The sequence below is a fragment of the Pseudomonas sp. WS 5532 genome (genome assembly GCF_012985445.1).
GTDB classification, from domain to species: Bacteria; Pseudomonadota; Gammaproteobacteria; order Pseudomonadales; family Pseudomonadaceae; genus Aquipseudomonas; species Aquipseudomonas edaphica.
Genome location: NZ_JAAQWK010000015.1, coordinates 1 through 56,783, shown reverse-complemented (window position 1 = coordinate 56,783; position 56,783 = coordinate 1). Strand labels below are relative to the sequence as shown.

General features: G+C 60.2%; 52 protein-coding genes, 1 tRNA gene and 2 pseudogenes (1 of these 55 running past the window's edge). 25 read left to right on the top strand and 30 right to left on the bottom strand.

Annotated features, from left to right (window positions below; all coding sequences use genetic code 11):
- The 11 genes from ruvB to HBO23_RS23090 all read left to right on the top strand — a co-directional run.
- On the top strand, window positions 1-699 hold the 3' portion of the coding sequence (ruvB, locus tag HBO23_RS23140; protein ID WP_017139814.1) for a Holliday junction branch migration DNA helicase RuvB. 360 nt of this gene lie to the left of the window's left edge; only the last 699 of its 1,059 coding nucleotides appear in the window; the start codon falls outside the window, past its left edge; the stop codon is at window positions 697-699.
- Window positions 700-838: 139 nt separating this feature from the next.
- Window positions 839-1,294: a tol-pal system-associated acyl-CoA thioesterase gene (ybgC, locus tag HBO23_RS23135; protein ID WP_015885610.1), complete on the top strand. Its 456-nt coding sequence runs from the start codon at window positions 839-841 to the stop codon at window positions 1,292-1,294.
- 1 nt (window position 1,295) lies between these two features.
- The gene (gene tolQ, locus HBO23_RS23130; RefSeq protein ID WP_003209819.1) at window positions 1,296-1,991 is read left to right on the top strand and encodes a protein TolQ; all 696 of its coding nucleotides are present in this window, start codon (window positions 1,296-1,298) and stop codon (window positions 1,989-1,991) included.
- Window positions 1,992-2,014: 23 nt separating this feature from the next.
- Window positions 2,015-2,467, top strand: a complete 453-nt coding sequence (gene tolR / locus HBO23_RS23125; protein WP_161630238.1) for a protein TolR — start codon at window positions 2,015-2,017, stop codon at window positions 2,465-2,467.
- Window positions 2,467-3,540, top strand: coding sequence for a cell envelope integrity protein TolA (tolA, locus tag HBO23_RS23120; protein WP_017139816.1), 1,074 nt, complete (start codon window positions 2,467-2,469; stop codon window positions 3,538-3,540). Before tolR ends, tolA begins: the two co-directional genes overlap by 1 nt.
- Before the next feature lie 17 nt (window positions 3,541-3,557).
- Window positions 3,558-4,838: a Tol-Pal system beta propeller repeat protein TolB gene (gene tolB, locus HBO23_RS23115; protein ID WP_032865998.1), complete on the top strand. Its 1,281-nt coding sequence runs from the start codon at window positions 3,558-3,560 to the stop codon at window positions 4,836-4,838.
- Window positions 4,839-4,893: 55 nt separating this feature from the next.
- A complete protein-coding gene (gene pal / locus HBO23_RS23110; RefSeq protein ID WP_003193861.1) occupies window positions 4,894-5,394 on the top strand; it encodes a peptidoglycan-associated lipoprotein Pal in 501 nt (166 codons plus the stop codon).
- 6 nt (window positions 5,395-5,400) lie between these two features.
- Window positions 5,401-6,234 carry a tol-pal system protein YbgF gene (gene ybgF / locus HBO23_RS23105; protein WP_017139818.1) on the top strand — a complete coding sequence of 278 codons (834 nt, stop codon included), beginning with the start codon at window positions 5,401-5,403 and terminating at the stop codon, window positions 6,232-6,234.
- Between the two features lie 164 nt (window positions 6,235-6,398).
- Window positions 6,399-7,046: a 7-carboxy-7-deazaguanine synthase QueE gene (queE, locus tag HBO23_RS23100; RefSeq protein ID WP_017139819.1), complete on the top strand. Its 648-nt coding sequence runs from the start codon at window positions 6,399-6,401 to the stop codon at window positions 7,044-7,046.
- A gap of 1 nt (window position 7,047) precedes the next feature.
- On the top strand, window positions 7,048-7,725 hold the full coding sequence (gene queC, locus HBO23_RS23095; protein ID WP_099549396.1) for a 7-cyano-7-deazaguanine synthase QueC: 678 nt from the start codon (window positions 7,048-7,050) through the stop codon (window positions 7,723-7,725).
- Window positions 7,726-7,788: 63 nt separating this feature from the next.
- Window positions 7,789-7,864 (top strand) — tRNA-Lys (locus HBO23_RS23090).
- Between the two features lie 118 nt (window positions 7,865-7,982).
- Here the strand turns inward: HBO23_RS23090 and pstB are convergent.
- The 6 genes from pstB to HBO23_RS23060 all read right to left on the bottom strand — a co-directional run bounded on the left by pstB (window position 7,983) and on the right by HBO23_RS23060 (window position 18,626).
- A complete protein-coding gene (gene pstB, locus HBO23_RS23085; protein ID WP_017139133.1) occupies window positions 7,983-8,762 on the bottom strand; it encodes a phosphate ABC transporter ATP-binding protein PstB in 780 nt (259 codons plus the stop codon).
- Complete coding sequence (gene pstA, locus HBO23_RS23080) at window positions 8,762-9,634, bottom strand: phosphate ABC transporter permease PstA (RefSeq protein WP_170039895.1); 873 nt, start codon at window positions 9,632-9,634, stop codon at window positions 8,762-8,764. Before pstA ends, pstB begins: the two co-directional genes overlap by 1 nt.
- The gene (gene pstC, locus HBO23_RS23075) at window positions 9,631-10,626 is read right to left on the bottom strand and encodes a phosphate ABC transporter permease subunit PstC (protein ID WP_017139135.1); all 996 of its coding nucleotides are present in this window, start codon (window positions 10,624-10,626) and stop codon (window positions 9,631-9,633) included. Before pstC ends, pstA begins: the two co-directional genes overlap by 4 nt.
- 55 nt (window positions 10,627-10,681) lie before the next feature.
- On the bottom strand, window positions 10,682-11,698 hold the full coding sequence (gene pstS / locus HBO23_RS23070) for a phosphate ABC transporter substrate-binding protein PstS (RefSeq protein WP_017139136.1): 1,017 nt from the start codon (window positions 11,696-11,698) through the stop codon (window positions 10,682-10,684).
- 172 nt (window positions 11,699-11,870) lie between these two features.
- Complete coding sequence (locus tag HBO23_RS23065) at window positions 11,871-16,790, bottom strand: hemagglutinin repeat-containing protein (protein WP_170039893.1); 4,920 nt, start codon at window positions 16,788-16,790, stop codon at window positions 11,871-11,873.
- A 147-nt stretch (window positions 16,791-16,937) separates the two neighbouring features.
- Complete coding sequence (locus HBO23_RS23060) at window positions 16,938-18,626, bottom strand: ShlB/FhaC/HecB family hemolysin secretion/activation protein (protein ID WP_186354765.1); 1,689 nt, start codon at window positions 18,624-18,626, stop codon at window positions 16,938-16,940.
- Between the two features lie 568 nt (window positions 18,627-19,194).
- Between HBO23_RS23060 and HBO23_RS23055 the strand changes: the two genes are divergently transcribed.
- From HBO23_RS23055 to nadA, 3 genes and pseudogenes are all read left to right on the top strand, one after another.
- On the top strand, window positions 19,195-20,481 hold the full coding sequence (locus HBO23_RS23055; protein ID WP_017139139.1) for an outer membrane protein transport protein: 1,287 nt from the start codon (window positions 19,195-19,197) through the stop codon (window positions 20,479-20,481).
- A 12-nt stretch (window positions 20,482-20,493) separates the two neighbouring features.
- Window positions 20,494-20,859, top strand: a pseudogene (locus HBO23_RS23050) (lactate dehydrogenase); the annotation flags it as partial.
- 237 nt (window positions 20,860-21,096) lie between these two features.
- Complete coding sequence (nadA, locus tag HBO23_RS23045) at window positions 21,097-22,155, top strand: quinolinate synthase NadA (RefSeq protein ID WP_017139141.1); 1,059 nt, start codon at window positions 21,097-21,099, stop codon at window positions 22,153-22,155.
- A 136-nt stretch (window positions 22,156-22,291) separates the two neighbouring features.
- Here nadA and HBO23_RS23040 read toward each other — a convergent pair whose 3' ends face one another.
- The 12 genes from HBO23_RS23040 to arcD (HBO23_RS22980) form a co-directional block, all read right to left on the bottom strand.
- Entirely contained in the window at window positions 22,292-22,780 is a 489-nt protein-coding gene (locus HBO23_RS23040; protein WP_099549400.1) for an RDD family protein, read from the bottom strand.
- 94 nt (window positions 22,781-22,874) lie between these two features.
- Complete coding sequence (locus HBO23_RS23035; RefSeq protein WP_017139143.1) at window positions 22,875-23,087, bottom strand: cold-shock protein; 213 nt, start codon at window positions 23,085-23,087, stop codon at window positions 22,875-22,877.
- Window positions 23,088-23,478: 391 nt separating this feature from the next.
- Window positions 23,479-24,603: a glycine cleavage system aminomethyltransferase GcvT gene (gene gcvT, locus HBO23_RS23030; protein WP_170039889.1), complete on the bottom strand. Its 1,125-nt coding sequence runs from the start codon at window positions 24,601-24,603 to the stop codon at window positions 23,479-23,481.
- 39 nt (window positions 24,604-24,642) lie between these two features.
- Window positions 24,643-26,019 carry an L-serine ammonia-lyase gene (locus HBO23_RS23025; protein ID WP_170039887.1) on the bottom strand — a complete coding sequence of 459 codons (1,377 nt, stop codon included), beginning with the start codon at window positions 26,017-26,019 and terminating at the stop codon, window positions 24,643-24,645.
- 185 nt (window positions 26,020-26,204) lie between these two features.
- Complete coding sequence (gene gcvP, locus HBO23_RS23020; RefSeq protein WP_170039885.1) at window positions 26,205-29,042, bottom strand: aminomethyl-transferring glycine dehydrogenase; 2,838 nt, start codon at window positions 29,040-29,042, stop codon at window positions 26,205-26,207.
- A gap of 10 nt (window positions 29,043-29,052) precedes the next feature.
- Window positions 29,053-29,436 (bottom strand): glycine cleavage system protein GcvH, encoded by a 384-nt coding sequence (gene gcvH, locus HBO23_RS23015; RefSeq protein ID WP_099549403.1) that lies wholly within the window; start codon window positions 29,434-29,436, stop codon window positions 29,053-29,055.
- A gap of 361 nt (window positions 29,437-29,797) precedes the next feature.
- Window positions 29,798-31,306, bottom strand: coding sequence for a sigma-54-dependent transcriptional regulator (locus HBO23_RS23010; protein ID WP_017139148.1), 1,509 nt, complete (start codon window positions 31,304-31,306; stop codon window positions 29,798-29,800).
- 183 nt (window positions 31,307-31,489) lie between these two features.
- Entirely contained in the window at window positions 31,490-31,852 is a 363-nt protein-coding gene (locus HBO23_RS23005; protein WP_169985134.1) for a DUF5064 family protein, read from the bottom strand.
- Window positions 31,853-31,870: 18 nt separating this feature from the next.
- On the bottom strand, window positions 31,871-32,800 hold the full coding sequence (arcC, locus tag HBO23_RS23000; protein ID WP_170039883.1) for a carbamate kinase: 930 nt from the start codon (window positions 32,798-32,800) through the stop codon (window positions 31,871-31,873).
- A gap of 135 nt (window positions 32,801-32,935) precedes the next feature.
- On the bottom strand, window positions 32,936-33,946 hold the full coding sequence (locus tag HBO23_RS22990; RefSeq protein ID WP_170039881.1) for an ornithine carbamoyltransferase: 1,011 nt from the start codon (window positions 33,944-33,946) through the stop codon (window positions 32,936-32,938).
- A gap of 69 nt (window positions 33,947-34,015) precedes the next feature.
- A complete protein-coding gene (gene arcA, locus HBO23_RS22985; RefSeq protein ID WP_017139151.1) occupies window positions 34,016-35,272 on the bottom strand; it encodes an arginine deiminase in 1,257 nt (418 codons plus the stop codon).
- Between the two features lie 24 nt (window positions 35,273-35,296).
- Window positions 35,297-36,724 carry an arginine-ornithine antiporter gene (gene arcD, locus HBO23_RS22980; protein WP_017139152.1) on the bottom strand — a complete coding sequence of 476 codons (1,428 nt, stop codon included), beginning with the start codon at window positions 36,722-36,724 and terminating at the stop codon, window positions 35,297-35,299.
- A gap of 446 nt (window positions 36,725-37,170) precedes the next feature.
- On the opposite strand from arcD (HBO23_RS22980), the gene arcD (HBO23_RS22975) reads away from it, so the two are divergent.
- Both arcD (HBO23_RS22975) and HBO23_RS22970 read left to right on the top strand, forming a co-directional pair.
- Window positions 37,171-38,598 carry an arginine-ornithine antiporter gene (gene arcD / locus HBO23_RS22975; RefSeq protein WP_170039879.1) on the top strand — a complete coding sequence of 476 codons (1,428 nt, stop codon included), beginning with the start codon at window positions 37,171-37,173 and terminating at the stop codon, window positions 38,596-38,598.
- A complete protein-coding gene (locus HBO23_RS22970) occupies window positions 38,595-39,458 on the top strand; it encodes a DNA-3-methyladenine glycosylase (RefSeq protein WP_170039877.1) in 864 nt (287 codons plus the stop codon). Before arcD (HBO23_RS22975) ends, HBO23_RS22970 begins: the two co-directional genes overlap by 4 nt.
- Window positions 39,459-39,650: 192 nt before the next feature.
- On the opposite strand, the gene HBO23_RS22965 is transcribed toward HBO23_RS22970, so the two are convergent.
- The 7 genes from HBO23_RS22965 to HBO23_RS22935 all read right to left on the bottom strand — a co-directional run bounded on the left by HBO23_RS22965 (window position 39,651) and on the right by HBO23_RS22935 (window position 45,382).
- The gene (locus HBO23_RS22965; RefSeq protein ID WP_170039875.1) at window positions 39,651-41,000 is read right to left on the bottom strand and encodes a CoA transferase; all 1,350 of its coding nucleotides are present in this window, start codon (window positions 40,998-41,000) and stop codon (window positions 39,651-39,653) included.
- A gap of 40 nt (window positions 41,001-41,040) precedes the next feature.
- The gene (locus tag HBO23_RS22960) at window positions 41,041-42,384 is read right to left on the bottom strand and encodes a HAMP domain-containing sensor histidine kinase (RefSeq protein ID WP_017139155.1); all 1,344 of its coding nucleotides are present in this window, start codon (window positions 42,382-42,384) and stop codon (window positions 41,041-41,043) included.
- A 67-nt stretch (window positions 42,385-42,451) separates the two neighbouring features.
- A complete protein-coding gene (locus tag HBO23_RS22955; protein WP_017139156.1) occupies window positions 42,452-42,916 on the bottom strand; it encodes an LTXXQ domain-containing protein in 465 nt (154 codons plus the stop codon).
- A 368-nt stretch (window positions 42,917-43,284) separates the two neighbouring features.
- A complete protein-coding gene (locus HBO23_RS22950) occupies window positions 43,285-43,962 on the bottom strand; it encodes a response regulator transcription factor (protein ID WP_017139157.1) in 678 nt (225 codons plus the stop codon).
- Between the two features lie 7 nt (window positions 43,963-43,969).
- Complete coding sequence (locus HBO23_RS22945) at window positions 43,970-44,377, bottom strand: translation initiation factor 2 (RefSeq protein ID WP_099549409.1); 408 nt, start codon at window positions 44,375-44,377, stop codon at window positions 43,970-43,972.
- A 107-nt stretch (window positions 44,378-44,484) separates the two neighbouring features.
- Window positions 44,485-44,784 carry a YciI family protein gene (locus HBO23_RS22940; protein ID WP_099486469.1) on the bottom strand — a complete coding sequence of 100 codons (300 nt, stop codon included), beginning with the start codon at window positions 44,782-44,784 and terminating at the stop codon, window positions 44,485-44,487.
- 1 nt (window position 44,785) lies between these two features.
- Window positions 44,786-45,382 carry a septation protein A gene (locus HBO23_RS22935; protein WP_099549410.1) on the bottom strand — a complete coding sequence of 199 codons (597 nt, stop codon included), beginning with the start codon at window positions 45,380-45,382 and terminating at the stop codon, window positions 44,786-44,788.
- Window positions 45,383-45,469: 87 nt separating this feature from the next.
- On the opposite strand from HBO23_RS22935, the gene HBO23_RS22930 reads away from it, so the two are divergent.
- The 6 genes from HBO23_RS22930 (at window position 45,470) to rluB (ending at window position 50,448) form a co-directional block, all read left to right on the top strand.
- Complete coding sequence (locus HBO23_RS22930) at window positions 45,470-46,333, top strand: PHP domain-containing protein (RefSeq protein WP_099549411.1); 864 nt, start codon at window positions 45,470-45,472, stop codon at window positions 46,331-46,333.
- 13 nt (window positions 46,334-46,346) lie between these two features.
- The gene (locus HBO23_RS22925; RefSeq protein WP_017139161.1) at window positions 46,347-46,976 is read left to right on the top strand and encodes an L-threonylcarbamoyladenylate synthase; all 630 of its coding nucleotides are present in this window, start codon (window positions 46,347-46,349) and stop codon (window positions 46,974-46,976) included.
- Window positions 46,977-47,096: 120 nt separating this feature from the next.
- Window positions 47,097-47,795 (top strand): ScpA family protein, encoded by a 699-nt coding sequence (locus tag HBO23_RS22920; protein WP_169875663.1) that lies wholly within the window; start codon window positions 47,097-47,099, stop codon window positions 47,793-47,795.
- Window positions 47,796-47,807: 12 nt separating this feature from the next.
- Complete coding sequence (gene scpB, locus HBO23_RS22915) at window positions 47,808-48,746, top strand: SMC-Scp complex subunit ScpB (RefSeq protein WP_170039873.1); 939 nt, start codon at window positions 47,808-47,810, stop codon at window positions 48,744-48,746.
- Window positions 48,747-48,888: 142 nt separating this feature from the next.
- Window positions 48,889-49,080, top strand: coding sequence for a DUF1289 domain-containing protein (locus HBO23_RS22910; RefSeq protein WP_138454185.1), 192 nt, complete (start codon window positions 48,889-48,891; stop codon window positions 49,078-49,080).
- Window positions 49,081-49,224: 144 nt separating this feature from the next.
- On the top strand, window positions 49,225-50,448 hold the full coding sequence (gene rluB, locus HBO23_RS22905) for a 23S rRNA pseudouridine(2605) synthase RluB (protein WP_017139164.1): 1,224 nt from the start codon (window positions 49,225-49,227) through the stop codon (window positions 50,446-50,448).
- A gap of 193 nt (window positions 50,449-50,641) precedes the next feature.
- Here the strand turns inward: rluB and HBO23_RS22900 are convergent, their stop codons facing one another.
- Both HBO23_RS22900 and HBO23_RS22895 read right to left on the bottom strand, forming a co-directional pair.
- Window positions 50,642-51,601 carry a leucyl aminopeptidase gene (locus tag HBO23_RS22900; RefSeq protein WP_170039871.1) on the bottom strand — a complete coding sequence of 320 codons (960 nt, stop codon included), beginning with the start codon at window positions 51,599-51,601 and terminating at the stop codon, window positions 50,642-50,644.
- Window positions 51,602-51,674: 73 nt separating this feature from the next.
- Window positions 51,675-51,812: a hypothetical protein gene (locus HBO23_RS22895; RefSeq protein ID WP_003175756.1), complete on the bottom strand. Its 138-nt coding sequence runs from the start codon at window positions 51,810-51,812 to the stop codon at window positions 51,675-51,677.
- Window positions 51,813-52,459: 647 nt separating this feature from the next.
- Here HBO23_RS22895 and HBO23_RS22890 point away from each other — a divergent pair.
- Window positions 52,460-53,881, top strand: a complete 1,422-nt coding sequence (locus HBO23_RS22890) for an amino acid permease (RefSeq protein ID WP_017139166.1) — start codon at window positions 52,460-52,462, stop codon at window positions 53,879-53,881.
- A 59-nt stretch (window positions 53,882-53,940) separates the two neighbouring features.
- Here the strand turns inward: HBO23_RS22890 and HBO23_RS22885 are convergent, their stop codons facing one another.
- Window positions 53,941-54,318: a cytochrome c gene (locus tag HBO23_RS22885; protein WP_099549415.1), complete on the bottom strand. Its 378-nt coding sequence runs from the start codon at window positions 54,316-54,318 to the stop codon at window positions 53,941-53,943.
- A gap of 57 nt (window positions 54,319-54,375) precedes the next feature.
- On the opposite strand from HBO23_RS22885, the gene arfB reads away from it, so the two are divergent.
- Entirely contained in the window at window positions 54,376-54,789 is a 414-nt protein-coding gene (gene arfB, locus HBO23_RS22880) for an alternative ribosome rescue aminoacyl-tRNA hydrolase ArfB (RefSeq protein ID WP_017139168.1), read from the top strand.
- On the opposite strand, the gene HBO23_RS22875 is transcribed toward arfB, so the two are convergent.
- Both HBO23_RS22875 and HBO23_RS22870 read right to left on the bottom strand, forming a co-directional pair.
- A complete protein-coding gene (locus HBO23_RS22875) occupies window positions 54,786-55,982 on the bottom strand; it encodes an MFS transporter (protein WP_099549416.1) in 1,197 nt (398 codons plus the stop codon). The genes arfB and HBO23_RS22875 overlap by 4 nt on opposite strands.
- 103 nt (window positions 55,983-56,085) lie before the next feature.
- On the bottom strand, window positions 56,086-56,268 hold the full coding sequence (locus tag HBO23_RS22870) for a hypothetical protein (RefSeq protein ID WP_170039869.1): 183 nt from the start codon (window positions 56,266-56,268) through the stop codon (window positions 56,086-56,088).
- A 195-nt stretch (window positions 56,269-56,463) separates the two neighbouring features.
- On the opposite strand from HBO23_RS22870, the pseudogene HBO23_RS33685 reads away from it, so the two are divergent.
- Window positions 56,464-56,783 (top strand): annotated as a pseudogene (locus HBO23_RS33685) (hypothetical protein); the annotation flags it as partial.

Here is a 56,783-nt window from a genome sequence, read left to right as displayed (position 1 = left end):
CCGATCGTCGAGGAAGTGCTGTACCCGGCCATGGAAGACTTCCAGCTCGACATCATGATCGGTGAAGGCCCGGCGGCCCGCTCGATCAAGCTCGACCTGCCGCCGTTCACGCTGGTCGGCGCCACCACACGCGCCGGGATGCTGACCAATCCGCTGCGAGACCGTTTCGGCATTGTTCAACGTCTAGAGTTCTATAGCACTGCCGATCTTGCGACGATTGTCAGCCGTTCGGCGGGCATCCTGGGGTTGCCACTGGACCCGGAAGGCGCGTTCGAAATCGCTCGCCGCGCCCGTGGTACGCCGCGTATCGCCAATCGCTTGCTGCGTCGTGTGCGCGATTTTGCCGAAGTGCGGGCCAAGGGGCATATCACCAAGGCCGTGGCGGATTTGGCCTTGAACCTGCTGGATGTGGACGAGCACGGCTTCGACCACCAGGATCGACGTCTACTCTTGACCATGATCGAGAAGTTCGACGGCGGCCCGGTCGGTGTGGACAGCCTGGCAGCGGCGATCAGTGAGGAGCGCCATACCATTGAGGATGTGCTGGAGCCGTACCTGATCCAACAGGGTTACATCATGCGTACGCCAAGGGGCCGCGTGGTCACGCGCCACGCCTATTTGCACTTCGGGTTAAACATTCCGTCACGATTGGGCGAGATGCCTGTAGTAGACGAATTCCTCGATGCAGTGGACGATTAAAAACACCACGCCAGACGATTTATCTGAAGTTTGTGCTGTCCTAGTGGCTGGTGTCGTCATTCAGTCGTTAGAAATGCTGAATAGAATGCAAAAACAGTTGCCCAGCCGGATTGGCAACCTGAGGAGTAAGCACTAGAGTATGCGCGCGCAAAACGGGGATCAGTCGTTCGCACATCGCTGTCGCGTTTATTACGAGGACACCGATGCCGGCGGCATCGTTTATTACGTTAACTACCTCAAGTTCATGGAGCGGGCTCGAACCGAGCGGCTACGGGAGCTGGGCTTTGCCCAATCCCAGCTGGCAGGGGAGGACCTGTTATTCGTCGTGCATTCCAGCGAGGCGCGCTACCACGCACCGGCGCGACTGGACGACGAATTGCTGGTCAGCGCTGAAGTTATCGAATTGAACCGTGTCAGCCTGCGCTTTAAACAGCAGGTCAGGCGGGCAACGGATGCAACGCTGCTCTGTGAGGGGCAGTTCCTGGTGGCTTGTGTGCGCACCAATAGTTTGAAACCCCGGGCCATTCCCGAAGCTCTACGTGCGGCCTTTGCCGACGTAAGCGGCGCGGGTAAACAATCAAAGCAGGAGATTTAGCGTGGAACCTACCGTCGTCGACCATTCCTCCATGTGGAGCCTGGTCAGCAATGCCAGTGTTGTGGTTCAACTGGTGATGCTGGTCCTGGTAGCCGCATCGGTTACCTCTTGGGTCATGATTTTTCAGCGCAGCAACCTGCTGCGTGCCGGTCGACGTGCCCTGGAGAGCTTCGAGGAGCGCTTCTGGTCGGGTATCGACCTGTCCAAGCTGTACCGTCAGGCCGGTAGCAACCCGGACCCGGATTCGGGCGTAGAGCAGATCTTCCGCGCCGGTTTCAAGGAATTCTCGCGCCTGCGCCAGCAACCGGGTGTTGACCCGGAAGCGGTCATGGAAGGCGTGGCCCGTGCCATGCGCGTTGCCATCTCCCGCGAAGAAGAAAAACTTGAACAAAGCTTGCCGTTCCTCGCCACCGTCGGTTCCGTGAGCCCGTACATCGGCCTGTTCGGTACCGTGTGGGGCATCATGAACTCCTTCCGTGGCCTGGCCCAGGCGCAACAAGCGACCCTGGCCACCGTGGCCCCGGGTATCGCCGAGGCGTTGATCGCCACCGCGATCGGCCTGTTCGCCGCTATTCCCGCAGTAATTGCTTACAACCGTTTTGCCGCTCGTGGCGAAACCTTGATCAGCCGTTACTACACCTTCGCCGATGAATTCCAGGCGATCCTGCACCGTAAAGTGCACACCAGCGAAGAATAAGCAGGTAATTTCCAATGGCTTTAATCGCTCGAGCTCGCAAAAAGCGCAAGCCGGTCGCCGAGATGAACGTAGTGCCTTACATCGACGTGATGCTGGTGCTGCTGGTTATCTTCATGGTGACCGCGCCGATGCTCAATCAGGGCGTGAAGGTTGATCTGCCCAAGGTTTCCAGCGAAGCCTTGCCGCAAGACAACAACACCCAGGTCCTGACCATTTCGATCAAGGCTGACAAGACCTATTACTGGAACCTTGGCAGCGAAGTCGACACCCAGAAACAGCAGGACAAGGCCATGACCTTGCCGCAGATGACGGACGCCGTGACCAAGATCATCCGGTCCGGCAACGAAGGCGGCAAGCACACGCAAGTGTTCATTCGCGGCGACAAAGTGGTCGACTATGGTTCCGTCATGGGCGCCATGGGCGGGCTGCAGAAGGCCGGCGTGGGTAACGTTGGCTTGATTACCGAGGCGCCCTGATGCAGCAACAGCGAGAGCCGTCCGCCTCGGAAAGCTACTTCTGGCCTAGCGTCTGGGCAATTGCCCTGCACGTCCTGGTGTTTGGCATGCTGTTCGTCAGCTTTGCCATGACCCCGGACCTGCCGCCAGCCAAGCCGATCGTGCAGGCGACCCTGTATCAGCTGAAATCGAAAAGTCAGGCCACCACCCAGACCAATCAAAAGATTGCGGGTGAGGCCCAGAAGTCGGCTGCGCGCCAGACCGAAGTCGAGCAGATGGAACAGAAGAAGGTCGAGCAGGAAGCGGTGAAGGCTGCTGCGGAACAAAAGAAAGAAGAGGCTGCTCAAAAGGCCGAGGAATCGAAAAAGGCTGATGAAGCCAAGAAAGCTGACGAGGCCAAAAAGGCTGATGAAGCCAAAAAAGCCGATAAAGCTGCCGAAGCTAAAAAGGCTGAAGAGAAACAATTGGCTGATATAGCCAAGAAGAAGTCTGAAGAAGAAGCCAAAAAAGCTGCCGAAGAAGAGGCCAAGAAAAAGGCCGCTGAAGACGCCAAGAAGAAGATAGTCGAAGACGCGAAGAAGAAAGCCGCCGAAGACGCCAAGAAAAAAGCTGAAGCAGACGAGGCGAAGAAGAAAGTCGCCGACGACGCGAAGAAGAAAGCTGCCGCCGACGCCAGCAAGAAAAAGGCCCAGGAAGCAGCGCGTAAATCCGCCGAAGAGAAAAAGGCCCAGGCCTTGGCAGATTTGCTCTCCGACACGCCGCAGCGTCAGCAAGCCTTGGCCGATGAACGTGGCGATGAAGTCGCGGGCAGTTTCGACGACCTGATTCGGGCACGGGCAGCGGAGGGTTGGACACGTCCACCTTCGGCACGTAAAGGCATGACAGTAGTGCTGCAGATCGGCATGTTGCCGGACGGTACGGTGACTTCGGTCAGCGTGTCCAAGTCCAGTGGTGACGGTTCGTTCGACAGTTCGGCGGTTGCCGCGGTCAAGAACATTGGCCGGTTGACCGAGATGCAGGGAATGAAACCAAGCGACTTCGCTCCCTATCGTTCATTCAAGATGACATTCACACCTGAGGATCTAGCCTTGTGAGAAACCTTCTTCGAGGAATGCTTGTCGTTATTTGCTGTATGGCAGGGATAGCGGCGGCGGATGAAAAGAACATTCTGGTCACCAGCGGTAGCGATCGGGCCACCCCGATCGCGGTAGTACCGTTCGGTTGGCAGGGCGGCAGCGTGCTGCCGGACGACATGGCCCAGATCGTCAGCGACGACCTGCGCAACTCCGGCTACTACGCGCCTATTCCAAAGGGCAACATGATCAGCCAGCCGACCCAGGCCAGCGAAGTCATTTTCCGTGACTGGAAAGCGGTAGGCGCCCAGTACCTGATGGTCGGCAGCATTACGCCGGCCGGTGGTCGCCTGCAAATCCAGTACACGTTGTTCAACGTGGCCACCGAGCAGCAGGTCTTGACCGGCAGCGTATCGGGCACCGCCGAACAACTGCGGGACATGGCGCACTACATCTCGGACCAGTCGTTTGAAAAACTCACCGGTATCAAGGGTGCGTTCTCGACACGTCTGCTTTATGTAACGGCTGAGCGTTTCTCCGTAGACAACACGCGTTACACCTTGCAGCGTTCGGACTACGACGGCGCCCGCGCCGTGACCTTGCTGCAGTCGCGTGAGCCAATCCTGTCGCCGCGCTTCGCGCCGGACGGCAAGCGTATTGCCTATGTGTCGTTCGAACAGCGCCGCCCGCGCATTTTCGTGCAGCACATCGATACGGGTCGTCGTGAGCAGATCACCAACTTTGAAGGCCTCAACGGTGCCCCTGCGTGGTCGCCGGATGGTTCGCGCCTGGCGTTCGTACTGTCCAAGGACGGCAACCCGGACATTTACGTGATGAACATGGCTTCGCGCCAGATCAGCCGTGTAACCAGTGGCCCGGGCATCAATACCGAACCTTTCTGGGGTAAGGATGGTTCGACCATCTACTTCACCTCCGACCGTGGCGGCAAGCCTCAAATCTACAAAACAAGCGTAGGTGGCGGTGGCGCGGAACGCGTGACCTTTATTGGTAACTACAATGCCAACCCTAAGCTTTCGGCCGATGAAAAGACGTTGGTGATGATTCACCGTCAGGATGGTTTCACTAATTTCCGGGTTGCGGCCCAGGATTTGCAGCGTGGAACGGTAAAAATCCTCACAGATACCAACCTTGATGAGTCAGCCACTGTTGCGCCCAACGGCACCATGGTAATCTACGCCACCCGCCAGCAGGGCCGGGGAGTCTTGATGCTCGTGTCCATTAATGGACGCGTAAGGCTCCCGCTTCCTACCGCACAAGGCGAAGTCAGAGAACCATCCTGGTCCCCTTACCTGAACTGACGCGGCGCTACAAAAAGAATTGCTTAACACACTGGGGTTCATTAGGAGTTTCACGATGGAAATGCTGAAGTTTGGTAAGTTTGCTGCTCTGGCTCTGGCTCTGTCCGTAGCCGTTGGTTGCTCGTCTAAAGGCGGCGACAATGCCGGTGAAGGCGCAGCTGTTGATCCAAACGCTGGTTACGGCGCTAACACTGGTGCAGTTGACGGCTCCCTGAGCGAAGAAGCTGCTCTGCGCGCTATCACCACTTTCTACTTCGAATACGACAGTTCTGACCTGAAGCCAGAAGCCATGCGCGCTCTGGACGTTCACGCGAAGGACCTGAAAGCTAACGGCGCTCGCGTTGTTCTGGAAGGTAACACTGACGCCCGTGGTACTCGTGAGTACAACATGGCACTGGGCGAGCGTCGTGCGAAAGCCGTTCAACGCTACCTGGTACTGCAAGGTGTTGCTCCAGGCCAACTGGAACTGGTTTCCTACGGTAAAGAGCGTCCAGTTGCAACTGGCAACGACGAACAGTCGTGGGCTCAAAACCGTCGCGTCGAACTGCGTAAGTAATTCGTCATGCGAACGTGCCGTCGTGCTCTAACTGTATTGGCTCTCAGCCTCGCACCGCTTGCGGTGTGGGCTGCGGTTCCTGTGGAAGATAGCAACTCTGGCTATAACAATAGCGGGAGCAGTTATCCGCCAGCGGGTTATGGCACGAACGGCGCCTATGCTGGGGGACCGGCAACTGCCGCTCCCTCGGCACAGGGCGAACTGTTCAACCAGCTGCAACGTATGCAGGATCAATTGTCGCAGCAACAAGGCACCATTGAGATCTTGCAGAACCAAGTGAACCAGCTGAAGCAAGAAGGCCTGGAGCGTTACCAGGATCTTGATCGACGCATTGGAGCCGGCGTAACACCTGCCGCAACTCCTGATAATTCTTCTGCCGGTGGCGCGCCAAGCGCTGCCGCCGGTGGTGCAGCAGCAGGCGCAGCGGCTAGCCAAGCGCCTGCTGCCAGCAGCGAACCGGGTGATCCGGCCAAGGAAAAGCTGTATTACGACGCAGCTTTTGACCTGATCAAAGCCAAGGATTTCGATAAGGCCAGCCAGGCCTTTACCGCATTCCTGCGCAAATACCCTAACAGCCAATACGCGGGCAATGCCCAGTACTGGCTGGGTGAGGTGAACCTGGCAAAGGGTGATTTGCAAGCGGCAGGCCAGGCATTTGCCAAGGTCAGCCAGCTGTACCCAAAGCATGCCAAGGTGCCTGACTCGCTGTATAAACTGGCTGATGTAGAACGCCGCCTGGGTCACACCGACAAGGTCAAAGGCATTTTGCAACAGGTGGTTGCCCAATATCCGGGTACCTCCGCAGCCCAGTTGGCCCAGCGGGATCTGCAGCGCTTGTAAGCGATACAACCCGTTTAGAAGAAACCCGCGCCTGGCGCGGGTTTTTTCGTTAGAATCCACGCCCTTTTATGAAACACGCTTTTTGGGGCCTACGCGTTGGCGGGGTTCCTTGAAGTGCCTGACGGAGGCGGACAGCCTGTTTAGCTGTTACGCCCGTGGCGACTATGCAAGACACATTACGTATTACCGAAGTTTTTTACTCGTTACAGGGTGAAACGCGTACCGCTGGCCTGCCTACCGTATTTGTACGGTTGACCGGCTGCCCGTTGCGTTGCCAATACTGTGACAGCGCCTACGCCTTCAGCGGTGGCACCGTGCGCACCCTCGACGACATCATCGAGCAGGTTGCCGGCTTCAAGCCGCGCTACGTCTGTGTGACCGGTGGTGAGCCCCTGGCCCAGCCGAATGCCATCCCGTTGCTCAAGCGGCTGTGTGACGCTGGCTATGAGGTTTCACTGGAAACCAGCGGCGCCCTGGATATCTCCGCGGTTGACGCGCGCGTGAGCCGGGTGGTCGACCTCAAGACCCCGGGCTCCAAGGAAGCGCACCGCAACCTCTACGACAACATGGATTTGCTGACGGCCAACGATCAGGTCAAGTTCGTGATTTGTTCGCGGGATGACTATGACTGGGCGGCCTCCAAGCTGATCCAGTACAACCTCGACCGCCGTGCCGGCGAGGTGTTGTTCTCGCCGAGCCACCATGACCTCAACGCCCGCGACCTGGCCGATTGGGTCGTGGCGGACAACCTGCCGGTGCGCCTGCAATTGCAGTTGCACAAATACCTGTGGAACGACGAGCCGGGGCGCTGACATGACCGAGCAAAAGCGCGCGGTCATCCTGCTCTCTGGCGGTCTGGATTCCGCCACGCTGGTGGCCATGGTCCGCGCCCAAGGCTACAGCTGCTACACCCTGAGTTTCGACTACGGCCAACGCCACCGCGCCGAGCTGCACGCCGCCGAGCGTGTTGCCCGTGAGCTGGGCGTGGTCGAGCACAAGGTGATCGGCCTCAACCTCAACGGCATCGGCGGCTCGGCCCTGACGGACAGCAGCATCAATGTGCCTGAAGCGCCCAGCGAAGGCATTCCGTTGACCTACGTGCCGGCGCGCAACACCGTATTCCTGTCCCTCGCGCTTGGCTGGGCCGAAGTATTGAAAGCCCGCGACATCTTCATTGGCGTTAATGCCCTCGACTACAACGGCTACCCGGACTGCCGTCCGGAATACGTCGAGGCATTCGAACGCATGGCCAACCTGGCGACCAAGGCCGGAGTGGAAGGGCAGGGATTCCGCATTCAGGCGCCGCTGCAGAACATGAGCAAGGCAGACATCGTGAAGGCTGGCGTAGGACTGGGCGTCGATTACGCGCTGACAGTTTCCTGCTACCAGGCAGACGATTCCGGTCGTGCCTGTGGGAAATGTGACGCTTGCAGACTGAGAGCAGAAGGCTTCAAAAACGCCGCAATTGCGGACCCAACGCGTTATTTCTGATTTATTTAAAATAAGGTGTTGAATAATCCTTAGAAATCAGTATTATACGCGCCACCACACAGCGGGTCGTTAGCTCAGTTGGTAGAGCAGTTGGCTTTTAACCAATTGGTCGTAGGTTCGAATCCCACACGACCCACCATTTTTGGCGGTTTAGAAAATCCGGAAGGCCCACGCAAGTGAGGATTTCCGGGTTTTTTTTTGCCTGCAATTTGGCGCTGGTAAAAAACCGCCTCCAAGAGACGGCTCGTTGCCCGGCCTTAGCCAAACCGCCCCGTAATATAGTCCTCCGTCTGCTTCATCTTCGGCGTGGTAAAGATCTGATCGGTCTTGCCATGCTCAATCAATTCCCCCATGAACATAAACGCGGTGCTGTCCGACACCCGCGCGGCCTGCTGCATGTTGTGGGTCACGATGATCACCGTGTACTGCGCCTTCAATTCCGTAATCAACTGTTCGATACGCCCGGTGGAAATCGGGTCGAGGGCGGAGGTTGGTTCGTCCAGTAGCAGCACCTGCGGGCGCAGCGCGATGGTGCGGGCGATGCACAGCCGTTGTTGCTGGCCGCCGGAGAGGCTCTGGGCGCTCTGGTTGAGTTTGTCTTTGACTTCATCCCACAGCGCACCGCCGCGCAGGGCCTGTTCGACGCGGTCGTTCATTTCGCGGCGCGAGAGTTTTTCGTGGTGACGCACCGCGTAGGCGATGTTGTCGTAGATCGACATCGGAAACGGTACCGGCTTCTGGAACACCATGCCTACGTGGCTGCGCAGGCGGTTCATCGAGTAGCCGGGGGCGAGGATGTTTTCGCCATTGAGCAGCACTTCGCCGCGCGCTTCCTGCTTGGGGTACATCGAGTAGATGCGGTTGAACACCCGCAGCATGGTGGATTTGCCGCAGCCCGAAGGCCCGATGATGGCGGTAATGCGCTTTTCCGGAATATCCATGTTGATGGATTTGAGCGAGCGTTGGTTGTTGTAGAAGAACTCCAACCCACGCACCTGGATTTTGGTTTTGTCGGGAGCAATGCCGGTGGCGTCCATCAGTGAGACCTATTGCGTAAAAGAATCAGGCGGGATGCCAGGCTGAGTACCAGCACGAACAACGTCAGGACCAATGCGCCGGCCCAGGCAAGTGCATGCCAGTCGTCGAACGGGCTCATGGCGTACTGAAAAATAACCACGGGCACGCTGGCGATCGGCTTGAGCAGGTTGCTGCTCCAGAACTGATTGCCAAAGGCGGTGAACAGCAGTGGCGCGGTTTCCCCGGTGATGCGCGCCAGGGCAAGCAGGATGCCGGTGACTACGCCGGCCTTGGCCGCCCGCAGCACGATTTGCAGCGTCAGCTTCCACTGCGGTACACCGAGTGCCAGGGCCGCCTCGCGCATGGTGGAGGGTTGCAACTGGAGCATTTCATCGGTGGTGCGCACCACCACCGGAATCACCAGCAGCGCCAGCGCCAGCGCACCGGCGATGGCAGAGAAGCCGACCTGATGATTGGTCAGCAGGTTCAGCGGCAGGATAACCCCGGTGTAGATGAATAAACCCAGCACAATCGAGGGGGCGGACAGCAGGATGTCATTGATGAAACGCACCGTAGTCCCCAGGCGCGAGTGGCGTGCGAACTCTGCCAGCCAGATGCCGGCCATCAGCCCGATGGGCGTACCGATCACCAACGCGATAGCCGACATCAACGCGCTGCCATAAAACGCATTGGCCAGGCCGCCCTCGGTGCCGGGCGGTGGGGTCATCTGGGTAAACAGGCGCAGGTTCAGGGCCTGGAAGCCGTTGATAATGGTGGTCAGCAGAATCCACGTCAGCCACAGCAAGCCAAAGGCGGTGGCGCCGCAACTGAGGAACATGGCCACGCCATTTTTAAATGCGCGTTTGCGATACAGGCGTTCGTTGGCGTTCATAACCCTTCCTTGCGCGACAGGCGCATCAGCAGCAGTCGCGCGAGCGCGAGCACGACGAAGGTCACGATAAACAGCAGGAAACCCAAGGCAATCAGCGCAGAGCGATGCAGGTCGGTGTAGGCCTCGCTGAATTCGTTGGCGATGACCGAGGCGATGGAACTGCTGGGCATCAGCAACGAGGCGGAAAACTGTTGTGCGTTACCCAATACGAAGGTCACCGCCATGGTCTCGCCAAGGGCGCGGCCCAGGCCGAGGAAGATACCGCCGACCACCGCCGAGCGGGTGTAAGGCAGAACAATGTCCCACACCACTTCCCACGTCGTGCTGCCCAAGGCGTAGGCGGATTCTTTCAACTGCGTGGGCACGCTGCGAAACACCTCATGCATCACCGAGGTGATAAACGGCATGATCATCACCGCCAGCACAATGCCGGCGGTGAGCATGCCGATTCCCAGTGGCGGCCCCTGGAACAGCGAGCCAACAAAGGGCAGGGCGCCCAGGTAGTCATTGATCAACGGCGACAGGTGTTCGGCCATGAAAGGCCCGAACACAAACAAACCCCACATGCCATAGATGATCGACGGGATACCGGCCAGCAGCTCAATCGCCGAGGCCACCGGCATTTTCAGCCAGGGCGGTGCAACTTCAGTCAGAAAAATCGCGATGCCGAAACTCACCGGAACGGCAATCAGCAAGGCGAGAAAGGAGGTGACCAAGGTGCCGTAAATCGGCACCACGGCACCAAAGTGGTTATTGACGGCATCCCACTCGGTGCTGGTGATGAAACCGAAACCAAACGTCTTGAACGCCAGCCCGCCGCCCCACAGGGTCGAGGCGGCAATGGCGCCCAGCAGCGCCAGTACCAGCATGGCGGCACCGAACATCGAGCGTTTGAACCACAGGTCGTGGCGTTGATCGCGGGCGGCGCGGCGGTCGCCCCCGGTGTCGCTCGCGTGAGTAGTCATAACCAGGGTGTGGACCGTGTCGTTCATATCAGAGGTGCTCAGCGCCTTCCTCAGTTATCGAGGAAGGCGGTCGTAGGGCGAATCAGTGGGCGAAGTCAGACTTCCAGTAATCTTCGATTCGCGACACCAGGGAGCCCGGCAATGCGACGTAGTCCAGGGCCGCAGCCTGTTCCTGGCCTTTTTCCAGCGACCACTTGAAGAAGTTGAACGCCGCCTGGCTTTGCTCGGCATTCTTGGGCTGCTTGTACATGATGATCCAGGTGGTGGCCGTGATCGGCCATGCGCCTTCACCTGGGGCGTTGGTCATGATCAGGTTGAAGTCTTTGGCACTGGCCCAGTCGGCGGTGTCGGCGGCGGCCTGGAACGCCTTGGCGTTAGGCTCGACGAACTTGCCGGACGCGTTCTTCAGTGAGGCAAAGGTCATTTTGTTCTGCAGGGCGTAGGCGTATTCCACAAAGCCGATCGAGTTCTTGATCTGCTTCACGTAGGCCGAAACGCCTTCGTTGCCCTTGCCGCCCACACCGACCGGCCACGGTACGGTGGTGCCGAAACCAATCTTGGTTTTCCAGCTGTCGCTGACTTTGGCCAGGTAGTTGGTGAAGTTATACGAGGTGCCGGAGCCGTCCGAACGGTGCACCACGGTGATGTTTGCGCTTGGCAACTTCACACCAGGGTTGAGCGCGGCGATGGCAGGGTCGTTCCAGGCCTTGATGTCACCGAGGAAGATCTTTGCCAGGGTGTCGCCGTCGAGTTTCAGCTGGCCTGCGGCCACGCCTTCGACGTTCATCACCGGCACGATGCCGCCGATCACGCTGGGAAACTGACCCAGGCCGCCGGCTTTGAGATCGTCGGCCGACAGTGGTGCGTCAGAGGCGCCGAAGTCAACGGTGGCTGCCTTGATCTGGGCGATGCCACCGCCGGAGCCGATCGACTGATAGTTGATGCGGTTGCTGGAGTTCTTGCTGTAGTCCTGCGACCACTTGGACAGCACCGGGTAGACGAAGCTGGAGCCGGCACCGGTAACGTCGGTGGCGTGGGCCATGCCGCTCAGGCACAGGGCGCTCAACAATACAGACAGACTTTTTTTAGTCGGCAACATCACGACAACACCTCAAGGTAAGGGGTAAGTGGGTAGGCCCACCTGTCTAAGACGTGACGATTTAATTCCTGATATGTTGCTGTTTAATGACGGTTTGGCTTTATGAAGAAACATTTAGAAATGTTTGCCTGGGTGGCAGCGAGCATGGCTGCTGTCACCCAGGCGATGCTACTTAGCTGCCTTTCTGGTCAATCCCCGCCTGTAATTCCTGCTGGTCACTGTGCCCGCCGACCCGCAGCGGCCCAAGGTTGAAAGCCTGATCCTTGCGTGTGGCGTCGTCCTGTTTCTGGGTCAGTTCGTCCTTGGCGCCCAGCGCCAGGTTGACCGGCGATTTCGACAGGTTCAGCCCGACATCGGCGCGATAGTCGCTGCCTGCCAACGTCGTCGCCGTCACTTTGGAACCGCCCAACTCAACCTTGCCGCTTTCGGCGCTGATCCGCGCGCCAGTCAGCCGTGTGTCGCCAGCCACTTCAAGGTTTACGCCCTGAGCACCGCGAATGCCCGAGGCCTGATTAACGCTGTCTTTCACCACGTGGCTGACGTCCAGGTTCAGCGTCGGCGTGTAGCTGGTGTTGCCGCTCTTGTCACCGAACAGTACGTTTTGCGCGGTATCGGCCACCTTGCTGCCGGCGGTGTCCTTGCCGCTGACGGTGTAGCTGTCGCTGGTTTTTGGCCAGACTTTGTCCTTGAAGCTGGACAGGCGCGTGCCCAGTGCATCTTTCTTGTCCGCGAGGTAGGTCTTGGCCTGGTCCACGCGGGTGCCAAAGGCGCCACGGGGTTCAGGATTCACCTCGTAGCTGCCACTGCGGCTGAGCTTTTCGCCCAGGCGCTCCTTGGCGTTGATCACGCTGTCCTTGGCCGAAGCGAGGTGCTCGGTGCCTTTGTCGACGGCGTTTTCCAACTTCTCCCGATGCTTGTCGAACGCGCCCTCGGCCTTGGCTTGCACCTTGTCCTTGAGCGGGCCGGTGGTCTTGGCGAGCTTGTTGACCACGCCGGGTTGGTTTTTTTCGACATCAAGCTTGGCGTCGACGTTGACCTTAGTGCTGCTGACGTGATCTTTGCGGCTCTCGACCACAAGATCCCCGCCGACGTTGCCGCTGACCTGATCCGCCTCTATCCGCGCACCCGCCAGATGGGTATCACCGGCACTGTTGATGGCTACGCTATCGGCCTTGATCAGGCTGTCGTGCTGGGTGGTGCCTTGCACGTGGTCCACATCGACCTTGGCGCGGGCATTGATGCCCAGCTGGGTCTTGGGTGTGTCGTGTTCACCGGCGTCGACCCGTGTTGTTTTACCGCCGCTGCCACCCGCGCCGAGGGTCACGCCCCAGCTGTTGTGAGCCTGGGTGGATTGCGCCGACTCTTGCAGGATGCCGCCGTTTTGCGCATCGAGGGTGACCGTTTTGGCGGCAATCTGCGTACCTTGCAGATGGAGATCATCGGCGCTGGAGAGGCTCACGTTGCCCTTGCTGTGCAACTGCCCGACAACCACGCCCTGATCGTTTTCCGCCACCTTGCCGATATTGAAGTTGGCACTCAGGCTGCCAGTCTTGGCGCTGCTGTCGGCGCCACTGGTTTTTCCGGCACCGACGCTCAGGCCGCCGCCGAGGTTGCTGCCATTGCTGACATGCGTATTGGTGGCCGCTTGCAGGTCCAGCTTGCCGCCGGCATTCAGGCTGATATCACCGTTGCTGGCGATCTGCGTGCCTTGCAGGGTCATGTCGGCGCCGCTGCTGAGCTTGATCGGCCCGCTGCCTTGAAGCGTCGCCACTCGCGCCTGGCTGTCTTGGGTGGCCAGCTGCTTGTTATCCAGTTGCACACCAGCACCGAGGTTGACGTTGGTACCGTTGGTGCCCGGTGCGGTGCCCACGGTCAATGAACCATTACCGCGCAGGCTGTTGCTGGTTGTGCTTTGCGTGTCGCTGGCCTGATCAAGCGCCAACTCGCCACCGGCCTTGAGGTTGACACCCGCCTGGCCACCGTTGAACTGGCTACCCGCGTAATGCGCATCGCCCTTGGCCGTGATGTTCACGCCCTGAGTGCCCGCGTAGCTGCCGACCACCGCCGTGCTGCTGGCTTCGCGCACATCGCTGCTGCCGCCTGCGCCGCTGCCGCGCACGTTCACGTCTTCACCGGTGGTGGTGTAGACCCGCACGCCTGCCTTGGCGTCCACGCTTTGTTCGCTGCTGCTGTGGGTGTTGGCTGCGGCGCTGGCGATATGCTCGCCGGCATCGATCTTCAGCCCGCCATCGGTGGCGCGGTACTGAGTGCCTTCATCCTGCAACTTACCGGCGACATCCACCTGCACCGTGGCGCCACTGAACTGGCTGACCACCGCCGTGCTGTCCTGCTGGGTGCGGGTCTTGTTGGTGTGACCGACTTCCACGTCCAGCCCGACATTCGGCTGCTCGAAAGCATCGAGCAAACCGGGTTGATGGAATTTGGCCTGGGCCACACCTTCGACGGCTTTTTCGATGGGTCGGGTGATGCCTTTGTATTCAACATTGACGCCGACATCGGCGCTCCAACCGTTTTCCTTGTGGGTACTGGTCTGGCTGTTGTGCGCCGCCTGGTTATCGACGGTGCCGGCGTTGACCTGCAATTCGGAGCCTGCTTTGACCTGCGCGCCCTGGCTGGTGAGGGTGTTGCCGGCGTTGATGGTCAACTTGCCAGCCGCTGCCACGTTGCTGGTTTGCGCGGTGGTGTTGCTGCTGTTGTCGTGGCTGCTTTGATGGCTGAACTGTGCGCCGTTGCCAGCCTTGTCCAGACCGCCGGTGTAGTACACGCCACCGCCGGTGGTGGTTTTGTCGGTGGTGTTGCGCGTGCTGTTATCGGTCGCCAGCAACTCGACGTTTTTGCCGCTCAAAATTGCATCGCCCTGGGTGGCTTGGACGCCGGAACCCTTGATGCTCACATTGCCATCGGCGGTGACCGCCACGCTGGCGCCGCTGAGGCTGGAAGCTTGTTGTTTTGTGGTGTCGGTCTTGCTGGTTTGCTGCTGGTCCTCAAAGCTCACGCCAGCGCGGTACTGGCGGGTGCCTTCGGCGTTTTCCTTGGCGTAGCCATCGAAACCACGGGTGTGAGTGGTGGTGGTGTCGTGTGTGGTGTTGTCAGCCGAAGCGATCTTGATATCGCCCTTGGCGTCCGCCTGTAATTTACCGGCGGCCGACACCTGAGAGCCACTGACTTGAATGTCCTTGGCGCTTTGCAGCTTGAGGTTGCTGTCCGAGCGCAGGTTGCTGGCCACGACAGTGCTGTCCTTGAGTTGCTTGCGGCTTTCATCCTTGGAAATGCCGAAGAACTTGCTGTCGTTGCTGTAGCTATTGTCGTGGGAGGTGTCTTTTACGCCGTCGATCACCAGCGAGCCTTTGTCGCTGATCACGCTGGCCTGCTTGCCGCCACGCGCCTGGCTGCCGCTGATGCGCACGTCGTCGGCCTTGACGAGCAGTTTGCCGTCGGCGTTGACCTTGCTGCCGGTGTTCAAGGTTTTGCCCTTGTCGCCGTCGCCGCTCTTGCCAAAGAAGCTGCCGCCGGTCAGGTCGCCGGAGTAAGCGTTGTCGCGGCTTACCTGGGTGCGGCTGGCGCTGCTGATCTCCACTTGGCGGCCGGCCAATTGAATATCGCCGGGTGTTTTCAGTTCGGCGCCTTGCAATTGCAGTTTCTGCTGGCTGGTCAGCTCCAGCGTTTTGCCGGCCTTGAGGCTGCTGGTGACGCTGCGTTGCTCGCTGGAAGATTTATCCCAGTTGGCTTTCCACAGATGTTTGCGATGGTTGCCCTGATCCCGGGTTTCATGGGTTTCAGTCGCGGCGTTCACCAGCAGGTCGGCGCCGCTGTTGACACGTAAGGCATTGCCCGCTTCGACTTGGCTGGCCTTGATCTCGGCCTTGGCGCCGGAAGACAGCGTTGCATCCTGCTGCGCTACGACCTTGTTACCGTGCTGGCGCGAGTCTTTATCAGTGGTGGTGCGGTCGTAGGTTTCGTAGGTGAACAGGAAGTTGCTGTTGTCCCACTGTTCACGTTTTTCCTGGAGTTTGCGGCTTTCCAGGCTACTGAGGGTCAGGTTGCGACCGGCGTCGAGCTTGACGTTGCGCCCACTGACGTCGGTGGCGGCCAGGTTCAAATCCTTGGCGCTGTGCAAGTCCACATCGCCATGCTGGCTTCGCACACCGGCACGGGTGGCGTCCAGGCTGTTGGCGTGGACCTGGCCGCCGATGTCGAGGTCGCCGGCCGAGCTGACGTTGACCCCGTCACGACCTTCTACCTGCACCGCGCCTACGCGCACGCCAGCACCTTCGGCCGTGCTGATGATGTTGATGCGTCCGGCCTGCATCGCCCCAAACAGGCTGGCGTCGATGCGCTGGTCCTGGGTCTTGCTGGCCGGGTCGACCTGGCGCACTTGGCCACTGGCGAAGTCGACCTGGTTGCGGCCTGCGGTGAGGTTCAGTTGATCGCGGGCACTCAAGCGCCCGTCGCTGTCGATGCGCGGCGCGATCAGGTTGATCGAGCCCGCGCGGTTTTGCAGGCCTTGGCCGTGCACCGTCAGTTGGCCGCTTGCGTCGCGGGTGTTCAAGGCTTGCAGCTTGCCGTCATTGAGTTCGGGGCGGCCCACCACCAGGTTGGCGTTCGGGGTGTTGATGAAGCTCCCGCCATTCACCGAAATACCGTTGGGGTTGGCCAACACATAATCGGCCGCCTTACCGAAAATCTCTTGGGCGCCGTTTAAGGTCGAGGCGTTGCGGCTGATCACTTCGTTGAGGATCACGCTCGCCGCCTGGCCCTGGAACTGCGGGTTCGCCGCCAGTTGCCCGGCGAGTTGCGACTGGCCGGCCTGCAGGGCGTTGTTCAGCACCACGCCTTGACGGTCGACGTTGTAGTCCAGGAACTGGTTATGGGACAGGCCGCCGGCATTCGGTGCGACGATATTGACGATGGGCACGCCCTGCTGGTTTTGCAGTTGCGGTATCCCGCCAGGCCCTTCGACCACGGTGATGCCGGCGGCCAGTACCAGTTGCGGCAGCAGGAACAGGCTGGCGATGGCCCAGCGCAGTTTGCCCTGGGGTGAAAGGTGAAACGTGTGGGTGTCAGTCGGCATAAGTAAGTTCGCTCTATGTTGGCTGAGCCGCCTCGTGCGTTGTTCGTTGCAACGCTACTGGGGTGGTCAGGTACGGCGGTTGTTTCAGGCTAATCGGGTGTTGGTTTAAATCTGCACGCTCATATCTGCACGCTCATATCTGCACACTCATATCTGCAAGCTAAGGCGCGTCAGCCAGACCTCCGGCTCCTGGCCAAAGCCTGTTGGCGTGTGCAAATTGCGTTGGTAATCGACGTCGAGCTGCACGTTCTTCCAGCTCAGGTTGAGCCCGGCACTCGCGCCGCTCAGGCGTTGGCCCGGGGCGCCGTGTTCGCGCTTGACCCAACCGTTGTCCAGGCCCAGGCGCGGGGTGATTTTTACCGGAAGGTCGCTGTTGAGCGGCAGGCGCAAGGTGTTGCGCCACACCGCACCGATGGCGCCCGAGGCACTGTTTTCGCGGTAGCCACGCACAGCCGAATCGTCGGTGCCCAGCAGTTGCTCAATGGCAGGCAAACGGTCCGGGCTGTATTGCGCAGACAGCTGGCTCTGCCACTGCCAGGGTTGCGTGCGCCATTGGCCGTTGCGCCATTGAGTGAGGTTGGCGCGGTATTTGTGAAACTGCGCCTGGGGCAGGTTTTTCTGCACTTGGTCAGCGTCGCGATCAGCGCCGAACCAGGTCAGGCCCTGGGCGTAATTGACGTCCAGGTTCCACACCGCGCTGTTGAGCCAGAACAGGTTCAAACCGGCCTCGGCCACGCTCAGCGTTGGGCTCTGGATGCCCAAGCGGACCTTTTGCAGGTAGCTGTCGACGTCCTTGTAGGCCAGTTGCAGGTTGGCGCTGAGTTGATGGCCCTGGTCGCGCCACAACACGCGGTCGGTGCGCAGGCTGATCTGATCGGTACGGCCGCTGTTGTACAGCGTGGTGTTGCTGACCTTGAGCGGTGAGCGGTATTCGGCATGGCTGGCGAACAGGCTGTAGGTCCAGTAGCCGTAGGGGATCGAATAAAACAGGCTGTTGCTGCGGCTGTAACGCGGGCCGTGGTTGAGCGTGTCGCTGAAGCTCAGGTTGAGTGAATCGTTGAGCTGCAGCGGGCTGTCCAGGCTCAGGCTGATGGCGTTGCGATCACGCCCGGTGCCGGCGCTGCCAAGGTTATCCACTCCCAGGCCCAACCCCCAACGTGAGGCGCTACTGCGCGAACGCAGGATGATGCGCGAGGCACCAGGTTCACGGCCAGGGGCGATATCCGCGGTGAGGTCCACCGAGCGCAGGCGGTTGAGCTGGTCCAGGCCTTGCTCCAGGTCGCGCAGGTTCAGTGGCTTGCCGAGCAGCCCGGGGAAGGCGCCGGCCAGGGACACGGGCAAGCTTTGGTCGGCCAGTTCGATGGCTTCCAGGTAGCCTTCTTCGACATGGATATCCAGCGGTTGCCCGGCAGCCGGGGTGCTGATCAGGTACGGGCGGCTGGCGATATAACCGGCCTCGACGTACAGGCGAGTGATCTCGGCCAGCAGGCGGTTGATCTGGGTGACGCCCATGCACGGGGCGACATAGGGCTCGATGTGTTTATTCATCTCGGCCCTGCTGAACAGCGTGACACCGGCCAGGCGTGTGCCGCTCAGCGGCCAGCAGCGTTCATCTTTGACATTGTCTGCTGGCACAGTGGGGGCGGCCGTCGGTGTGCCGAAGCTGCCTTTCTGGAGCTGGCGCTGGCGTTGCTCCAGCTGTAATTGCTGCAGGTCGCGCTGCTGTTGTTGCTGCAAACGCAGGGCTTCCTGGCCTGGCTGCGGGCCGTCGGCGGCGGACGCGGGCAGCGCGCACACGCAGAGCAGGGCGATACCCAATGGGTGGAGATGGCACAAGCGTTTGAGTGAGGGCAGGTTCGGCACTCGACATCCTTAACGTAGAAATACACACGATTCATGCCCCGGAGCCAAACCGTGAGCTCGGGGGGCTTGCCGCTCTTGAGTCATGATTAAACGGATTGTTACATCGTCTGTAGGATTTATTACATAAAACGTGAGGAATGCCGCGTTATTCAGCAAATAAATGCACAAAATCAGTGCAAATTGACTGGTGGGGGCTATCAGGTCCCTGAATTTACGGGGTGGGTATGTGGATCAGGCGATGTGGGAGGGTTTTGATTGTTGCAGCAAGATGACTTAATCGGCGTGTTTATAGAGATGCACGCATCCCATGTCGTCAACGTGGCTATCGAGGGGTATTTGCGTTCAAATTGACAGCTTTACGACGATGAAACCAGGCAGTCACGATCCGGTTAAAAAGTCATAAAAAGACACGGAAAATCAGGCGAAGTCTTTGAAAATCCTGAGATTGTCCGACAATCAAAAGCATGAAAAACTCTTCATAAACGCCCCGCTCGAACGTTGGTAGTTTCCCCAGCGCTGCCCAATAATTCGAGTCCTAATAATGAATAACAAAACTCTTAAAAGCGCCTTGGCGCTCTCCATTTCGCTCGCCTCCACACACCTGTTCGCCGGTGGTTTTGCCCTCAATGAGCAAAGTGTCAGCTCAATGGGTACAGGCTACGCCGGGCGTTCTTCCTCGGCGGATGACGCCAGCACGGTGTTCGGTAACCCGGCCGGCATGTCGCGCATCAAGCACAATGAAGTCAGCATCGGCGCCACCTACCTCGATGCCAAATCCAACATCAAGGACGCCAGTTCCTCTCAAGGCGGTGTCGACAATCCTGGCACCAACAAAGGCGATATGGTCCCCGGCATTGCCGTGCCGATGGGTTACCTGGTGACGCCGATCGATGAACACTGGGCCTTTGGCCTGGGGGTCTACGCGCCGTTCGGTCTGGTGACCGACTATGAACACGGGTTCCAGGGCAATGGCTTTGGTAACAAAAGCAAGATTCAGGTCATCACCGTGCAGCCGACGGTCAGCTATGCGTTCAACGACAAGGTCTCGGTAGGTTTCGGCCCGACCTTCAACAAAATCAGCGGCGAGCTGGACTCCAAAGTCCCGGCGTTTGGCTTGGGCACCGAGACGGCCAAGATCAAGGGTGACGACACCGCGATGGGCTTCAACGCCGGTATCCTGGTGCAGGCTCTGGACAGCACCCGCGTCGGCGTCACCTACCACTCGCAAGTGGTCTATCACCTGAGCGGCCATACCAACGCCTCCGGCGTGCTCTCCGATGTGCTGGACGGCGGGGCGCAAAAGTATGACGCCAAGCTGAATGTCACCACGCCGTCGTCCGTGGACTTCTCGGTCACGCACCAACTGACCGACGCCTTGACCCTCTACGTGGGTAGCACCTACACGCGCTGGAGCCAGTTGAAGAAGATCACGGTCAACAACGCCGGCGTGTCGGACATTACCGCTGAGCTGGCCGGCCTGGGCTCCATCACCGAAGAGCAGCATTGGCACGACACCTGGTCCCACGCGATAGGCCTGTCGTACCAGCTCAACAAGCAGTTGGTGCTGCGTACCGGCTTCTCGGTGGACCAGACGCCAACCAACAACACCGACCGTTCGGTGCGTATTCCGACGGGCGACCGCACCGTCTTCAGCCTCGGTGCCGGCTGGACGCCTGTGGATAACCTGACCTTTGACGTGGCCTATTCCTACCTCAAGGAAGAGCCGATCAAGGTGCGCGACAACAACCCACAGCTGGCGCTCACCTACGACGCCAAATATGAAAACAGCGCCAATGGGTTCGGTGGTTCGGTCACTTATCGCTTCTGACCTGGGCAGTACGGCAAACCGCCGATCTTTGACGGCAGCCGCGAATCGCAGAATTACCTGTATGTGCAAGTCCTGGACAAGGCCAGCAGCACCGCCAGCTTTGCCTATAAGGACGGCCAGTTGACCCATGCCTCGGTCACGCAGTCGGCCTCCCAGAACACCCACACGCAGAAGTAGGTGATGGCTAACCTGGTGGAAGACACCGTGGTGCTCAAGGAAGGTTCATCCAAGCGTGATTACCTGGCGCTGCTTGAGCACGCGGCCAAGGAAAGCAAAAAGTCCAAGGATGCGCTGGAGCAGTCGACGTTGAAAAATGCCCTGGCGACGATGCATGACGCGGTCATGTTGCAGGACGACCCGGATGTGTTGATGCGCTGATGCTCGACGTGATCAAAACGGGAAGGCTCAGTGATGAGCCTTCCCGTTTTTTTTTGCCCGCTCAGCGTACCGCGCAATCCCATATTAGGCTTTTGAATCGATTCGATATTCTGTAGCCTTGCGCAGCTTTACCCGTGCTTGATGAACACAATCACTTCGTCCGGCGGCGCCCGAAGGGCTCCAGAGCCGGTGGTACACTCGACTTTCGCGCTTACCGCGCTTGCAGGTCTTGCGAACATGACGCAAATTTCCGAACGCCTACTGGTTCAAGCCCACCTCGACGCCAAGCAGCCCAAGGCCCTGAGCGCCGATGAAGAGGCGAGCCTGCGCAGCGCCATCGCCGCCGAGCTCAAGGCTCAGGACGCGGTGCTGGTTGCCCACTTCTATTGCGACCCGGTGATTCAGGCCCTGGCCGAAGAAACCGGTGGCTGCGTGTCCGACTCCCTGGAAATGGCCCGCTTTGGCGCTGCCCACCCGGCCAAGACTGTGTTGGTGGCCGGTGTACGTTTCATGGGCGAGACCGCCAAAATCCTCACCCCCGAAAAACGCATCCTCATGCCCACCCTGGAAGCCACCTGCTCCCTGGACCTGGGCTGCCCGGTGGAGGAGTTTTCAGCGTTCTGCGACCAGCACCCCGAGCGCACGGTGGTGGTTTACGCCAACACTTCGGCGGCGGTCAAAGCCCGTGCCGACTGGGTTGTTACCTCCAGCTGCGCGCTGGAAATCGTCGAAAGCCTGATGGACAACGGCGAGACGATTATCTGGGGCCCGGACAAGCACCTGGGTACTTACATTCAGCGCCAGACTGGCGCAGACATGTTGCTCTGGGACGGCGCGTGCATCGTCCATGAAGAGTTCAAGTCCAAGCAGCTTGAAGACATGAAGGCGCTGTACCCGGATGCTGCGATCCTGGTGCACCCGGAGTCGCCGACGGCGGTGATTGAATTGGCTGACGCGGTGGGTTCCACCAGCCAACTGATTGCCGCAGCCCAGCGCTTGCCGAACAAGACCTTTATCGTCGCCACCGACCGCGGCATCTTCTACAAGATGCAGCAGTTGTGCCCGGACAAAGTCTTCGTTGAGGCACCGACCGCTGGCAACGGCGCGGCCTGCCGCAGTTGCGCGCACTGCCCGTGGATGGCGATGAATACGCTGGAGCGCACGCTGCAGTGTTTGCGTGAGGGCAGTAATGAGATCTTCGTCGAGCCATCGGTGATCCCGCACGCCGTGCGCCCGCTCAAACGCATGTTGGACTTTACCCAGGCTGCGCGCCTCAAGCTGGCTGGCAACGCCTGACCTGAAGTTGAACACATAAACAAAATGTGGGAGCTGGCTTGCCTGCGATAGCGGTTTATCAGTCAATGCTGCTGTGACTGAACGATCGCCATCGCAGGCAAGCCAGCTCCCACACTTGATCTCTAGTGTTCTTGGGTTACTTTTTCTGCTTTGGAATGTGCACCAGCTGCGTATCCGAGTAGATGTCATGCCAGCTGCGCTTGCGCTTATCAAACACCGACCAGACAAACCCCAACCCCACGCACAACCACGATGCAATCGCCACCACAAAGCGCAGCAGCGCCTGCCATAGGCTGATGCGCGAGCCGTCTGCGTTCTGCACGCGCACGCCCCACACCTGCATGCCCAATGTCTGCCCCGAATGGGTCCAGAACTTGGCGAAGAAACCAAACAGCACAAAAAACAGGATCGTCGACAGCAGCGGGTCGCCGTCCAGCGCGCCGGACTCGGTGAGCGTGCGCATCCTGGCTTCGCCGATAAACGCCATCCACACCAGCTTGTAGATAAACGCGGTGACGATCAGCAGGGCGGTGCACAACAGGAAGTCATAGAACATCGCTGCCAGACGACGGCCCAGGCCAACGGCGGGGAATTCGCCTTGGGGGCTCAACAAAGGTTTGGGCATGGCCGTCTCTCTTGAGAAAAAAGCCATTTTACGAGCAAACGCACATAAAAAAGCCCCTGATGTCACCATCAGGGGCTTTTTGTCGCAGTAAGGATCAGCCTTCTGCTTGTACTTCGTCAGCCTGCATGCCTTTCTGGCCTTGCACGGCGATGAAAGACACTTTCTGGCCTTCTTTCAGGCTCTTGAAGCCATTGCCCTGAATAGCGCGGAAATGCACGAACAGATCCGGACCGCTTTCTGGAGTGATAAAACCAAACCCTTTCTCGTCGTTAAACCACTTGACGGTACCGCTCTGACGATTCGACATTTCTTATTTCCTTTGACGCTAAAAATTAATGACAGCCCCTTTCACATGAAAGAGTACTGGGCTGGGTTGCAGGAAAGTAAGAGACGTCGAACGGGTTGTAGCAAACTTATGGCTACTGCCCAGGTCCAGGTTCAAAGCGACCCATGCAAACACAGTGGCTAAACTCTACGTCAACTAATATGGAAAAAACAAGCCCCGGAGAATCCCCAGGTTTTGCTCGGCCATATGACACTTCGCTGACTAAAAGTGGATCCCACATATTCGATAGCGTTGCTCACTTGTTATAGGTTTGCGCCTATTAAAATGACTATCGTCAATGCACTCTTTTATGGCGGTTGCGTTACAAATTAGTGCGCGTTAACGCAACCGCGTTACTTATAGGAACAGTCAATCAGCCACGGTAGTAACGTTGCGGTACAAATGGCATTTTACTTACACGTAGTGGCACCTTTTTCCCACGTACCAACGCAGACACTTCGGTGTCCAGTGCGACAAATGCGCTGTCCAGGTAACCCATGGCCAATGGGCCGCCCAGTGTCGGGCCAAAACCGCCGCTGCACACGCTGCCGATCACCGTGCCGTGTTCGTCGACGATTTCTGCGCCTTCACGCACCGGGGTCCGTTCCTGTGGCAGCAGGCCCACGCGCTTGCGGCTTACGCCGGCTTGTTGCTGGGTGAAGATGCGGTCAGCGCCCGGGAAGCCGCCAGCACGCGCGCCATCGGCACGACGGGCCTTGGAGATCGCCCAGAGCAGGCTGGCTTCGATCGGCGTGGTTTCGGTGTTCATGTCATGGCCATACAGGCACAGGCCGGCTTCCAGGCGCAGGGAATCGCGGGCGCCCAGGCCGATGGCTTGAACTTCGGTTTCGGCGAGCAGGCTGCGCGCCAGGCTCTCGGCATTGGCCGCCGGTACGGAGATCTCAAAACCGTCTTCGCCGGTGTAACCCGAGCGGCTCACGTAGCACTCCACGCCCAGCAGGCGCAGGGTGGCGAACTGCATGAAAGTCATCTTGGTCACTTCCGGCGCCAGGCGCGCCAGCACTTTCACTGCCTCCGGGCCTTGCAAGGCCAGCAGGGCGCGCTCTTCGAACAGCGGTTCGATGCTGCACTGCTCGCCAATGTGTTTGCGCAGGTGGGCCAGGTCCTGGTCCTTGCAGGCTGCGTTGACCACCAGGAACAGCTCGTCGTTGCCCAGGTTGGCCACCATCAGGTCATCAAGGATGCCGCCCTGGTCGTTGGTGAACATGGCGTAGCGCTGCAAGCCGACTGGCAGGTCGATGATGTCGACCGGCACCAGGGTTTCCAGGGCCTTGGCGGCGTTGGCGCCGGTCAGGCGGATCTGGCCCATGTGGGACACGTCGAACAACCCGGCTTGATCACGGGTGTGCAGGTGTTCCTTCATCACGCCCAGCGGGTATTGCACCGGCATGTCGTAGCCGGCGAAGGGCACCATGCGCGCGCCCAACTCGATGTGCAGCGCGTGCAATGGGGTTTTCAACAGGGTTTCGGTGGACATGTTCAGCTCCTGAAAAACGTGCGGACGCGCTGGTGGGCGTCAGCACTCGATAATGTTGACGGCCAAACCGCCACGGGCGGTTTCCTTGTATTTGCTTTTCATGTCGGCGCCAGTCTGGCGCATGGTGCGGATGACCTTGTCGAGTGAGACAAAGTGCTGCCCGTCACCACGCAAGGCCATGCGCACGGCATTGATCGCCTTGACCGAGCCCATGGCGTTGCGCTCGATGCACGGTACCTGCACCAGCCCGCCAATCGGGTCGCAGGTCAGGCCGAGGTTGTGTTCCATGCCGATCTCGGCAGCGTTTTCCACTTGGGACACGCTGCCGCCCAACACTTCGCACAAAGCGCCTGCGGCCATGGAACAGGCCACGCCGACTTCGCCCTGGCAGCCGACTTCGGCGCCGGAAATCGAGGCGTTTTCCTTGTACAAAATACCGATGGCGGCGGCGGTGAGCAGAAAGCGCACCACGCCGTCCTCGTTCGCGCCGGGGATAAAGCGCATGTAGTAATGCAACACCGCCGGCACAATCCCGGCCGCACCGTTGGTGGGCGCGGTGACCACGCGCCCGCCGTTGGCGTTTTCTTCGTTGACCGCCAGCGCATACAGGTTGACCCAATCCAGCACCGACAACGGGTCGCGCAATGCCGATTCGGGGTTCTTGCACAGCTGCCGATGCAGCGCCGCCGCACGGCGCTTGACCTTCAAACCACCGGGCAAGATGCCTTCGTTGCGACACCCGGCATCCACGCAGTCCTGCATCACCTGCCAGATGTTCAGCAAGCCGGCGCGAGTCTCCGCCTCCGGGCGCCAGGCACTTTCATTGGTGAGCATCACCTGGCTGATGGACAGCCCGTAGGTGGCGCAATGGCCAAGCAAGTCCTTGGCGTGCTTGAAAGGGAAGGTCAGCGGCGTGGTGTCTTCGACAATCCGGTCAGCGCCGGCAGCGTCTTCATCCACCACAAACCCACCGCCGACCGAGTAATACTCGCGGCTGCGGATCTGGATCCCGGCGGTGTCGAAGGCGCGAAAAATCATGCCATTGGGGTGGTAGGCGAGAGGCTTGCGAATCATCGCCAGGTGTTCTTTCTCGTTGAACGCAATGCTGTGTTCTCCGAGCAGGTTCAAGCGACCGTCACTGCGCATTTGCGCAAGGCGTGCGGCGACGGTTTCAGTATTCACGGTGTCTGGGTGTTCGCCTTCCAGGCCCAGCAACACGGCCTTGTCGCTGCCGTGACCTTTGCCGGTGGCGCCCAGCGAGCCATAGAGCTCCACCTTGATGCCGCTGGTGGCGCTCAGCAGGTTGTCGCGCTTGAGGCCTTCGACGAATCGAGCGGCGGCGCGCATCGGGCCGACGGTATGGGAGCTGGAGGGGCCGATGCCAATCTTGAACAGGTCGAACACGCTAAGGGACATGGTTGTTCTCCGGTTTCTTATTATTTTGGAAGACTTGCTCGCTCAGTGCAGAAACCGGGCTTGTGTGGGAGCTGGCTTGCCTGCGATAGCATCACCCTGGTCTACCTGATAGACCGAGGTGCCTGCATCGCAGGCAAGCCAGCTCCCACAAAAGCCAGCTCCCACATTGACCGAGTTCAGTCAGATCACGCGTAGCTCTCGATCGACGGGCACGCACACACCAGGTTACGGTCGCCAAACACGTTGTCGACCCGGCCAACCGGCGGCCAGTATTTGCCTTCGATCAACGATGCCACCGGGTACACCGCCTGTTCACGGCTGTACGGGTGGCTCCATTCACCGACGATTTCAGCCGCCGTGTGCGGGGCGTTTTTCAGTGGGTTGTCGTCCTTGTCCAAGGTGCCGTTTTCGACTGCGCGAATTTCCTCGCGGATGGCGATCATGGCGTCACAGAAACGGTCCAGTTCTTCCCTGGATTCGCTTTCGGTCGGCTCGATCATCAAGGTGCCCGCTACCGGGAACGACATGGTCGGCGCATGGAAGCCAAAGTCGATCAGGCGCTTGGCCACGTCATCCACGCTGATGCCGCTGCTGTCTTTCAAGGGGCGCAGGTCGAGGATGCATTCGTGCGCCACCAGGCCATTGCTGCCGGTGTAGAGCACGGGGTAATGCTCTTCGAGGCGACGGGAAATGTAGTTGGCGTTCAGGATCGCCAGCTGCGAAGCGCGCTTGAGGCCCGCGCCGCCCATCATGCTGATGTACATCCAGGTGATCGGCAAAATGCTCGCGCTGCCAAATGGCGCCGCGCACACCGCGCCTTCCTTGCGCTCCATGGCCGCGTGGCCTGGCAGGAATGGCGTGAGGTGGGATTTAACCCCAATCGGGCCAACGCCCGGGCCGCCACCGCCGTGCGGAATGCAGAAGGTTTTGTGCAGGTTCAGGTGGGACACGTCGCCTCCGAACTTGCCCGGTGCGCACAGGCCGACCATTGCGTTCATGTTGGCGCCGTCGATGTACACCTGGCCGCCGTTGTCATGAATGATCCCGCAGATTTCGCGGATGCCTTCTTCGAACACGCCGTGGGTGGACGGGTAGGTGATCATCAGCGCAGCGAGGTGCTCGCGGTGCTCGATGGCTTTGGCGCGCAGGTCTTCGATGTCGACGTTGCCGCGTGCGTCGCAGGCGGTCACCACCACGCGCATACCGGCCATGTTGGCGGTCGCAGGGTTGGTGCCGTGGGCCGAAGACGGGATCAGGCAGATGTCGCGGCGTTCTTCGCCACGGCTCTGGTGGTAAGCACGAATGGCCAGCAGGCCTGCGTATTCACCTTGGGAACCGGCGTTCGGCTGCAGGGAGATCGCGTCGTAGCCGGTGGCCGCGCAGAGCATGGCTTCCAGGTCGGAAGTCAGCTCCAGGTAGCCGGCGCTTTGTGCGGCCGGGGCGAAGGGGTGCAGGGCACCGAATTCGGCCCAGGTCACCGGGATCATTTCGCTGGCGGCGTTGAGTTTCATGGTGCACGAACCCAGCGGGATCATGGTGCGGTCCAGCGCCAGGTCCTTGTCGGCCAGCTTGCGCAGGTAGCGCATCAGCTCGGTTTCGGAGTGGTAACGGTTGAACACCGGGTGGCTGAGGATCGGCGACTGGCGCAACAGCGCGGCGGGCAAGGTGCTTTCAGTCGCAGCAAAGGCGGGCAGTGCCTTGCCGTCGGCGAAGATCGCCCACAGGGCTTCGATATCGGCCTGGGTGGTGGTTTCGTCGACCGACAGGCCAACGCGTTCAGCATCGACCACACGCAGGTTGATGCGCTGGGCGCAAGCCTTGTCGTGCAGGGCGGCGGTGTTGGCGCCCGTGTTGAGGGTGATCGTGTCGAAGAAGTTTGCCTGCTCAACCTTAAGGCCCAGGGCGGTCAAGCCTTTGGCCAGGATCGCGGTCAGCTGATGAATGCGCTGGGCGATCTGGGTCAGGCCTTTAGGGCCGTGGTACACGGCGTACATGCTGGCGATGTTAGCCAGTAGCACTTGCGCGGTGCAGATGTTGCTGGTGGCTTTCTCGCGACGGATATGTTGCTCGCGGGTCTGCATGGCCAGGCGCAGGGCCGGCTTGCCGAAACGGTCGACCGACACACCGACCAGACGGCCGGGCATGTCGCGCTTGAACGCATCCTTGGTGGAGAAGTACGCCGCGTGCGGGCCACCAAAACCCAGCGGTACGCCGAAGCGTTGCGCGCTGCCGATGGCCACGTCGGCGCCGAACTCACCCGGCGGGGTCAGCAGGGTCAGGGCCAGCAGGTCTGCGGCCACGGCCACCAGTGCGTTGGCGGCGTGGAAGCGCTCGGTCAGTTCGCGGTAGTCGAACACGTCACCGTTGCTGGCCGGGTATTGCAGCAGGGCGCCGAAGAATGCGCTGACGTCGCTCAGCTCGCGTTCATCGCCCACCACCACGTCGATGCCCAGCGGCTCGGCACGGGTGCGCAGCACGTCGAGGGTTTGCGGGTGGCTGTGGACCGAGGCGAAGAAGGCATTGCTGCCCTTGTTCTTGCTCAGGCGCTTGCAGAAGGTCATGGCTTCTGCGGCGGCGGTGGCTTCGTCGAGCAAGGAGGCGTTGGCGATCGGCAGGCCGGTAAGGTCGCTGATCAGGGTCTGGAAGTTGAGCAGCGCTTCCAGGCGGCCTTGGGAAATCTCGGGTTGATAGGGCGTGTAGGCGGTGTACCAGGCCGGGTTTTCCAGCAGGTTGCGCAGGATCGGCGACGGCGTGTGGCAGTTGTAATAGCCCTGGCCGATGTAGGTCTTGAACAGTTGGTTCTTGCCGGCGATGGCCTTGATCTTGGCCAGGGCCTGGGCTTCGCTCAGGCCGTCTTCCAGGCCGAGCACGCTGGTGCCCTTGATGCTTTCCGGGATCACGCTGGCGCTGAGGGCTTCGAGGGAGTCAAAGCCCAGGCTTGCGAGCATGTGCTGCTCATCTTCCTGGCGCGGGCCGATGTGGCGGGCGATGAATTCGTTGGCGGTGCTGAGATTGATGGTCATGGCGCGCTCCTCAGGCTTCAGCGTTGGCTTTGATCAGGCGGTCGTACGCATCCTGATCCAGCAGTTTAGCTACCGCCTCGGCGTCGGCCGGTTTAAAGCGGAAGAACCAACCTTCGCCCATCGGGTCTTCGTTGACCAGTTCCGGGCTGTCGCTGAGTGCTTCGTTCACTTCGAGCACTTCACCGGTCAGCGGCATGTACACGCCGCTGGCTGCCTTGACCGATTCCACGGTGGAGGCTTCGGCGCCCTTGTCGTAAGCCTGCAACTCCGGCAGTTGCACGAAAACCACATCACCCAGCGCATTCTGCGCGAAAGCGGTGATACCCACGGTGACGCTGCCATCGGCTTCGGCGCGCAGCCATTCGTGATCTTCAGTGAAACGCAACTCGCTCATGGAAACTCCTCAGGGCCAGATTCGTCTGGTGGACGGGATTGGAATAATGGGGAGTTGCTTAGCAATATTGCGGCCAATGTTATTAAGTCGTTATAAATCATCTACTTAACGATTTTGGTTATGACGATATGATTTTCAGCTGTAGCGATTTCGCTACACTCGGGCACGCCAAAAAAAGCCTATGCGGATCAAAGCCTTGCATGGCGCGTAAAAAACAGGGTTGTAGCGATATCGTTACGCTGTAGCGCTTTCAGTACAGCGGATGTCGTTCTCAGACCAAAACTTGGATGCCCTCCATGGGGGAGGGGGCTTGTGTGGGAGCTGGCTCCCACACAAGCCCCACATTTTGATCTCTACATTTTCAGGGCTTATTGGGAATGCCGTACTTGCGCAAGCGATGGGCAATTGCCGTGTGCGATGTTTGCAAGCGGCTGGCCAGTTGGCGGGTCGAGGGATAACTGGTGTAGAGCGTTTCCAGCAGGTTGCGCTCGAAGTCTTCCACCGCTTGTTCCAGGCTGTCGACTTCGCCGTCGCTCTGGCGCGCCACCGAGGTGCCGGCGATGTCGAGGTCGCCGATGTCCACCAGGCTGCTTTCGCAGATGGCGGCGGCGCGGAAGATCACGTTTTGCAGTTGGCGCACATTACCCGGCCAGCGGTTGCCGAGCAGCGCCGGGTAAGTGCCGGGCGCCAAGCGACACACCGGGCGCTGGATCTGCGCACAGGCCTGCTGCATGAAGTAGCGGGCCAGCAGCAGAATGTCCTGGCCGCGCTCGCGCAGCGGCGGCACTTCGACGTTGAGCACATTAAGGCGGTAAAACAGGTCTTCGCGGAAGGTGCCCTCGCTGACCATTTTTTCCAGGTCGCGATGGGTGGCGCTGAGGATGCGCACATTGACCTTCACTTCACGGTCGCCGCCCACCCGGCGAAAGCTGCCGTCGTTGAGAAACCGCAGCAGCTTGGCCTGCAAATATGGCGACATCTCACCGATCTCATCAAGGAACACCGTGCCCTGATTGGCCAACTCCATCAGCCCCGGCTTGCCGCCACGCTGCGCGCCGGTAAAGGCGCCAGGGGCATAACCGAACAATTCACTTTCGGCCAGGTTCTCCGGCAACGCCGCACAGTTCAAGGCCAAAAACGGTGCACTGTGCCGCGCGCTGATGGCATGGCAGGCACGCGCGACCAGCTCTTTGCCGGTGCCGGTTTCGCCCTGGATCAACAGCGGCGCATCCAGCGCCGCCACCCGTTGCGCCCGCGCCTTGAGCGTGCGGATCACCGGCGACTCGCCCAGCAGCGCATCAAAACCTTCGGCATGGTCATGGTGCAGCGCCGACAGCTGTTCGCCGATGCGGTTGGGTTGGTACAGAGTGAGCAGGGCGCCGGCGTCAGTGATCGGCGTGGCGTCGAGCAAAAAGGTCTGGCCGTTGACGCTGATTTCGCGCAACGGCAAACGAAAGCCCTGTTCGAGCAAGGTTTCCAGCAACGCCGGGTCATTGAACAACGCGCTGATACTTTCACCCGCCGGTTCGCGGCCATACAGCGCGATCAGCGCCGGGTTGGCCAGCAGGATCTTGCCCGCGCTGTCCAGGGCCAGCACCGGGTCGGTCATGGCCGCGAGCAACGCGTCGAGTTGCAGGTGGCGACGTTGGCCGGGGAGGATATCCACCACGGTGACCGCCTGTACGCCGTGCACGCTGAACAGCGCGTCGCGCAGCTCTTCGAGCACCTCGGCGCTCAGCGTCGGCGCGTCGATGTACACGTTGGGCGGCACCATCTCCACCGCATCCAGGTTGAGATTGCGCCCACCGAGCAGGGCCAGGACTTCCTGGGTAATGCCGACGCGGTCGATGAAGCTGACGTGGATACGCATGGGGCTGGCAATTCTGGGGAACTGGAGGCGGCAAGTATGCCTTGGAGCGCAGGGAGATCAAAATGTGGGAGCTGGCTTGCCTGCGATAGCATCACCTTGGTCTACCTGATACACCGAGGTGACCGCATCGCAGGCAAGCCAGCTCCCACACAAGCCAGCTCCCACATTGGACTTACGGTGTTGTTACTCCAGGTGTTCCGGTTTGACCGGATCGCCGGATTTCACATCCAACTGATGCCTTACATCTTCAAACATCAAGTCGTACTGCTTGTGCATCGAGCCGTTAAGCGTCGCAACCTTCGGCATTCCATATTTCTGCGCGATGTTCATCGCATGCCGGGCAAAGTCGAAGGCCTGATCCTTGGGTAAAAAGAATTCCTCCTTGAGGTCCTTGCCCTGCACCGAGCCGTGCAGCTTGAAGAGCATTCCCTTGCCTTCCTTTGGATCCTGGCTGACCTCGTAGTCGATGCACAGGTTGTAGCTGTAGTCATCCTTGTTGAGCGCGTGACGTTCGATGTGCAGGTGACCGGGTTCAAAGGTGGCCATAGGCGTTTCTCCTCTACTTCACAGGTAGGTGATGCCAGGTTTTGCCGTGCTGATACGCGTGCCGGCGCTGCCCTGGACGATGGCTTCGATATCCGAGAGTGAACCGATGACGGCAGTTTTGCCAGTCTGGCGGGCGAACTCGCAGGCCGCTTGTACCTTCGGCCCCATGGAGCCGGCGGCGAAGCCGAGCTTCTCCATGTCGTCGGGATGGGCCTGGCCGATGGCCTTTTGGGTCGGCTTGCCGAAGTCGATAAAAGCCGAATTGACGTCGGTGGCAATCACCAGCAAATCCGCGTCCAGTTGTGATGCCAGCAAGGATGAGCACAGGTCTTTGTCGATCACCGCTTCAATGCCGCGCAGCGTGCCGTCTTCGCCATACATGGTCGGGATGCCGCCGCCACCGGCGCAAATCACAATTGCGCTTTTTTCCAGCAGCCACTTGATCGGGCGGATTTCAAAGATGCGTTTCGGGCGTGGGCTGGCCACCACACGACGGTATTTATCGCCATCGGGCGCGATGGCCCAGCCTTTTTCGGCGGCAAGTTTCTCGGCTTCGGCCTTGGAGTACACCGGGCCGATGGGCTTGGTCGGGTTCTGGAAGGCCGGGTCTTTGGCGTCGACTTCCACTTGGGTGAGCAAGGTGGCGAACGGCACCTCGAAGTCCAGCAGGTTGCCCAACTCCTGTTCGATGATGTAGCCGATCATGCCTTCGGTCTCGGCGCCGAGCACGTCCAGTGGGTACGGCGAAACCTGGGTGTAAGCCACTGCCTGCAACGACAGCAGGCCGACTTGCGGGCCATTGCCGTGGGCGATCACCAATTCGTTGCCGGGGTGGATTTTGGCGATCTGTTCGGTGGCGATACGGATATTGGCGCGTTGGTTGTCCGCCGTCATGGGTTCACCACGGCGGAGCAGGGCGTTACCGCCCAGGGCTACGACGATGCGCATAATGCATTCCTTTTAGAAGGATCGTTCCCACGCTCTGCGTGGGAATGCCTCACTGGACGCTCTGCGTCCGCTCTTGTGACGCAGAGCGTCACTGGCTGCATTCCCACGCAGAGCGTGGGAACGATCAGAGTGGGGTTAGATATCCGCCAGCGCCGACACCAGAATTGCCTTGATGGTATGCATGCGGTTTTCCGCCTGCTCAAACGCGATGTTGGCTGGCGACTCGAACACTTCCTCAGTCACTTCCACACCATTGGCCAGGTTCGGATAGCGCGCGGCGATGTCCTTGCCCACCTTGGTCTCACTGTTATGGAACGCCGGCAGGCAGTGCATGAACTTCACGCGTGGGTTGCCCGAGGCTTTCATCATCTTGGCGTTGACCTGGTACGGCAGCAGTTGCTCGATACGCTCGTCCCACGCTTCCACCGGCTCACCCATCGACACCCAGATATCGGTGTGGATGAAGTCGACGCCTTTGACGGCTTCTTTCGGGTCTTCGGTGATGGTGATGCGTGCGCCGCTTTCCTCGGCAAACACCTGGCACTGCTTGATGAAATCTTCGTGTGGCCACAGGGCTTTCGGCGCGCCGATGCGCACGTCCATGCCCAGTTTGGCGCCGATCATCAGCAACGAATTGCCCATGTTGTAGCGCGCGTCGCCCAGGTACGCGTAGCTGATGTCATGCAGCGGCTTGTCGCTGTGCTCGCGCATGGTCAGGGTGTCGGCGATCATTTGGGTCGGGTGGAATTCGGCGGTGAGGCCGTTGAATACCGGCACACCGGCGAACTTGGCCAGCTCTTCGACGATTTCCTGTTCAAAGCCACGGTACTCGATGGCATCGAACATGCGGCCCAGGACGCGGGCGGTGTCTTTCATGCTTTCTTTGTGGCCGATCTGCGACGACACCGGGTCAATGTAGGTGACGTGGGCGCCCTGGTCATGGGCCGCCACTTCGAACGCGCAACGGGTGCGAGTCGAGGTTTTTTCGAAGATCAGCGCGATGTTTTTGCCTTGCAGGTGCGGACGCTCGGTGCCGGTGTACTTGGCGCGTTTGAGGTCGCGGGACAGGTCCAGCAGGTAGTTCAGCTCGCGGGTAGTGTGGTGCATCAGCGAGAGCAGGCTGCGGTTGCGCATATTAAAAGCCATGATGGATCTCCTTAGGTTTCGGTTATCCCCCTGGCCGCTCCTGGATAAGCAGCGGCCAGGGCCAAAAAATCAATAGTCGATGGGGTCGCGGATGATCGGGCAGGTCATGCAGTGGCCGCCGCCACGGCCTCGGCCGAGTTCACCGGCGCTGATGGTGATGACTTCCACACCGGCCTTGCGTAGCAAGGTGTTGGTGTAGGTGTTGCGGTCGTAGCCGATCACCACGCCGGGCTCCACGGCCACCACGTTGTTGCCGTCATCCCATTGCTCGCGTTCGGCGGCGAAGCTGTTGCCGCCGGTCTCGACCACTCGCAGCGTCTTGAGGTTGAGGGCTGCAGCCACGGTTTCGAGGAAGTTGGTTTTCTCCCGCTGGATGTCGATGCCGTGTGGTTTGCTTTCATCCGGGCGCAGGGTGAAGGGCACGATCTGGTTGACCACTTCGGGGAAGATCGTCACCAGGTCGCGGTCGCAGAAGCTGAACACCGTATCCAGGTGCATCGCCGCGCGGGACTTCGGCAGGCCGGCAACGATCACGCGTTCCACGGCTTTGTTTTTGAACAGGTTGCGCGCCAGTTGGCCAATCGCCTGGTGCGAAGAACGCTCGCCCATGCCGATCAACACCACGCCATTGCCAATCGGCATCACGTCGCCGCCTTCCAGTGTGGCGGCCCCGTGTTCCTGGTCGGGGTCGCCGTACCAGATCTGGAAGTCGGCGTTGGTGAACTCGGGGTGGAATTTATAGATGGCGCTGGCCAGCAGGGTTTCCTGACGTCGCGCCGGCCAGTACATCGGGTTGAGCGTCACACCGCCGTAGATCCAGCAGGTGGTGTCGCGGGTGAACTGAGTGTTGGGCAGCGGCGGCAGGATGAAGCTTGAGTGGCCGAGGAAGTCGCGGAACATCTCGATGGTCCGGCCGCCGAAGCTGCTCGGCAGGTCATCGGCCGACACGCCGCCAATCAGGAACTCGCTGATTTTGCGCGGCTCCAGGCTGCGCAGCCATGAGCCGACTTCATCGACCAGGCCCAGGCCCACCGTATTGGCGGTGATCTTGCGCTCCAGAATCCAGTCCAACGCTTCGGGGATGGCGACGATATCGGTCAGCAGGTTGTGCATTTCCAGCACATCAATGTCCCGCTCGCGCATCTTGGTTACGAAGTCGAAGTGGTCGCGCTTGGCCTGGGCCACCCACAACACGTCATCGAACAGCAGTTCATCGCAGTTGTTGGGGGTCAGCCGCTGGTGGGCCAAACCTGGGGAGCACACCATGACTTTACGCAGTTTGCCGGCTTCGGAATGTACGCCGTACTTCACTTTTTCCGTGGTCATTACAGATCCTCCAGTGAACAAAAGTTACAGAGTCAGGAAGCCGGCGTAGAGGCCATAAGCAGCCACCAGGGCGCCAATGACTACCGCGGCGAAAATCAGCTTCTCGACGTTGGTGAAAATCGGTTTGCCCAGTTCATGCTTGGCCTTGGCGAACAGGATCACGCCGGGGGCATACAGCAGGGCGGAGAGCAGCAGGTACTTGGTGCCACCGGCGTAGAGCAGCCACACCGCGTAGATCAACGCGATGGCGCCGATGAACAGGTCTTTCTTGCGCTCGCGCAGGGCGTTTTCGTAGGTCTCGCCGCGCACCGCCAGCAGCAGTGCATAGGCCGCCGACCACAGGTAAGGCACCAGGATCATCGAGGTGGCGAGGTAGATCAGCGACAGGTAAGTGCTGGCCGAAAACAGCGTGATGACCAGGAAAACCTGGACCATCGCATTGGTCAGCCACAGGGCATTGACCGGCACGTGGTTGGCGTTTTCCTTACGCAGGAACTCCGGCATGGTGTGGTCCTTGGCGGCGGCGAACATGATCTCCGCACACAGCAGCACCCACGACAGCAGCGCACCCAACAGCGAGATGATCAAGCCGACGCTGATCAACACCGCGCCCCAGTGGCCCACCACATGCTCCAGCACGGCAGCCATCGAAGGGTTCTGCAGTTTGGCCAGTTCCGGTTGGGTCATGATGCCCAGGGACAGCACGTTCACCAGCATCAAAAACAGCAGCACGGTGATAAAACCGATTACGGTGGCCTTGCCGACGTCGCTGCGTTTTTCCGCACGGGACGAGAAGATGCTCGCGCCTTCGATGCCGATAAACACCCACACGGTGACCAGCATCATGTTGCGCACCTGGTTCATCACGCTGCCCAGGTCGGGGTTTTTCACGCCCCAGATGTCGGCGGTGAAAATGTCCAGCTTGAACGCGAACACAGCGATCAACACGAACAGCACCAGCGGCACCACTTTGGCGACGGTGGTCACCAGGTTGATGAACGCCGCTTCCTTGATGCCGCGCAGTACCAGAAAGTGCACGGCCCACAGCAGCACCGAGGCGCCAATCACCGCAGCGGGTGTGTTGCCTTCGCCAAAGATCGGGAAGAAGTAACCGAGGGTGCTGAACAGCAACACGAAGTAACCGACGTTACCCAGCCAGGCGCTGATCCAGTAACCCCACGCCGATGAGAAGCCCATGTAGTCGCCGAAGCCGGCCTTGGCGTAGGCGTACACGCCGCCGTCGAGGTCAGGTTTGCGGTTGGCCAGGGTCTGGAACACGAAAGCCAGGGTGAGCATGCCGATGGCGGTAATGACCCAGCCGATCAACACCGCGCCGACATCGGCGCTGGCGGCCATGTTTTGCGGCAGTGAGAAGATCCCGCCGCCAATCATTGAGCCCACGACCAGCGCAACCAGGGCGCCGAGTCGAAGTTTTCCGGGAGTGTCAGACATTGCATGACTCCAATGCAGGAGAAGAGAGAGCACAGAATAATTCTGTGCGCTGATCAAACAGCTGACTTAGATCACGTCATTGGCACATTCCATTGTGAATTAATGACTTAGGGGTAAGATCCCGGGGCAATAGTTTGCCCCGCAAAGGCGCTTTCCAGAGCGGCTCCTGCGTTTTGATCAAGCATTTAGTCCGAGGTGTGGACGTTTGACCCTAGCCCGCTTTGTCGAATGTGCAAACTTTTCTCAATTAACGGGTTAAGTCTGCAAAAACTGGCCAAGTGCCTGCTCTATTTAAAATCTAAATAAGCTTAAACTTTATAAACTGTCATGCCGTTGCGTTATGAGCGTGACGGTTTTATCGCTGTCTTTAATAAACGCTGCACTCGCTGATTTAATTAGTTGAGTGCGCGTTTGTTCTCTCAAACTATTTTATTTCAGGAGTTTGCATGTCCCAACCGGCCGAGAAACTACGTCTCAGCGCGTTGATTGCCCTGGTGGTGGGGTCGATGATCGGCGGCGGGATTTTCTCTTTGCCGCAGAACATGGCCGCACGCGCCGAAGTGGGCGCCGTGCTGATCGGCTGGGCCATCACCGCCGTCGGCATGCTCACCCTGGCGTTTGTGTTCCAGACCCTGGCCAATCGCAAACCCGAACTGGATTCCGGCGTGTACGCCTATGCCAAGGCCGGGTTCGGTGACTACATGGGGTTTTCGTCGGCCTGGGGTTATTGGATCAGTGCGTGGATGGGCAACGTCGGTTATTTCGTGTTGCTGTTCAGCACCCTCGGCTACTTTTTTCCGGTGTTCGGCCAGGGCAATACGCCGGTCGCCATCGGCTGCGCCTCACTGCTGCTGTGGGCCGTGCATTTTCTGGTGCTGCGCGGCATCAAGGAGGCGGCGTTCATCAACCAGATCACCACCGTGGCGAAGATCGTGCCGTTGCTGATGTTTATCGTGATCGCCGCAGTGGCGTTCAAGGCGGATATTTTCACCCGTGATATCTGGGGCCTGGGCAACCCGCAATTTGGCAGCGTGGTCGATCAGGTGCGCAGCATGATGCTGGTCACCGTGTTCGTGTTTATCGGCATCGAGGGCGCCAGCGTGTATTCGGCGCGCGCCGAGAAGCGCTCGGACGTGGGCCGCGCCACCGTGATCGGCTTTCTCGGCGTGCTGGCACTGCTGGTGCTGGTGAATGTGCTGTCCCTGGGCATCATGAGCCAGCCGGAGCTGGCGCAATTGCAAAACCCTTCACTGGCGGGTGTGCTGGAACATATCGTCGGGCCGTGGGGCGCGATGGCGATCAGCATCGGGTTGGCCGTGTCACTGCTCGGCGCCTTGCTCTCATGGGCGCTGCTGTGTGCGGAAATCCTCTACGCCACTGCCCATGACAAGACCATGCCGGCCTTCCTGAAAAAGGAAAACCCCAACCGGGTGCCGGTCAACGCGCTGTGGCTGACCAACCTGATGATCCAGGTGTTCCTGGTGATCACGCTGTTTTCCCACAGCACTTACACCACCCTGATTTACCTGGCCTCGTCGATGATCCTGGTGCCCTACCTGTGGTCGGCGGCCTACGCGGTGCTGTTGAGCGGGCGCGGTGAAACCTATGCCGGTGCCCAGCGCCAGCGCTATAAGGATTTGCTGGTCGGCCTGATCGCTCTTGGCTATGCCGTCTGGCTGCTGTACGCCGGCGGCTTGAAGTACCTGCTGCTCTCGGCGCTGTTGTATGCGCCCGGCGTGATCCTGTTTGCCCTGGCCAAGCGCGAGCAGGGCCAGCCCTTGTTTACGCACATGGAAAAGGGCATTTTCAGCTGCGTGATCGCGGGCGCGGGGCTGGCGGCTTATGGGCTGTATAGCGGGGTGTTGTCGTTGTGAGATTGGCGTATCAGCCGCCCTATGACTGGGCGGCAATGCTGGGTTTTTTATCGGCGCGGGCGATCACCGGGCTGGAGACCGTTGAGGCCGGCGTGTATCGGCGCAGCATCAGCGTGAACGGGCAGCACGGCTGCATCAGCGTGGCACCGGGTGCGGGCGATTGGCTGGAAGTGGGTGTTGAGTTCCCCGACGCGGCGGCGCTGCCCGAGATCGAGCGGCGCCTGCGGGCCATGTTCGATCTGGACGCCCGGCCTGGGTTGATCAATGCGCAGCTGGCCGCCGACCCGTTGATGGCACAACTGGTGGCTGCGCGCCCTGGCCTGCGTGTACCGGGGACGTGGGACGGTTTGGAACTGGCGATTCGTGCGGTGCTGGGCCAGCAGATCACGGTGGTCGCGGCCATTCGCCTGGCGGGTAAATTGGTGGCGCAGTATGGCCAGCCGCTGCAAACGCCCTATGCCGGTATTACCCATGTGTTTCCTGTTGCCGAAGTCTTGGCGGCGGCGGACCTCGCGACCTTGGGCATGCCCAAGGCGCGGGGCCGTACTTTGTCAGGTGTGGCTCAGGCGTTGCTGGAAGATCCGCAGTTATTTGCACCCAAGGCCAACCTCAAGGACGGCGTGGCGCGGCTGGTGGCCTTGCCGGGAATCGGCGACTGGACCGCGCAGTACATCGCCATGCGTCAGTTGCGTGAGCCGGATGCGTTTGCGTCGGGGGATATTGGTTTGATCAATGCGCTGGCGGCGCTGGAAGGCGGGCCGGTGTCGGCGCGGCAGTTGTTGGCGCGTGCCGAGGCGTGGCGGCCTTTAAGGGCGTATGCGGCGCAGCATTTGTGGACGTCGTTGAGTCGGGTGGATTGAGGGTGGCTGTCAGGGCCTCATCGCAGGCAAGCCAGCTCCCACATTTGACTGTGGCCACACTTTCAATGTGTGAGAGCCAGCTCCCACATTTGACTGTGGCCACACGTTCAATGTGTGAGAGCCAGCTCCCACATTTGACTGTGTTCACACATCCAATGTGGGAGCTGGCTTGCCTGCGATAGCGATCTCAAGTCACCACTGAGCCCGATGTGAGCCCAATTCGCCGGCGGGCAAATCCCACTGCAACGGCGTGCCACTGATGCTCACCGGCGCCAGCAAACGATGCGCCTGGCCCCACGCCGTCTGCTCCACCACCAAGCCCTGATCGCCCGGTTCTTCAGCCCGCAACGCCGGCTGCTCCGGCACGTGCCCGGCCTCCACCAGCAACTTCGCCGTGCGCGCCAATGACAACCGCGCCGAACCACCGCGCCCGGTTTTCAGCCGCTCACTCAACGCTTGAATCGCACTGGCCGCCATCAAATACCCGGTCGCATGATCCAGCGCCTGCAACGGCAGCGGCACCGGTTTATCTGCCTGTTTCCACGCCATGCCAGCGTCGGCAATCCCGCTGCTCATCTGTACCAAACTGTCGAAGCCGCGACGGTTACGCCACGGGCCGCTCCAGCCGTAGGCGTTGAGGCTCACGTCGATCAGGCCGGGGGCGAGGTTTTGCAGTTCAGTGGCGGTGTAGCCCAACTGCTCCAGTGCGTCGGCGCGGTAGCCGTGGAACAGGATGTCGGCGTCCTTGAGCAAGCTTTCGAACACCTGGCGGTCTTCAGCACTTTTAAGGTCCAGGCGTGCGCAGCGTTTGCCCAGGGTCATTTCCGGTACTACGCCGGGCTCGTTCCAGGTCGGCGAGTCTATGCGCAGTACATCTGCGCCCAAACCTGCGAGAAAACGGCTGGCCACGGGGCCGGCCAACACGCGGGTCAAATCCAGCACCTTGATGCCGGCCAGTGGGCGTGCCACCGAGCCGAGCCAAGGTTTGTCGCAGGGGGTGTCGAAGGCCTGGCGCTGCACCAATGCCTCGGCGTTCACCGCCAACCCTTGCGGATGGGTTTGCCAGGCCTGCCATGTACGCATCTGCGCCGCGCAACCGCCGGCATCGACGATCGCCTGTTCCAGTTCGGCGGCGTTCCAGGTCGCGACTTTACTGGCCATCTCGGCGCGGTCCTTGACCTTGCCCAGCACGCGCTCGGCAGCGGCACGGTGGTGGGGCGCATTGGTATGCAAACGGATCCAGCCGTCGGCGCTGGCGTAGTCGCCGGCTACCGGGTCCCACAGCGGCGGTACTTGCCAGCCCACCGGGCGAATCGAGGAGGAGAACCAGAAGGAAGCGAGGCGCCGGTCCACGCTTACGCTGGGCAAGCGTCCGGTCTGTTGCTGGATAAGTTGAGCAACCGCCTGGCCGGCAGCGCCGAGGCTGGCGCTGGCCAGTTCGGTTACGGCAAAGGTCGAGGGCAGGGCGCCGGCCTCGGTAAACGTCAGCGGGGTTTGCGGTAGATCGAGTGCGGCTTGGATGGATGTCAGCAGGTCAGTCATCAAAGGCCCTCCGTTAGAGAAGGGCCACTATAGAAGATCCTCACACGGCTGTGACCACTCCCGGCTCCAACGGCAAGTCGATGCTGGCGATAAAACCGCCGTCCGGGTGATTGCCCAGGATCAGGCTGCCGCCATGGCGTTCGGCGGCGCGACGGGCAATCGCCAGGCCCAGCCCGTGGCCTTGTGCGGCCTGGCCGGGCGCGCGATAAAACGGCTCGCCCAACTGGCTCAGGTGTTCGGCTTCAACGCCGGGGCCGTGGTCGCGCACGCTGATCAGGATGCGCTCGCCCTGGTGCCGGGCGCTTAGCTCGATCGGCTGGCCCACGGGGTTAAAGCGCTGGGCGTTACGCAGCAGGTTGTCCACGGCGCGCTCGATCATGGTCGGCCAGCCCTTGAGGTGCAGCTCGGGCTCGGCGCTCAGTTGCACCATCTGTTCCGGCGCACTGAGTTGGGCATCCTTTTGCAAGGTCCTGAGCAGTGGGGTGAGGTCGACGTCTTCGGCGCTGGCGTTGTCGGCATCCACGCGGGCCAGCACCAGAATCTCGCTGATCAGCGCTTCCAGGCGGTCGCACTCGCGGGTCAGGCGCGGCCACAGCCGTTCGCGTTCTTCCGGGCTGGCGCGTTCGGCCAGGGCCAGGGCAATACGCAGGCGGGCCAGCGGTGAGCGCAGTTCGTGGGACACATCGCGCAGCAACTGGCGCTGGCTGCCGATCAGGCTTTGCAGGCGCGCGCCCATGCGGTTGAAGTCGGTGGCGAGCACGCCGAACTCATCGCGGCGGTTGGCCAGTTGCGCCAGGCTGTTTTGCTGATAGGTGGTCTGGCCCAGGTCATGCACCGCACCGCGCAGGCGGCTGAGTGGGCGGGTGATGGACAAGGTCACCAGCAGGCTGAACAACGTCAGTACCACCAGGGCAATCGCCAGCGCGCTAAACGGCCACAGCAGGCTGCTGCGGTGCCAGGCGTCCAGTTCCGGGTTGGGGATGCGGTAGATCAGCAGGTACGTGTCCCCGGTTTTTTCACTGGTGTACTCGGCGGTCAGGCGGCGCCAGGGCAAGTGGCTGTCCTGGTTGTCATTCTGGCGGGCTTCGAAGGCGGCGGCGCGACGTGGGAACGTGCCGCGTACCACCGGGTCGCCGCTTTCGTTGAGTACCTGCACGTCGATGTGGTACTGGCGTTTGCGTTGTTGCAGCAAATCCTGGGCGGCGTCCTCACCCTGGGCTTCATAGAGTTGCGTCCACTCTTGCGCCAGGTTGTTGAGGCCGGGATGGCGGCTGAGAATCCAGGCGTCCTGGTTGAGCATGTGCCCAAGCAGGATCGACAGCCCGGCAACCAAGGCGATGGCCAGCCAGAAACTGGCCAGGATGCGCCAGAACAATGAACGCACAGGAAACCCTCAAGCAGGAAAAGCCCAGCGGCGTGAGCCACTGGGCTGGGGAGGTAACGCTAGAGCATTATTGCGCTTTTTGCGGCTGTTGCGCTTTCCAGGCCTGGAATTCCTTCCACTCGGCGCGGCGCTCGGCTTGCTTCTTGACGATCTCGTCGAATTTCTTCTGTTGATCGGGTTTTAGCACGGCACGGATGTCAGCCTGGGTTTTCTGTTTGCCGGCGGCGATTTCATCCTGCATGGCTTTCTGGTCAGCAGCCGGCAGCTTGTCCAGGTACTTTTTGACCAGGTCTTTGCGGGCGTGCCATTGGTCACCCATCAATTTGCCGATTTGCTGGCGCTGTTCCTTGGTCAGGTCCAGCTGGCTGAAGGGGCCGCCTTTGCCACGCGGACCGTGTTCACCGCCGTGGCCCGGGCCACCCATCATGTGGCCTTCTGGGCCGCCCATCGGGCCTGGGCCTTCTGGCATTGCGGCCATGGCAACGGTCGGCAGGGCAGCGGCGAACATCAGAGCGATAAGGGTCTTGCGCATGGTGTTTCTCCTGTCTCTATTCCGGTGAGTCCGGATGTGAGTAGGTTACGCAGCGCAAGGTCAGCGGCGGTCAGGGGAGGGTAAAGCTTGGGTAAAGAGGGTTTTGATGTGAACTGACAAAACTGTCGGATTGATGCGATCAAGTGTGGGAGCTGGCTTGCCTGCGAATGCGGCGGGTCAGCTACATAGATGCAAGCTGACCCTGCGCTATCGCAGGCAAGCCAGCTCCCACTGGGCAATTGATCGTTCCCACGCTCTGCGTGGGAATGCATACCGTGACGCTCTGCGTCACCGGCGTACACAGCGGGACGCAGAGCGTCCCCGGCGGCATTACCACGCGGAGCGTGGGAACGATCTTTAAACGATCTTTAAAGGCTGTAGTAGTAGCCGCGGCTGCGCAGCGCCACGATCCGTGGCCGACCATCCGGGTGTGGGCCGATCTTTTTGCGCAGGTTGCTCACGTGCATGTCCAGGCTGCGGTCGTACAGAGTGAGCTTGCGGCCCAGGGCGATCTGCGCCAGTTCCTGCTTGTCCAGCGGCTCGCCGGGCTGGCGCAGCAAGGCTTCGAGCAGGCGGCTTTCGGACACGGTGAGGGTGAATTCCTGCTCGTCGATGCTGACCACACCGCGCACCGGGCTGAAGCACAAATCGCCCAGTTCCATCTGCGTCGACACGGCGGCCGGGTGGCTGCGGCGCAGCACGGCGCGCAGGCGCGCAGTCAGCTCGCGCGGGTCACAGGGCTTGGCCAGGTAATCGTCGGCACCCAGTTCCAGGCCGAGGATACGGTCCAGCGGTTCGCCACGGGCCGAGAGCATCACCACCGGCAATTCCGGGTGGTCATTGCGCAATTGCTTGAGCAACTCCAGGCCGCTGCCATCCGGCAGCATCACGTCAAGCACGACGGCGGCGGGAGCGGCTTCGGCCAGGGCTTTGCGCGCGCTCACGCCATCGTGGCAGGCGCGCACCTGGAAACCCTCCTGGCTCAACCAACTGGTCAGCAGCTCACACAGCTCCTGGTCATCATCTATCAGTAACAGCTCGCTCATGACTCACTCAATTTAGCCATTGTCGACGGCGACGGTGCCCACCACTGGCGAAGATCCCGCACAGCAGGGCGATCAGTGCGACGGCCGCGCCCGTGACAAACCACTGTTGTTGCTCGGTCAGCCAGCGGGTCAAGGCGCCGCCTTGTGTCTCTTTGAGTTGCTGGACCAGGCGTTGGTTCTCCTGGCGCAAGCGACTCAGTTGGGCGCTTTCGCGAGCAGTATCTGCACTTTGCAGTTGTTTGCTCAGTTCTTCACGCAGCCGTTCGCTTTCTTTCAAGCGTTGCTGCAACTCGGTGATCTGGCTGCCGACACTCAGGGACAAGGGCGTGGAGCTGCCGGTGTTTGAGGTTTCTTCCGCATGGGCGCTCGCCCCGATCATTAACACTGCCAACAGACACAACGGACGTAAGCGCATCGGAACTCCTGATTCCACACGAATATTCAGAACGTTGTCGGCAGGTTACCGAGAATAATGAGCAATTAAGAGCGCGCCGAACCTATCAGGTTCAGCGCAGCCGGGCTTTAAGGCAGGACTTGCTTGAACGGCTTGACCACCACATCAGCGTAGACGCCCGCAGCAATGTAGGGATCGGCTTTGGCCCAGGCCTGGGCGTCGGCCAGCGAGGCGAACTCGGCAATGATCAGGCTGCCGGTGAAGCCGGCGGCGCCTGGGTCATTGCTGTCGACGGCCGGGTGCGGGCCTGCGATCACCAGGCGACCTTCGGCTTGCAGGGTTTTCAGGCGCTCAACGTGCGCCGGGCGCACGCTCAGGCGTTTTTCCAGCGAATCGGCAACGTCGGTGGCAATGATGGCGTAGAGCATGTCAGTCCTCGGTTTTCGGCGTGGTAGGGGCGGTGTCATGCAGATGGCGCGACAGGTAGATACCTTGGCCGATCAGGAACAATACGGTCATGCCCAGGCTACCGAAGACTTTGAAGTCGACCCAGTAATCCTGGAAGGTAAAGGCCACGAACAGGTTGGCGGCGCCGCAGAACAGGAAAAACACGATCCAGGCCACGTTCAAACGCGTCCATACCGGCTCCGGCAGGGTCAGCGCGTGGCCCATGATGCGCTTGATCAACAAGCGGTCACCAATGAAGTGGCTGCCGATAAACACCAGCGCGAACAGCCAGTTCACTACCGGGGCTTTCCATTTAAGGAAGGTTTCGCTGTGAAAGGCCAGGGTCAGGCCGCCGAACACCAGGCAGGCAACCAGGGTGAGCCATTGGCTTTTTTCCAGTTTGCGCTGGGAAATGAAAATGGCGCCGTAGACTACGATAGAACTGACGATCAGTACGGCGGTGGCGCTGTAGATGCCCCCGAACGAGAGCGGATGACCGGCGATATCGATGACCCTGGGGTCGAGTTTGGTAACGATGAAAAACAGCAACAGCGGGATGAAGTCGATGAATTGTTTCACAGTAAGAGCCAGAAGCTGGATGTGGCGGCATAATAACAAACATCCTTGGTAGCGAAAGCGCCAGCTGACTTGAGGTTACACACTCCCGTGAATGTTGATTTGCACTGCCACAGCACGGCCTCCGATGGCGCCCTGGCGCCCGCGGTACTGGTTGCGCGTGCGTTTGAAAAAGGCGTGCGAGTCTTGTCGTTGACCGACCACGACACCCTCGAAGGCCTCGACGAGGCCCGCACGGCGGCGCATGCCTTGGGCATGCAACTGGTCAACGGCGTGGAATTGTCCTGTACCTGGGGCGGCGCCACCATTCATGTGCTCGGCTACGGCTTCGATCAAAACGCCGCGCCTTTGGTGGCGGCCATCGCCCAATTGCACGATGGCCGTTGGCTGAGGTCCGAAGAAATAAGCCGCAAGCTCAGCCTTAAAGGCATGCCCAATGCGCTCGACGGCGCCCGCGCCATCCAGCAAGAGCTGGGCGACAGCGGCAACGCACCGGCCCGCCCGCACTTTGCCGACTGGATGGTGCGTGAAGGTTTCGTCAAGGACCGCGCCGAAGCGTTTCGCAAATGGCTGGGCGCCGGCAAGTTGGGTGATGTGAAGCAACACTGGCCGACGCTGGAAGATACAGTCGGCACATTGCGTGCCTCCGGAGCCTGGGTGAGCCTGGCGCATCCCTGGCATTACGATTTCACCCGCAGCAAGCGCCGCAAGCTGATTGCCGACTATATTGGAGCGGGCGGCCACGCAATCGAAGTGGTCAACGGGCATCAACCCGCTGAGCAGGTGGGCAGCCTGGCGATTCTTGCTCGCGAATTTGGTCTGCTGGTCAGCGCCGGCAGTGATTTTCATGGCCCAGGCGGCTGGTCCGAGATTGGCGAGTACCGCCAGGTCCCGGAAGACTTGCCGCTGTTGTGGGGGCGATTCAAGCATGACCCCATTATTGCCACCGTCTGAACAGGTAGAACACGTGAGTCAATTCTTCCAGATTCATCCGGAAAACCCTCAAGCGCGCCTGATTAAACAGGCCGTGGAGATCATTCGCGCCGGTGGCGTGGTGATCTACCCAACGGATTCGTCCTACGCCATTGGTTGCCAGATCGGCGACAAGAGCGCAGTTGAACGGGTCAGACGCCTGCGTGACCTGGACAAAAACCACAACTTTGCGCTGATCTGCAGCGACTTGTCGCAACTGGGGCTGTTCGCCAAAGTCGACACCGGCACCTTCCGCCTGCTCAAGGCGCACACGCCGGGGCCGTACACCTTTATTCTGAATGCCACCCGCGAAGTGCCGCGCCTGTTGCTGCACCCCAAAAAGCGCACCATCGGCCTGCGTGTGCCCGAGCACCCGATTGCCCTGGCGTTGCTGGCAGAACTGGGTGAGCCGTTGATGAGCGTGTCGCTGATTTTGCCCGGTGAAGAAGAGCCGCTGTACGACCCTTACGAGATGCGCCGCCTGCTGGAAAAACACGTCGATCTGATCATTGACGGCGGTTACGGCGGCAACAAGGCGTCCACTGTGATCAACCTGGCCGATGGCGAGCCGGAAGTGGTGCGCGTGGGCTGCGGCGACCCGACGCCGTTTATGGTCGAGGCCTGAATGTCGGCCGTGGAAACCGCTGATCCCCAGGCGGGCGCCCAGCAGGAACTGCCATTTGCCATGGTGTATGGCCAGGCGGTCATGGAAATGCCGCTGGACCTGTATATTCCGCCGGATGCGCTGGAGGTCTTTCTTGAGGCCTTCGAAGGCCCGCTGGATTTGCTGCTGTACCTGATTCGCAAGCAGAACATCAATATCCTCGACATCCCGGTGGCAGAAATCACTCGCCAGTACATGGGGTATGTCGAGTTGATGCAGTCGGTACGCCTGGAATTGGCCGCCGAGTACCTGGTGATGGCCGCCATGCTCGCCGAGATCAAGTCGCGCATGCTGTTGCCGCGTTCCGAGACCATTGAGGCCGAAGAAGACGACCCGCGGGCCGAGCTGATCCGCCGTCTGCAAGAATATGAACGCTTCAAGGCCGCCGCCGAAGGCATCGACGGCTTGAGCCGCGTGGGCCGTGATGTGGTGGTGCCCAAGCTCGATGCCCCGGAAGCCCGGGCGCGCAAGCTGTTGCCGGATGTGAGCCTGGAAGAATTGCTGATGTCCATGGCCGAGGTGCTGCGCCGGGGTGACATGTTTGAAAGCCACCAGGTCAGCCGCGAAGCGCTGTCGACCCGCGAGCGAATGAGCGATGTGCTGGAGCGCCTCAAGGGCGGCGGCTTTGTGCCGTTTGTCGAGCTGTTTACCAAAGAGGAAGGGCGCCTGGGGGTGGTGGTGACCTTTATGGCCATCCTCGAACTGGTCAAGGAATCCTTGGTCGAGCTGGTCCAGAATGAGCCTTTTGCGGCTATCCACGTGCGGGCGCGAGCCGAATAAAGAGCTGAATCGATGAATCTGACTGAACCCCGCGAACTGGCGCCCTTGCTGGAAGCCTTTCTCCTGGCCTCGGGTAAACCGCAATCCCTGGAACGCTTGTTCGAGTTGTTTGAAGAGGCCGAGCGCCCTGAACCACCGGTGTTCAAGAAGGCGCTGGAGATTCTGCGCAAGTCCTGCGACGGCCGCGCCTTTGAACTGCGCGAAGTGGCGTCAGGTTATCGCTTGCAGATCCGTGAGAAATTTTCCCCGTGGGTCGGCCGCTTGTGGGAAGAGCGCCCGCAGCGTTATTCCCGCGCGATGCTGGAGACCATGGCACTGATTGCCTACCGCCAGCCCATCACGCGGGGCGAGATTGAGGATGTGCGGGGTGTGGCGGTCAACAGCCATATCGTCAAGACACTGCTGGAGCGCGAGTGGATCCGCATCGTCGGCTACCGCGACGTGCCCGGCAAACCGGCGATGTTTGCCACCACCAAGGTGTTTCTCGACCACTTCAACCTGAAAAACCTCGACGACCTGCCGCCGCTTGCCGAACTGCGCGAGATGGAAGCCGAGCCGGTGCTCGACTTCGACGACGCGCCGGTGCCGGCCAGCTTGCAGGAGCTGGCCGACGCCACCGCCGAGCCGGAAGAGCCGAAGGACGAAACCAGTTTCCATACCTTGCTGCTTGAACTGGATGATATGGAGCAGGGCATCAAGACTGACTTTGATGACTTGCTGCGTGATGGCGCGGCTGAGCCTGAAACCCAGGTGAACGTTGAGGGTGAGCCGCAAGTCGAACCGGAACCTGAGCCTGAACCCGAAGAAGACATCCTCGGCGTGGCCGAAGCCCGTGAAAAGCTCCTGGCCGCTGTTGCCGCCCTTGAACAGCCGCCTTTGAGCGATGAAGAAGACGAAGCCCGGGCGCTGGCTGAAGCCATCGAAGCCGAACGGCGCCAGTTTGAGGACTGACCCGGTCTGCCAGACACATGGAAACCCTGTGGGAGCTGGCTTGCCTGCGATGCGGGCGCCCCGGTCTGTCGGTTGTACCGAGGTGATGCCATCGCAGGCAAGCCAGCTCCCACAGAAAAGCCAGCTTCCAGGGAGGATTCAAATGAGTTCCACCAAAGACCCTTGCATCAGCATCTGCAAATTCGCCGATGACATCTGCGTCGGCTGTGGCCGCAGCAAGCGCGAAATCCGCGCCTGGAAGAAGCTCGACAAAACCGACAAACGCACCGTTCTGGCCGAAGCCGAGCTGCGCCTGCTGGCCCTGGGCGCCACCGGTCGGCGGAAAAGCAAATGACTTGGGCCTTATCGACTAGTCTGTGATGCGAAACCCGCGCCATGCGCGTATGATTCGCGACCCTTTGCCGATCTATTCGGCCAAAGCCCCGCTTTCAATACTCTTCAGGCCACGCCTGAATCGACCCACCGGGAGGTGCTTAAGATGAACGACCAAGACCAGAACGACAGCCAGGAAATCGGCCCAGCAGGCGAAAAACTGCAAAAGGTGCTGGCGCGTATCGGCGTGGGCTCACGCCGCGACGTCGAAGCCTGGATCACCCAGAAGCGCATCAAGGTCAATGGCGTCGAGGCTACCCTCGGCCAGCGCGTCGACCTGCACGATGCAATCACCATTGATGGCAAAGTCATCAAGCGTGAAGAGGCCGCCGAATCGGTGCGCCGCGTGATCATGTACAACAAGCCCGACGGCGAGATCTGCACCCGTGACGACCCGGAAGGCCGTCCGACCGTGTTCGACAAGATGCCCAAGCCCAAAGAAGGCCGCTGGATCAACATCGGCCGCCTGGACATCAACACCACTGGCTTGCTGATGTTCACCACCGACGGTGAGCTGGCCAACCGCTTGATGCACCCGTCCTACGAGATGGACCGTGAGTACGCTGTACGTGTACGCGGCGAAGTCGATGACGAGATGATCGAACGCCTGAAGGCTGGCGTGGTGCTGGAAGACGGCCCGGCCAAGTTCACCGACATCAAGCAGGCGCCCGGTGGCGAAGGTTTCAACCACTGGTACCACTGCGTGGTGATGGAAGGCCGTAACCGTGAAGTACGTCGCCTGTGGGAATCCCAGGGCCTGGTGGTCAGCCGCCTGAAGCGCGTGCGTTTCGGCCCGGTGTTCCTCAACTCCGACCTGCCGATGGGCCGCTGGCGCGAAATGAGCCAGTACGAAGTCGACATCCTCAGTGCCGAAGTCGGCCTGACGCCGGTGGCCATGCCGCAGATGAACGCCAAGAGCAAAGACAAGCTTGAGCGTATGCAGCGTAAATCTTCGCGCCCTGTTGCGCGTACCGAGCGTGTTGCACGCACCTTGCGCCCTGCGCTGAATGCACCGGCGACCGGTGGGCGTATCTCCCGTGAGCCGCACATCGAAGGCGAGCGTCGCCCAACCGCGCCATCGCGTCAGGAAGGCGAGCGTGCGCCACGCACCCCGCGTCCTGCCCGTGGTGAAGCGCCAAGCGGCGGCCGTAGCAACCGTGGTGAAGCGGACCGCCCAGCGGACAACGCCAGCACCAAGCGCCCAGCCAAGCCCGCGGCGAACAAGCGCCCTGGTCCGAAACTGGTCGCCGACGAGCCGTCGGGCAAGCGCCGTGGCGCGCCGGCCGGTTCCGGTCAGCGTCCGGGTTTTGGTCGCAAGAAGCCGCAGTGATTTAACCGCTGTATAAAAAAACGCCAACCTTAGGGTTGGCGTTTTTTTTTGCTCTGAAAGTTGGTAACCCAATCAAGTGTGGGAGCTGGCTTGCCTGCGATGCGGGCACCTCGGTTTACCAGGCAAACCGCAGTGATGCTATCGCAGGCAAGCCAGCTCCCACAGGGATCCGCTTTGTTTCAACGAGGTGTGTTTAGAACGCAAATCTGCCATCAAACACCGGCTTGTCATCCAGCGCCAACACCCCGCTGGCAAAGATCAAATCCAAGTGATGGCTGCCTTTTTGCCCGCCGCCCAAGCCCAGGTGTAACCCGCAATGGCGCTCCTCGAAGCCGGCATTGCGTGCATACAAGTCTTTCACGCCCTCGTTGGTGCCAATCCCCAATTCCTCCACACGGCGGTTGGACGGGTTGGCATTCAGGTATTTATTGAAGTCGTCCGCCAGCCCTGGCACCTCGCTGGCCACGCTGCAAACCGTCGAGTTCTCGATCCACAGCTCCAGCGGTGATTGCAGCACGCAGTACTTACGCGCAAACGGGATGGTGCTGAGGAAGGTGCCAACAAACCGCACCTGGCCATTGATGGCTTCGCTGTGGGTGGCGATTTCGCCTGGTGCCAGGTCGTGGTTGCCGACCCCGTTGATATTGGTCCACTTCTTGATGCTGCTCAGCGGCGCCTCAAGGCGGGAGCCGTGTTTGTCGGTAAAGCTCAGCACGTTGGCCTGGGACATGCGCCGGATCAGCGTAGCGTTGAGGTCGGCGATGCGCTGCGGCTCGACGCTGAAGGTGTCGTAGAAATAGTCGCCATAATCCTTGAACAGCAGGGATTTCTTCCAGTGTTCGGCCATCACGCCTTGCAGGGCGCGAATAAAATCCGGGCCTTCGGCACGTGGGTTGGGCAGGGTCGAAGAGTCATACAGAAACAGGTACAGGTCGCAGGCTTCGATGGCGTGGGCCAGGGTGTCGCTGGGCGTGAGGTCCAGGCGCTGGCATTGGAAGTTGAAGCGTGCGGCGCTGCTGTGGGTGATTGCTTCGGCGATGGCGTCGTAGCGCTCGGTATGGCCCAGCAACACCGTCGGGCGGCTCAGGCCGTTGAGTGCCGGGTGGTGTGCGAGGTAGTAGAGGAAGTGTTCGACGGCGCGGGCCTTGTCCATGACGGGTATCCTTCTGTGCCTTGGGTAAGGGGGCAGGTGCCGTGCACAGCACCTGCCGGATGCCTGCCGGGTGTTAGAAAGGCCACATCGCAGTGCCAAAGGGCACAACGGCATCGGCTTGCATCATTTCAACGGCGGCCTCATGGGTCGGCGCTTCAAACCAATCGTCGAGTTGCAGTTCGGTTTCCAGGTCGTTTTCCAGTGCTTGCATGGTATTTCTCCTAGAGGACGTTGTTTGAGAACGGCTTGCCAACGGGCTTCGCTGGCAAGTGAAAGAACCTAGGAGAGAGTGTTTGGAAATGCAAAATATTTATTGACACGGTCTCATTTGAATTTTTTCTTCTGTTTTTTCAGTGTGTTTTTTTATCCAGAAAAAACAGCAAATTGGCTGAACCGATTTTTCAAAAACTTCCCACTGACAGTTTTCCGTTAGCTGACGAAAAAGTCTGCCTGTAACGCTGATTTTCCGGGGTGTAACGTTTAATTTACGAGTTTGTCCGGGTGTTACTGAGTGCCGTCCAGCTGTAAGGATTAGCTTACAGTTTGGTGTGTGCACTCTGTTGGGGCGTGCTGAAGCTGTCGAGCGGTGTACAATGCGCCGCGTTTTACTGTGACCCCCTTGCGTATCCACGCAAAAGGCCAAGACCTCAGGGTTTACCCACCCTGATCACTCCGTGCGGCCACGAGTCGGACGGGTTCGATTTCGTCACAGATAAAAACAAACAGGTGACGCATGACCGTTAGAAAGACGCTGTACTCCTGGTGCCTGCGCTGGGGTTTGAGCGGCGCTGCTTGAGTCGGTAATTCAAGGCAGCAACCTGCATTCGACATTCTCAAACCTTGCGTGAGACCCTTTTCATGAGTGGACCCCAATCTTCTTCAGGCGAGCTGAAACGCGGCCTGAAAAATCGGCATATCCAGTTGATCGCCCTCGGTGGCGCCATCGGCACCGGCCTGTTCCTGGGCTCGGCCGGCGTGCTCAAATCCGCCGGCCCTTCGATGATCCTGGGTTATGCCATCTGCGGCTTCATCGCCTTCATGATCATGCGCCAGCTCGGCGAAATGATCGTCGAAGAGCCGGTCGCCGGTTCCTTCAGCCACTTTGCCCATAAGTACTGGGGCGGTTTCGCCGGCTTCCTGTCGGGCTGGAACTGCTGGATTTTGTACATCCTGGTAGGCATGTCGGAGCTGACTGCGGTCGGCAAGTATGTGCACTACTGGTGGCCAGAGATCCCGACCTGGGTCTCGGCGGCGGCGTTCTTCGTATTGATCAACCTGATCAACCTGGCCAACGTCAAAGTCTTCGGTGAGGCCGAATTCTGGTTCGCCATCATCAAAGTCGTGGCTATCGTCGGCATGATTGCCCTGGGCAGCTATTTGCTGGTCAGCGGCAGCGGCGGTCCGCAAGCGTCGGTGAGCAACCTGTGGGACCACGGTGGGTTCTTCCCCCATGGCGTCGGCGGTTTGGTGATGGCCATGGCGATCATCATGTTCTCGTTCGGTGGTCTGGAAATGCTCGGTTTTACCGCCGCCGAGGCCGATCAGCCACGTACGGTGATCCCCAAGGCGATCAATCAGGTGATCTACCGCATCCTGATTTTCTACATCGGCGCCCTGGTGGTGCTGTTGTCGCTGACGCCGTGGGACAGCCTGCTGGCGACCCTTAACGCGTCCGGCGATGCCTACAGCGGCAGCCCATTCGTGCAGGTGTTCTCGATGCTGGGCAGCAACACCGCCGCGCACATCCTCAACTTCGTGGTGCTGACGGCGGCATTGTCGGTGTACAACAGTGGCACCTACTGCAACAGCCGCATGCTGCTGGGCATGGCTGAGCAGGGTGATGCGCCCAAGGCATTGGCCAAAATCGACAAGCGCGGCGTGCCGGTGCGCTCGATCCTCGCCTCGGCAGCGGTCACTCTGGTGGCGGTGTTGATGAACTACTTCATCCCGCAACACGCGCTGGAGTTGTTGATGTCGCTGGTGGTTGCCACCCTGGTAATCAACTGGGCGATGATCAGCTTTTCGCACTTCAAGTTCCGCCAACACATGAACCGCACCGGCCAGGTGCCGCTGTTCAAGGCGCTGTGGTATCCGTATGGCAATTACATCTGCCTGGCGTTCGTGGTGTTTATCCTGGTGATCATGCTGATGATTCCGGGGATTCAGGTGTCGGTATACGCAATCCCGGTGTGGGTAGCGTTCATGGCGGTGTGTTACTGGATCAAGAACAAGCGCAGTGCTGAAGCCGCATTGACCACGGCAAATGCAGCGCTGAAGTAAGCGACGCTCCATCGGCGATTAATACCCCTCTATTGAGGGGTATTTTTTTGCGATGAGATTCATCGGCTGTTTGCAATAACGCCACTCATGTAGGCGTTCAAGTCGCGAAAATCCTTGACGCTCCAGGCATGCGGCGCAATCTTCACGCCATTGTCTTGCAGGGTTTTTGGGATCAGGTTGCCATTGGGGCGAAGGATCACCGAAGACACAATAACGCCCGGATAATCCGCCAGCCGTTTTTTGAAAGCAGGCGTTGTGAGGTCCGGCGTGGGCGGGCTGCTTTTCCTGGCCAATGGCCCGGAGGCCTTGAGGTCCGGGCCGTGGCACATGGCGCATCGCTGTGAATACAGGTTTTTGCCGTTGGCAGTGTCCGCGACGGACAGTGGCGTTTGAATGAGTGATAAAGTGCCGAGCACAGTGATGAATAGCCTTTTCATATTGCTGCGTCCTTGTTGTTTATGTTGTTGTGGCCCGTTGCCTAAGGTTTTTGATTGATGCTGGTAATTTCCAACAACGTGCACTTGCCCGATGCCGAGATCGAGTTGACCGCCATTCGCGCCCAGGGCGCCGGTGGGCAGAACGTCAACAAGGTGTCGAGCGCGGTGCACCTGCGGTTTGATATCCCGGCTTCATCGTTGCCGGCGTTCTATAAGGAGCGTTTGCTGGCGCTGCGTGACAGTCGTATCACCAGTGAAGGTGTGTTGGTGCTCAAGGCTCAGCAATACCGCACTCAGGAACAGAACCGTGCCGATGCGCTGGAGCGCCTGGTGGAGTTGATCCTCAGCGCCACCAAGGTCGAAAAAAAGCGCCGCCCGACCAAACCCACCCTGGGTTCGAAAAAGCGTCGCCTGGAATCCAAGACCAAGCGCGGCAGCATCAAGGCCGGGCGCGGCAAGGTCGACTTCTAGGCGCCTCTCGCCTCGCGGGCCTTGGGGGCTTGCCGGTACAGGTAAACACTCAGCAGCAGACCACCGACCGACGCGAGGGCGGCAAACAGGAATATCGACGCAAAGCCGAAGCCTGCCGCCACCGCCCCGGCCAGTGGGCCGGTGATACCCAATGACAAGTCGATAAACAGCGAATAAGCCCCCACCGCCGCGCCACGGCTGGAGGCCGGCACCAGGTTGACGGCTTCTACGCCCAGTGCTGGAAACACCAGCGAAAAGCCAAACCCGCTCAACGCCGCACCGGCCAGCGCCCATTGCGCGTCGGGTGCCAGCCATAGCAACAACAGGCCAAGGGCTTCTACCGACAGGCAGGCAATCGCCACACGAAAGCCGCCGATCCGGTTGATCAAATTGCCGAACAACAGGCGCGCGCCGATAAAACTGGCGCCGAACAGGCTCAATGCCCACACCGCGTTGTCCCAATGCTGGGTGGTGTAATACAGGGTGATAAAGGTGGCGATGGTGCCAAAACCAATCGAACCCAACGCCAGGGCACAGCCGTGTGGCAGTACGCGGCCCAGCACATTCATGAAGGGCAGGCGCACGCCGGCCACAATTGGCGCGGCTTCCTTGTTCCAGGCCAACAGCACGCCGAGCACCGCCAGCAGGATGATGCTGACGCCCATGCTCCACAGCCCCAAGTGGCTGACCAGCAGCACACCCAGCGGCGCACCGATGGCCAGCGCGCCGTAGCTGGCGATGCCATTCCACGAGATGACCTTGGCCGTGTTGGCGGCGCCGACTCGGCCGATGCCCCAGCCGATGGCACCAGAGCCCACCAGGCTTTCCGCGCTGCCCAGCACCAGTCGGCCAATCAGCAGGCTGATCAGGCTGATGCCCGGCAGGCTGGAAAACCACGCTGCCAGCAACATGAACACGCCGCTCAGGCCGCAACCGACCAAGCCGATCAGCACCGCGCGCTTGCTGCCCAGGTTATCGATGATTTTGCCTGCATACGGACGGCTCAGCAGGGTGGCCAGGTATTGCACGCTGATTACCAAGCCCGCGATAACTGCGCCGTAGCCCAGTTGGCTGTGCACATAGCCCGGCAATACGGCCAGGGGAATACCGATGTTGAGGTAGCCGATAAAGGTAAACAGCACGATGGAAACGACTTGCAGCGTGACCGCCATGGGGCGCTGGGTATCTGGCATGGGGGAGGTCCACCGTCGCAGCAGGTAAAGATAGGCTGCTAATGATACCGATGCTTTGGCTTGTGCAGGGCGGTAAAAAGCAAAACGTCAGCTCAAAAAGACATCAGGCTTGAGGCGGGGCCAGCATTTGCGTGGTCACCAGGGCGGCCAAGGCGTTTTCCTGGGTGCCAAAACGCTTGAGCAGCAGGGTTTGTTTGTCGGCGCTGAGGCGGTTCCAGACTTCGATCATCTGCAAGGCAGCGTCCAGTACTGCGGCGTCGGGGGTGTCGGGGAGGGTGTCGGTCATGGCGGGGGTCTCGATGATTCAGGCAGTGTGGAAAGCGCTTGAAGTGCGCTTTCCACACGGTCTGGTACGGCGTCAGTCCTGGCGTTTGCTGTCGACTGGTTTTGCTTCTTTGGCTTCAGGCTGTTTGTCACTGGCCTGCTGCGGTGTTGGCTGCTCAGTTGGGTGCAGGCTTGGGAAGGGGAGATTAGGTATCTCGTGCATCGTCGTCGCTCCTCGCAAGATCTGTTTTATCAATCGCAGGTGATTCCGCGCTCTCAAAAAGCCTTGGCAGGATACAGCACTGAAAATGACAAAAAGAATTTTATGTCGGCGGATGTGCGAATTTTTATTTTTTTGCGCAAGTGGCATGGGGTCGCAGGCTGGGTAAGGGCCGGAGCAACAGCAACAGCGAAGCCATACTCGGTCAAAGGTGGGAGCTGGCTTGCCTGCGATGCAGGCACCTCGGCGTACCCAACACAGCGAGGTGCCTGCATCGCAGGCAAGCCAGTTCCCACAGAAAAGCAGATCTCAGGTGT

Excerpts from the sequence above, each read along its gene's own strand:
- ybgC (WP_015885610.1), top strand. The coding sequence starts at position 839 with ATGCGCGCGCAAAACGGGGATCAGTCGTTCGCACATCGCTGTCGCGTT.
- tolA (WP_017139816.1), top strand. The coding sequence starts at position 2,467 with ATGCAGCAACAGCGAGAGCCGTCCGCCTCGGAAAGCTACTTCTGGCCT.
- tolB (WP_032865998.1), top strand. The coding sequence starts at position 3,558 with ATGCTTGTCGTTATTTGCTGTATGGCAGGGATAGCGGCGGCGGATGAA.
- pal (WP_003193861.1), top strand. The coding sequence starts at position 4,894 with ATGGAAATGCTGAAGTTTGGTAAGTTTGCTGCTCTGGCTCTGGCTCTG.
- ybgF (WP_017139818.1), top strand. The coding sequence starts at position 5,401 with ATGCGAACGTGCCGTCGTGCTCTAACTGTATTGGCTCTCAGCCTCGCA.
- queE (WP_017139819.1), top strand. The coding sequence starts at position 6,399 with ATGCAAGACACATTACGTATTACCGAAGTTTTTTACTCGTTACAGGGT.
- queC (WP_099549396.1), top strand. The coding sequence starts at position 7,048 with ATGACCGAGCAAAAGCGCGCGGTCATCCTGCTCTCTGGCGGTCTGGAT.
- pstB (WP_017139133.1), bottom strand. The coding sequence starts at position 8,762 with ATGGACGCCACCGGCATTGCTCCCGACAAAACCAAAATCCAGGTGCGT.
- pstA (WP_170039895.1), bottom strand. The coding sequence starts at position 9,634 with ATGAACGCCAACGAACGCCTGTATCGCAAACGCGCATTTAAAAATGGC.
- pstC (WP_017139135.1), bottom strand. The coding sequence starts at position 10,626 with ATGAACGACACGGTCCACACCCTGGTTATGACTACTCACGCGAGCGAC.
- pstS (WP_017139136.1), bottom strand. The coding sequence starts at position 11,698 with ATGTTGCCGACTAAAAAAAGTCTGTCTGTATTGTTGAGCGCCCTGTGC.
- HBO23_RS23065 (WP_170039893.1), bottom strand. The coding sequence starts at position 16,790 with ATGCCGACTGACACCCACACGTTTCACCTTTCACCCCAGGGCAAACTG.
- HBO23_RS23055 (WP_017139139.1), top strand. The coding sequence starts at position 19,195 with ATGAATAACAAAACTCTTAAAAGCGCCTTGGCGCTCTCCATTTCGCTC.
- nadA (WP_017139141.1), top strand. The coding sequence starts at position 21,097 with ATGACGCAAATTTCCGAACGCCTACTGGTTCAAGCCCACCTCGACGCC.
- HBO23_RS23040 (WP_099549400.1), bottom strand. The coding sequence starts at position 22,780 with ATGCCCAAACCTTTGTTGAGCCCCCAAGGCGAATTCCCCGCCGTTGGC.
- HBO23_RS23035 (WP_017139143.1), bottom strand. The coding sequence starts at position 23,087 with ATGTCGAATCGTCAGAGCGGTACCGTCAAGTGGTTTAACGACGAGAAA.
- gcvT (WP_170039889.1), bottom strand. The coding sequence starts at position 24,603 with ATGTCCACCGAAACCCTGTTGAAAACCCCATTGCACGCGCTGCACATC.
- HBO23_RS23025 (WP_170039887.1), bottom strand. The coding sequence starts at position 26,019 with ATGTCCCTTAGCGTGTTCGACCTGTTCAAGATTGGCATCGGCCCCTCC.
- gcvP (WP_170039885.1), bottom strand. The coding sequence starts at position 29,042 with ATGACCATCAATCTCAGCACCGCCAACGAATTCATCGCCCGCCACATC.
- gcvH (WP_099549403.1), bottom strand. The coding sequence starts at position 29,436 with ATGAGCGAGTTGCGTTTCACTGAAGATCACGAATGGCTGCGCGCCGAA.
- HBO23_RS23010 (WP_017139148.1), bottom strand. The coding sequence starts at position 31,306 with ATGCGTATCCACGTCAGCTTCATCGACCGCGTCGGCATTACCCAGGAA.
- HBO23_RS23005 (WP_169985134.1), bottom strand. The coding sequence starts at position 31,852 with ATGGCCACCTTTGAACCCGGTCACCTGCACATCGAACGTCACGCGCTC.
- arcC (WP_170039883.1), bottom strand. The coding sequence starts at position 32,800 with ATGCGCATCGTCGTAGCCCTGGGCGGTAACGCCCTGCTCCGCCGTGGT.
- HBO23_RS22990 (WP_170039881.1), bottom strand. The coding sequence starts at position 33,946 with ATGGCTTTTAATATGCGCAACCGCAGCCTGCTCTCGCTGATGCACCAC.
- arcA (WP_017139151.1), bottom strand. The coding sequence starts at position 35,272 with ATGACCACGGAAAAAGTGAAGTACGGCGTACATTCCGAAGCCGGCAAA.
- arcD (WP_017139152.1), bottom strand. The coding sequence starts at position 36,724 with ATGTCTGACACTCCCGGAAAACTTCGACTCGGCGCCCTGGTTGCGCTG.
- arcD (WP_170039879.1), top strand. The coding sequence starts at position 37,171 with ATGTCCCAACCGGCCGAGAAACTACGTCTCAGCGCGTTGATTGCCCTG.
- HBO23_RS22965 (WP_170039875.1), bottom strand. The coding sequence starts at position 41,000 with ATGACTGACCTGCTGACATCCATCCAAGCCGCACTCGATCTACCGCAA.
- HBO23_RS22955 (WP_017139156.1), bottom strand. The coding sequence starts at position 42,916 with ATGCGCAAGACCCTTATCGCTCTGATGTTCGCCGCTGCCCTGCCGACC.
- HBO23_RS22950 (WP_017139157.1), bottom strand. The coding sequence starts at position 43,962 with ATGAGCGAGCTGTTACTGATAGATGATGACCAGGAGCTGTGTGAGCTG.
- HBO23_RS22945 (WP_099549409.1), bottom strand. The coding sequence starts at position 44,377 with ATGCGCTTACGTCCGTTGTGTCTGTTGGCAGTGTTAATGATCGGGGCG.
- HBO23_RS22940 (WP_099486469.1), bottom strand. The coding sequence starts at position 44,784 with ATGCTCTACGCCATCATTGCCACCGACGTTGCCGATTCGCTGGAAAAA.
- scpB (WP_170039873.1), top strand. The coding sequence starts at position 47,808 with ATGAATCTGACTGAACCCCGCGAACTGGCGCCCTTGCTGGAAGCCTTT.
- HBO23_RS22910 (WP_138454185.1), top strand. The coding sequence starts at position 48,889 with ATGAGTTCCACCAAAGACCCTTGCATCAGCATCTGCAAATTCGCCGAT.
- rluB (WP_017139164.1), top strand. The coding sequence starts at position 49,225 with ATGAACGACCAAGACCAGAACGACAGCCAGGAAATCGGCCCAGCAGGC.
- HBO23_RS22900 (WP_170039871.1), bottom strand. The coding sequence starts at position 51,601 with ATGGACAAGGCCCGCGCCGTCGAACACTTCCTCTACTACCTCGCACAC.
- HBO23_RS22895 (WP_003175756.1), bottom strand. The coding sequence starts at position 51,812 with ATGCAAGCACTGGAAAACGACCTGGAAACCGAACTGCAACTCGACGAT.
- HBO23_RS22890 (WP_017139166.1), top strand. The coding sequence starts at position 52,460 with ATGAGTGGACCCCAATCTTCTTCAGGCGAGCTGAAACGCGGCCTGAAA.
- HBO23_RS22885 (WP_099549415.1), bottom strand. The coding sequence starts at position 54,318 with ATGAAAAGGCTATTCATCACTGTGCTCGGCACTTTATCACTCATTCAA.
- arfB (WP_017139168.1), top strand. The coding sequence starts at position 54,376 with ATGCTGGTAATTTCCAACAACGTGCACTTGCCCGATGCCGAGATCGAG.
- HBO23_RS22875 (WP_099549416.1), bottom strand. The coding sequence starts at position 55,982 with ATGCCAGATACCCAGCGCCCCATGGCGGTCACGCTGCAAGTCGTTTCC.
- HBO23_RS22870 (WP_170039869.1), bottom strand. The coding sequence starts at position 56,268 with ATGACCGACACCCTCCCCGACACCCCCGACGCCGCAGTACTGGACGCT.